Origin of the sequence: Kitasatospora kazusensis (assembly GCF_039529945.1) — a bacterium.
GTDB lineage: Bacteria > Actinomycetota > Actinomycetes > Streptomycetales > Streptomycetaceae > Kitasatospora > Kitasatospora kazusensis.
Genome location: NZ_BAAANT010000006.1, coordinates 1 through 57291, shown reverse-complemented (window position 1 = coordinate 57291; position 57291 = coordinate 1). Strand labels below are relative to the sequence as shown.

The following is a 57291-nucleotide window of genomic DNA, read 5'->3' as shown; positions in this document are numbered from 1 at the left end:
AGGTCCCCGGCAGCCGGCTGGGTGTGGTAGTCCAATCCGCGACCCAACACCCAAGAGTCCGCCAACTCCCTCGACGCAACCATGCGGGAAGGAGCTGGTCTCCATTCCTCATCGCGCGCTACGGGGCAAAAGTGCTGGTCACCCGTCTTGGCCCGTGGGGTGCTGACGGGATCTTTGTACCTGGTGGGAACTGGATGTGGCCATCACTGACGGCCAGATACAGGGCGTCAACTCTCATTCACACGCAGATTGATGCACCTTCTGCCAGGACAGCACAGATCCTCAAGTGGTGCATCTTGTGGCGCAGTGGTGGGTCGTTAGGGGCGATATCCAGTCGGTTGCGGCAGGCTCGCCTCCCACGCCTTCGGCAAAGTCGCGAGGATGTCCAGTCTGTGATCACGGGAGGCCGAGGGTAGTCGGCCGCCGTCGTGGATCGCGACCGTTGCGGCGGCAGGCGGCGAGTCGGTGGCACTGCCCAGCTTCAGTGCGCCAATGGCAAGGTTGTGCCAGGCGGCCAACACGCGCGGCGCATTGCCGGTCCGCGGCTAGGAGGCATCCTCCGCGAACGTGGTATCCCGGCCGTGGTGCAGGGTCTCGATGGTCCAGTGGCCCAGGAGCAGCTTCGCGGGCTGGGCCGGGGCGGCCTGGTCGGCCGTGAGGCCAGTGACCGCGTAGAGGCCTTGATGGTGGTCGGCCCTGCTCGGGGCGGCGGCGCTTGATCTGGATGGCCTGGTGGGCATCGGGGGACAGGAGCTTGTCGACGGTGGCGACCTTGATCCGGTGGATCTCGCGGTGCCGTGGCCGGTCTCCTACGTGCGGCCCAGGTACCGTTCGCGCAATCCGCCGGAACGCGGGCATCATGTTGTAGGTTCCTATAGGCCTGGCGGAGTCCTGGATGGCTCGCATTGTGTGGATCTTCAATGATCGCGTGTGAACTGGCTTTCGGGCGGGGTATCGGCAAGCATTGACGGTTGGGTGCGGCGCGCCCGAGTGCGCTCGGCCGGCCAGCCCTAACCGCACCCGAGGTCTACCCTCCCGAAGTCAGAGAGCCCGTTTCATGCGCTTCTTGAATCCCCAGACCGGCAACTACGACGACCGTTACTCGGGATCGTACGACCTCACGTACGACGACGTCTTCATGGTCCCCAGCCGTTCCGCCGTGGGCTCCCGGCAGGGTGTCGACCTCTCCTCGGGCGACGGCACCGGGACGACCATCCCGCTGGTCGTCGCCAACATGACCGCGATCGCCGGCCGCCGGATGGCCGAGACCGTCGCCCGCCGCGGCGGCCTGGTCGCCATCCCGCAGGACATCCCGACCGAGGTCATCTCCGACGTCATCGGCTGGGTCAAGCAGCGTCACCTGGTGCACGACACCGCGCTCACCCTCAGCCCCGGCGACACCGTCGCCGACGCCCTCTCGCTGCTCCCCAAGCGCGCCCACAACGCGCTCGTGGTGGTCGAGGACGGCAAGCCCGTCGGCGTCGTCACCGACTCCGACTGCCAGGGCGTCGACCGGTTCACCAGCCTCTCCGAGGTGATGTCCCGCAACCCGCTGCTGCTGGACTCGGGCATCGAGCCCCGCGCGGCGTTCGAGAAGCTCAACGACGCGCACCTCAAGCTCGCCCCCGTGGTGGACGAGGACGGCAAGCTGGTCGGCCTGCTGACCCGCAAGAACGCGCTGCGCGCCACCCTCTACACCCCCGCCGTGGACGGAGACGGCAAGCTGCGGATCGCCGCCACCGTCGGCATCAACGGCGATGTCGCGGGCAAGGCGAAGGCCCTGATCGAGGCCGGCGCCGACGTGCTCGTCGTCGACACCGCGCACGGCCACCAGGAGTCGATGATCAGTGCGCTGCGCGCGGTGCGCGGTCTCGACCCGCGGATCCCGATCGTGGCGGGCAACGTGGTCTCCGCCGCCGGTGTCCGCGACCTGGTCGAGGCCGGCGCGGACATCCTCAAGGTCGGTGTCGGCCCCGGCGCGATGTGCACCACCCGGATGATGACCGGTGTCGGCCGCCCGCAGTTCTCCGCCGTGCTGGAGTGCGCCGCCGAGGCGCGCAAGCTCGGCAAGCACGTCTGGGCCGACGGCGGCGTCCGCCACCCGCGCGACGTCGCGATGGCGCTGGCCGCCGGTGCCTCCAACGTGATGATCGGCTCCTGGTTCGCCGGTACCTACGAGTCGCCCGGTGACCTGCACACCGCCGCCGACGGCCGCCAGTACAAGGAGAGCTTCGGCATGGCCTCCGCCCGCGCCGTGAGCAACCGGACCTCCGCCGAGTCCGGCTACGACCGCGCCCGCAAGGCCCTCTTCGAGGAGGGCATCTCGCACTCCCGGATGTTCCTCGACCCGGCCCGCCCGGGCGTCGAGGACCTGATCGACTCGATCGTCGCGGGCGTGCGCAGCTCCTGCACCTACGCGGGCGCCAACAGCCTGGAGGAGTTCCACGAGAAGGCGATCGTGGGCGTCCAGAGTGCGGCCGGCTACGCCGAGGGCAAGCCGCTGCACTCCAGCTGGGGCGTCTAGCACCCCCGGTCGGCCACGGGCAGGGCCACGGGCAGGGGTGCCCGGGTGCCTAGGGGAGCCGGCCCTGGCCGTCCAGCGGCGTGAGCAGCGCCCGCCCCACCATGCCCACCGAGCCGTCCAGCGCCGCCAGGACGGCTCGGTAGGCCGGCGGCACCTGCCGCAGCTCCCACAAGCCGACGATGCTCGCCCAGGCCGCGTCGCGTGCCCGGTCCATGCTCCAGACGCCGACCACGTGCAGCAGCGGATCGGCGACCCGCAGCGCGGTCGGCTCGGGCAGCAGCTCCTCGCGGACCCGGGCCTCCACCTGGGCCAGCAGGTCGTTGATCCGGTGGTAGTCGGCCTCGACGTCCTGCGGCTCACGGCCGGTCGCGCGGCAGGTGTCCAGGACGGCCACCGGCAGGTCGTACTCGATGTGCGCGTTCATTCCGCACAGCGCGAACTGGAGCGGCTGGATGCCCGGGTGGCCGCGCAGGTCGAACAGCGGCCGCCAGCAGGCGGACGGCCGGGCCCCGGCGGCGGCGTCGTCGACCGCCTGGAGGTAGCGGGCGGCGAACACCCCGTCCAGGGTGGCGACCGTCGCCGGATCGTCGAAGTACGCCGCCGCGAGCCGGTCGCGGACCAGCTCGGTGACGGTCAGGTACACCTGGTTGAAGACCCCGACACCGTCTCCGCCGGGCAGGCCGGCCTGGATCGCCCGCAGCCGGTCGACGACCTGGTCGACCGTCGGTACGTTCGCCGGTGCGCTGCTGGTCATCGCCTGCCCCGTCCTGTCGCCGTCGCCGTCGCTGTCGCCGTGGTCTCGCTGTCCTGCCGGCCGTCTGTCGTCGACCCACCATGACAAGGCCCGCGCCCGGCGTACAGCCCCCGATCGGGCGATGGCGTCCGGCAGGGGTCCGGGGCAGGGGCAGGGGCAGGGGCGGGGGCTGAGGCGGGCCGGTCGGCGGGCGTAGGTCGAAGGACCAGCCGCCGCAAGGACCGCCGACCGATCCGCCGGGACGGGTCGAAGGACGACAGTCGTCTCATGGACAACACGCCTGTCACCGACACCGCCGACACCGCCGCCGCCACACCGCCGGCCGCCGCTCCCGTCGCCGTCATCACCGGGGCCTCGCGCGGCCTCGGCCTCGAACTCGCCCGAGCACTCGCCGAGGACGGCTGGCGGCTGGTCGTCACCGCCCGGAACCCGGACGAGCTCGCCGCCGCCGAGGCCGAACTGGGCGCCCGTACCGAGACGGTGGCCCTGCCCGGCTCGGTGGTCGACGACGACCACCGCGAACGGCTCGCCCAGGCCGCCGCCGGCCTCGGCGGAGCCGCGCTGCTGGTCAACAACGCCTCCACGCTCACCGGTTACGACCTGGCGGGCGCGCCGATGCCCGCCCTCGCCGACTTCCCGCTGCCCGGCCTGCTGGAGACCTTCGAGGTGAACGTCCTCGGGCCGGTCGCGCTCGTGCAGCTCCTGCTGCCGCAACTGCGCGCGGCTCCGGGCGGCGCGATCGTCAACCTCAGCTCCGACGCCGCCGTCGAGGCGTACCCGGGGTGGGGCGGTTACGGCGCCGCCAAGGCGGCCCTGGACCACGCCTCCGCCGTCCTCGCCGCCGAGGAGCCGGCGCTGCGGGTCTGGGCGGTGGACCCGGGCGACATGCGGACCAGGATGCACCAGGAGGCCTTCCCGGGCGAGGACATCTCCGACCGGCCGCTGCCCGCCACCGTCGTCCCGGCCTTCCGCGCGCTGCTCCGGGACCGTCCGGCCTCCGGCCGCTACCGGGCGGCCGACCTGTCGGCGGGGGTCTGAGATGTCCGCACTCCTGGAGCCCGGCCTCGACTTCACCGTGCCGCCGGAACTCTCCGCCCGCGCCCCGGCGGAGGCCCGCGGCCTCGGCCGGGACGGGGTCCGGATGCTGGTGGGGCGCGGGGCCGGCCTCAGCACCGAGCACCGTGAATTCGCCGACCTGCCCGAGGTGTTGGCCCCCGGCGACCTGCTGGTGGTCAACAACTCCGCCACCCTGCCCGCCGCCCTCCCGGGCCGGCTGCCGGACGGCACGCCCGTCGTGCTGCACCTCTCCTCCGCCCGGCCCGACCCGCGCGGCGCCCACCTGGTCGAGCTGCGCCGCCCGACGGCCGGCGCCGCCGAGTACTACCCGCCCGAGGCCTCACCCGCCCGGCCCGGCCTGCGGATCACGCTCCCGGCGGGGGCCTCGGCCGAACTGGCCGCGCCGTACACACCCAGGCTCTGGCACGCCCGGCTCGCCCTGCCGGGGGAGCTGACGGCCTACCTGGCGCGGTACGGCAAGGCGATCCGGTACGGGTACGTGGACCGGGACTGGCCGATCGAGGCGTACCGGACGGTCTTCGCCAGTGAGCCGGGCAGCAGCGAAATGCCCAGCGCAGCCCGCCCGTTCACCGCCGAGCTGGTCACCCGGCTGGTGGCCCGGGGTGTCCTGCTGGCCCCGGTCACCCTGCACACCGGAGTCGCCTCACCGGAGGCCCACGAGCCGCCCTACCCGGAGCGCTTCGAGGTGTCCGAGCCCACCGCCCGCCTCGTCGAACACGTCCGCGCCCAGGGGGGCCGTGTCATCGCGGTCGGCACCACCGTCGTACGGGCACTGGAGTCGGCCGTCGGCCCGGACGGCCGACTGCACGCCGCCGCCGGCTGGACCGACCTGGTGATCACCCCCGAGCGCGGCGTCCACGCGGTCGACGGCCTGTTGACGGGCTGGCACGAACCCCGGGCCTCGCACCTGCTGATGCTCCAGGCGGTGGCCGGCCACCCCTTGCTGGCCCGCTGCTACCAGGAGGCCCTCAGCGCCCGTTACCTCTGGCACGAGTTCGGGGACGTGAACCTGCTGCTCCCGCGGTGAGGGCCGAACCAGGTGGTGGTCGCGGCCGTCCCCGGCCGTCCTCAGTGGTGGCCGCCGCCGCTGAAGCCGCCGCCGCCGTCGTGCCCGCCGAAGTGGTGGCCGCCCGAGTGGTGGCCGCCGCCGAAACCATCGGAGTGGCTGTTGCCGTGGTGCCCGCCGGAGTGGTGGCCGTGGTGGCTCCGGTGCCCCTGGTCGGTGGTGCCGATGGTGGCCGTGGTGGCCCACATGCTCCCGGACTCGTCCGTCCCGCCCGTCCCGCCCGTCCCGCCTCCCCGGCTCGTGCCGTGCGTCGCGCCCTTGCCGCGTCGCCGGCCGAGGCTCGCCATGAGGGCGATGAACAGCACCAGAGCCGCCACACCGATCAGCAAGAAGATCATCTCTGTCACCCGTTCTCTGCTTGCGCGATTGCCGCGTGGGAGCAGAGTGCCCCGGATGGGGCGGCCGTAGAGCGGAGTTGAGCAACTCCAGAGGTTCGGAGTTCCGTGGCCCGGGCGCGTGGCCCCTTCGTGCCCGATGGGTAGTCGTTCGTATACTCTGGGTTGTCGTGGCGCCCGGGGAGCCGAAGACCGGCGGCGCCGGAAGCGACCACATCCGACGACACCGAGGAGAAGCACCATGAGGCTCCGCCTTCGCAGGACCATCGCCGTGCTGGCCGCCACCGGGGCGATCGGCGCCCTGGGGGTCGGCGGCGCGACGGCCGCGCAGACCGGCCGGGCGCTGCCCGCCCAGGCGGCCACCACCCGTCAGTCGCCGACCCCGGACTGTGCGGACAACGGTGGCCGCAACCCGTGTTACGAGTACCAGACCTGGTTCTGGACCTTCGCGAACTGCAACGAGTACGTGGCGAACCACCCGCTCGACACCTCCAGGTACGACCGGCAGGTCTGCGCCGTGTTCACCGACGGCGCCACCGTCGGCCTCTGGTACCACCGGGTCAACGGCTGAACCAGGGTGCCGGGCGTCCGGCCGGGCGGGTCACGGGGACCGTCCGGCCGGTGGGCGTCGCGCGAGCCGATCCACGCCCCACCCGCGCGGGCTGCTTGCCCGTCGGCCGACCGCGACAGAGAAAGAGAAGGTCCATGACCGCTGTCGATCTCACACCGCCGGAGGCCGCCCGCTGGGCTGCCCGTGCCGGGCTCGTGCTGCCCGCCGAACGCCACGCCGCGGTCGCCGCCGTCGCCAACCACATCAACGGCATCGTCGCGGTCCTGCGCGAGCTGGACTTCGCGGAGGTCCCGCCCGCCGCCGCCTACCGCGCCGGACGGGAGACGCACGATGCAGCCGTATGAGCTGTCCCTCGCCGCCGCCGCGGACGCGATCCGTAGCCGGCGACTGTCCCCCGTCGAACTCGTCGACTCCGTCCTCGAACGCATCGACAGTGTGGAGCCGCACCTCGGCGCCTACGTCACGGTCACCGCGGAGCGGGCGCGCCGGGCGGCGGGCGAGGCCGAACACGAAGTGGCGCACGGCCGTTACCGGGGTCCGCTGCACGGCATCCCGATGGGACTCAAGGACCTGATCGACGTCGACGGGATGGCCACCACGGCCGGCTCGCGGGTGCGCGCGGACCATCGCGCGACGGCGGACAGCACGGTCGCCGCGCGTCTGGGCGCGGCCGGCGCGGTGCTGCTCGGCAAGACCCACACCCACGAGTTCGCGTTCGGGCTGACCACTCCGCAGACCCGCAACGCCTGGGACCGCGGCCGGGTCGCCGGGGGTTCCAGCGGCGGCTCCGCGGTCGCCGTGGCATCGGGCACCGCGACCTTCGCCCTGGGCACCGACACCGGTGGATCGATCCGGGTGCCCGCGGCGCTCAACGGGGTCGTCGGCCTCAAGCCGACCTACGGTCTCGTCCCCCGCCACGGCGTCACCTCCCTGTCCTGGTCGCTGGACCACGTCGGCCCGATCACCCGCACCGTCGAGGACGCCGCCCTCGTCCTGGGCGCGCTGGCCGGACACGATCCGCGCGACCCCGCCTCGCTGTCCGTGCCCGCCACGGACTACCGGCCCGGTGCCGGCACCGACCTGACGGGCCTGCGCATCGGCTTGCCGCGCACCTACTACTTCGACAACGTCGACCCGAACGTGGAGAGCGCCGTCCGGCAGGCCGTCGGCCAACTGGAAGCCCTGGGCGCACGGCTCGTCGAGGTCGACATCCCGATGACCCGCTACATCCAGGCCACCCTGTGGGGCCTGCTGCTGCCGGAGGCCGGGGCCTACCACGAGAGCAGCCTGCGCACCGTCCCCGAGCTGTACCAGGAGGACGTCCGCATCCTCCTGGAGGCGAGCGAGTTGATGAACGCCGTGGACCACGTACGCGCGCAACGCGCCCGCACGCTCATGCGCGCCGAGTGGGCCGAGCTGCTGGACCGGGTCGACGTGATCGCCGCCCCGAGCGTGCCGGTGCCGGCGGTCGGCGCCGGCCAGGCGACGGTCGGCTGGCCCGACGGCACGGTCGAGAGCGTCTCCGACGCCTACGTGCGCCTCTGTGCCCCCGCCAACATCACCGGGGTGCCCGCCCTGACCGTGCCGGTCGGCCACGACCCGGCGGGCATGCCGATCGGCATGCAGTTGCTCGGCCGCCCCCTCGGCGAGTGCACGCTCCTGCGGGTCGGCCACGCCTACGAGCAGACGCAGCCGGCCCGGCAACCCGCCACGGCGGCCTGAGACAGACCCTAGTCCCGCACCGACTGCGCGAACGGCATCACCAGCAGCCAGAGGAAGGCCACCCCGAGGCCCAGGAGCGAGAGAAGATTCCGCCAGTCCAGCAGCAGCGGGGTCGCACACAGCAGGGGCACCGTCAGGACCGCCAGCCGACGGGCGGCCCGGCGCGGATCCAGGGGCCACATGTGCGCTCCGCTCCGCGAGCTGCCGAGTGCGGCGCCGAGCAGCAGCATCAGCGGGGTGACGAAGCAGAGCACGTCCACCCCGACCGGTTCGGCGGGCAGCGCCCAGGTGTCGGCGACCCTGGCGAGATCGCGGTGAACGTCGATCACGCCGCCCAGGCCCGGCCTGCCCGGTGCGTAGAGCACCGGCAGCCGCTGCCCGGCCTTCGGCTCACTGCTCGTCACGGCATCGGCCACCGCCAGCTCCAGCGGCCCCTTGGCGGTGGTCACCCGGACGGTCAGATCGGCGGTGTAGCCGCTGACGGTGCCGTCGTCGTCCCGGTCCGGCTCGGTGCGCCCGGGCGCCACGACCACCGTGCCCTCGCCGAAGGCGGCGCCCGCGTAGTAGAGCCTGGCCTGCCGGTCCGGCAACTGACCGCCGTGGAAGGGGAAGAGGAGGACCACGCCGGCGGCGAAGTAGACCAGCATCCAGCCGGCGATCCGCAGGGCGGTGGCCGCTGCCCGGCCGGCCCGCCGGGCACCGGGCCGCGCGTCGCGGGGTGGGGCGCCGCCCGGCCGGTGCCCGGGCCACCGGTCGGCGGCGGCGAGCGCGGCCGTCCGGAGCAGCCCGCAGAGCACCGCGCCGTAGCCCGTCAGCAGCAGGTCCCAGCGGGGGAGCGGCGCGTACCAGCGCCACCAGGCCAGGCCGCACCCGGTTGCCGCCAGCAGTACCGCCACGCCCGCGAACAGCCGGGCCGCCGGAACGAACCCGGACGGGAACGGCCTGCCGCCGTCCGCCGTCGGCCGCGCGTCCTCGACCTTGCGCAGATCGACCACTGTGTCCCCCTCACCCCGGCCCCGACCGCTCATGATCGCAGCGTCCGGCGATCAGCCGCGCACCGGGCGGGTGGCCGGGCGGGTGGCCGGGCGGGTCACGGGGGACCGTCCGGCCGGTGGGCGTGAGCGGCGTCAGTCGGGGGTCGCGGTGGGCTCGCCGCCCGGGATCGTCAGCTGGTTGAAGGCGTAGTACACGGCCAGCAGCGCGTGCACGGCGAGCATCGCCCAGGGGGAGAGCAGGGCCAGTGCCATGGTCGCGGGGTAGGCCAGGGCGCCGACGTTGAACCGCGTCCGGGTGGCGCGCGCCGCCCGGGTGTCGATCGTGGGGCGGAAGAGGTGGCCGTCCCGGGTGACGTACCACCAGATGGTGCAGTAGAGCAGCGCGTGCGCCACCATCACGCCGCTGTAGACGACGCCCGCGACCTTCGCGTCGCCGGTGTTCTGAAGGTGCGCGGCGAGCAGGGCCGTGGGCCAGGGGAGGGCGGCGACCACCATCAGCAGCAGCAGGTTGAGGAAGACCAGAGTGCGGTCGACCTTGGCCAGCAGGCCGAAGAGCGCGTGGTGGTTGACCCACATGACGCCGATCACCAGGAAGCTGACCACGTACGCGACGTAGGACGGCGACTGGTGGGCCAGCGCCGCGGTCAGCTCGTGGCCGCTGCCGGCCGGTACGTGGATGTCCAGGATCAGCAGGGTGGTGGCGATGGCGAACACGCCGTCGCTGAACGCCTCGACCCGTCCGGTCTCGTTCACCGCGGGCCGCCCTTGCCGGGCCGGCCGGCGGGTGGTCCCGGGTGTCCGGCGGGAAGGGGGTGTCCGGGGTGTCCGGTGTATCGGGTCATGCGACGGCTGCCTCCGACGACTGCGCCTCCAGGGTCCGCCGACTCTACTGGTCCGCGGTGGCCGGCCGGGCGCGGGGAGCGGTGGCCGGGGAGGTGCCCGGGCGCGGCCGCTCCTTGGGGTGGCCGCGCCCGGCGGTCCGTCAGAGCAGTTCCTCGGCCGGCGTCTCGGGCTCGATCCGCAGGCCGAGGTCGTCGCCCTCCAGCCAGCTGATCCGCAGCGAGTGCTCGGCGGCGAGGTGCCGCACGGAGGTGCGCACCCGGTACAGGCAGAGCAGCAGCGCCTGCAGTGCGTCCACGCCGTGGACGGTGACGACGGTGTCGTCGCCGAGGCCGTCGACCTGTCCGGGGCAGGACCAGTCGACGCCCCGTTCGCGCTCCGTGTAGGGGCGGCCGATCCGGACCACCACGGGGTGGCTGGAGCCGTCGGCGTGGTGCGCCTGGAGGACGCGTTCGGCGATCACTTCGCCCAGGGGCTGCTTCTGCACGGTCCGCTCCGTTCGCGAGGGCCGCCGGCCGGTGGCGGCCGGGCGTCCCGTGATTGTCGCCGCCCGCGCGCCGATCGCCGACGACCCGGAGCGGTGTGGCGCCGACGGTGTCCGGGACCTGCCCCGGACACCGCGGACCACTGCTCGCGGGAGAGGCGGCCGCTCTAGAAGAGCACGCCGCCGATGACGACGGTGTGGGCCTCCACGTCCGCGTCCTCGTCCCCGGCGGCCGCTTCGAGGCGCGCCTTGACGGACTTGATCGTCTCGACCTCCTCCGGCGAGAGGTGGGCGAGCACCTCCAGCTGGGCCGGGGCGATGAGGCTCAGGTCGGTTTCGCTGCCGACGATCTCCTGGACACTTTCGAAGTTGCTCATGTGGCTCTCCCTCGCGAAATCGGAACGGTGATCGGACGGTGCTGCTGCCGAATTGTGGCGGCTCGTTCGGCAGTTCTGATTATCGGCATCAGGAATCCCGTCGGTCAACCCTCGGATGAGAATGCCGAACAAGTCGTCCGGGCCGGAAAATGGCATGCCGAATTTCTTCCGGAGTTTCCCGTCCGGGTAATTGTCGAATAGCCGGGGAAGGCTTTCCGGTCAGGCGGAGAGCACCCCGAGCAGGCCCGTGAGGGCGTGCAGGCTCGCCGCCCGCTCCCCCTGGCCGAGCGAGCAGACGGCGTGCGCGAGCCGGTCGAAGGTGTCCCGCTCGGCGGCGGTCAGGTCGAGTGCGGCGCTGGCCCGCCGCTGGTCCAGGATGGCGAGGGTCAGGGTCGCCTGCTCGGCGAACATCTGGAGGAACTCCAGGTCACGGGCATCGTCGCCGATCCCGAGCGGGACCGGGTCGAGCACCTCCAGGACACCCAGGCAGCGGTCGGCGGCCAGCAGCGGCACCGCCATGATGTGCTCGGGCACGTAGCCGGTGGACTCCGCGATGTCCCGGGCGAAGGCGGGTTCGCCGCCGACCTCGTGCAGGATCATCGGCTCGTGCGACTGCAGCACCCAGCCGGCGATTCCCCGGTCGGCCGGGATGCGGGTGCCGACCAGGAAGTCCGAGCCGTTTCCGGACACGGCCTCGAAGGACAGCTCCTCGGCATCCGGGTCCCAGAGGAAAATGGACGACGCGGCCGCGTCGAAGATCGACCTCGCTGTTCTGACGATCGACTCCAGCACCTGCCGTCGGATCGCCGTGTCGCCAAACGCCTGACTGGCCATGGATTCCTCTCCTCTCGTGGTGCGCCGCACGATTCCCGTGGTGAACCGCACGATGTCGGGCGTGCCGGCCGAAGAATCGGCCACTGCTGCGTTCCCGGCGTCATGCCGTCCCTTCCGGCGGGCCGCCGGGTGGCGACCAGTACGCGTTCGCCGCCGTCTGCCGGAGGACGGCCTTCAACTGGTAGGGCGTGAGCTGCGGGTGCTTGCCGAGGACGAGGGCGCAGCGCGCGGCCAGGTGCGGGGTCGCGAAGCTGTTCCCGGTGGCGGTGATGCTCCGGCCGTCGCGCCAGGCGGCCGTCACCCGGCTGCCCGGCCCGAAGAACTCCACCGGCGGGGTGGCGCTGGTGTAGAAGGCGTCCGCGTCCGGGTCGCCGTGGCTGCCGACCGAGAGCACCGAGGCGAACGACCACGGGAAGCTGACCACCGGCCGGTTGTGGGCCGAGGCCACGATCACGCAGCCCGCGAAGTACGCCCGGTCGGCGATCTCCCGCAGGGCCAGGTCGCACTCGGGCTTGGCGGTGGACAGGCTGAGGTTGATGACGTCCGCACCCTGCTCCACCGCCCAGCGCAGCCCGGTCAGCAGCGCGTCGCCGGACCCGCGCAGCCCGTGCAGCAGGACCCGGACGCTGGTGATCGACGCCCCGGGCGCGATCCGGCGGACGATGCTCGCGCAGGCCGTGCCGTGCCCGGAGAGGTCGACGGGTTCCTCGTCGACGATCTCGTGCCGGCCGTCGCCGGTGGGCAGGGCCGCCACCGAGCGGTCGACACCGCCCACCAGCGGGTGGGCCGCCTCGATGCCACTGTCCAGGACGAAGACCCGGACCCCGGCGCCGGTGGAGCCGCCCCAGGCCCAGTCGGCCGTGGCCCGGTGGTCGGGCGGGCTCCCGAGGTCGATGCGCGGCGGGCCCTGGACGCTGACGCTCCAGGCGGGCAGCCCCGTCCCTCGGCTGGTCTGACCGGTCGTCATGGGCTCTCCAGAATCCGTCAGCGGCTCGTGGGGCGAGCGTGCACGGGCAGGTGCACGGTGGTGCGGGTCTCCCGGCGGCCGGCCGGTCAGCCCGACGCGTCGGCGAGCCAGTCGGCGATGGTGCCGCACCGGCTGGTCGCCCCCTTGCGGCGGTACGCCAGCAGCGCCGCCCGCCCGGCGGCCGCCGCCTCGGCCGGCCGGCCGTAGGCCCGCAGGCTCTGGGCCCGGCGGAAGTGGATCTCGCCGACCGACAGCAGGTTGTCCGCCGCCGCCACGGCCGCCCGCCCGGCCTCGGCCAGGCAGTCGCCCGGGTCCTCGCCCGCCGCCGCCCGGAGCTGCCCCTCGACGGCCGCACACAGGCCCGCCCCGGCCGGATCACCGTGCCCCGGCCGGGTGCGGAGCGGGGAGAGCACCGCCCGGGCGTCCGCCCACCGGCGCTGGTCGGCGAGCACCCCGGCCAGCGCGATGTCCACGGCCACGGTGTGCTCGGGAATCCCCAGTTCGGTGAACATCCGCCGTCCTTCGCGGAGTTCTCGTTCGGCGCCCGGCAGGTCGCCCGCGTACAGCGCCACGTTCGCCGCGTGCGAGTGCAGCACGGCGGCCAGCAGCCGCAGGCCCAGCTCGGCCGCGTCCTGCTTCGCCGTCGTGATGTACCGCAGCGCCCGGCCCGACTCGCCCTGGAGCGCCGCGAGGGAGGCCAGGATGCCGAGGGTGGGCGCGGCGAGCCTGCGGTCGGAGCCGAACCGCTTCAGCAGCGACTCGCAGCGCTCGCGGCCCACCGCCGTCGGGCTCGGCCCCCAGAGCGAGAGTTCACAGAGGCCGGTCAGCAGCTGGCGGTGGTCCCAGCGCGACTCCAGCTCGCGGGGGAGGGCGAGCGCCTCCTCCAACAGGGCTTCGGCCGCCCCGATCCGGGACACCGCCGCCGCTGCCTGCGTCCGCAGGAGCAGCAGCCGCCGACGCTCGTACGGTCCGGGCCCGGCCGCCTCCAGCCGGATCCGCAGCCGGTCCAGCTCGGCGGGCGAGGGGGCCGAACCCGTGACCCGGGCGTTCAGCGCCGCCGACTCGACCGCCGCCGTGGCCGTCCAGAGCGGGTTGGCCTCCAGCCGGCGGCCGCAGTTCTCCAGCGAGCGCTGGGCGGCCGCCGGTCCGTTCAGGTGCAGCCGGCACTCGCCGGCCAGCACGCCGATCTCCACGGAGCGCGGCGCGTACGGGTCCACCAGCTCCAGCGCCCGGTCGAAGCACTCCGCCGCCGAGGTGAGGTCGCCGCGTTCCAGCGCCGATACGCCCGCCTCGTAGAGGGCCTCGCCGGCCAGGCCGCGCAGGTGCGGGACCCGGGGCCCGCCGGTGGTCACCTCGGACAGCAACTCCCAGGCACTGGCCAGGTGGTGGGCCTTGGCCGCGACGACATCGCCGTGCGGCATGATCGACACGCCGGTGTCCATCCAGGCGGCCAGCAGCCAGTGCCAGTCGGCCCGGTTCCGTTTGGGCGCGGCCCGGTAGGCCGTCTCCCGCATCAGCGAGGTGGCGAAGCGGTAGCCGGTGGCCGGCTTCGGCCGGTCCCCGGCACGCTCGGGCGCGGCCGCGCCGCGCGGGTGGCGCCGGTCGAGGAGCCGGTCCTCGGGGCTGCCGTTCTCGGGGCTGCCGTCCTCGGTGGCGCTCTCCTCGGCGGCGTCGCCCGTGACGACGGCGTGGCCGAGGACGCTGTGGTCGGCCAGGCCGTGGTCAACCGACTCGGCTTCGCCCAAGCCGGGTTCGCTCAAGCCGGGTTCAGCCGCTCCCGGTTCGGTCGCGCCGTGTGCCGTCGCGCTGTGCTCGATCACGCCCTTGCCGACCAGGCCCGCCAGTACCGTCCGCGCGTCCCGCGCCGCGCCGCAGGCCTCCAGGGCCTCGTACGAGAAGGTCCGTCCGACGACCGCCGCCCGGTGCAACACGTCCTGCTCCTCGTAGCCGAGGGCGTCCAGGCGGGCCTCCAGGACCGCCTGGAGGGACGGCGAGGCCGAACGGGCCAGCAGGTCGAGCCTGCCGGTCTCGGCCAGCGAGGAGGCCAACTCCTTCAGGTAGAGCGGATTGCCGTCGGCCATCTCGACGATCGCGGTGCCCGGCAGCTGCGCGTCCGGATCGCTCCGCAGCAGCGTGCCCAGCAGCCCGGCGCTCTCCTCGGGCCGCAGCGGCGGCACCTCCACCACCCGCAGCACCGGGACGCCCCGGGCCGGGGGCGCGGCCTGCGGCGCCGGGCCGCCGCGTTCGACCAGCACGATCGCGGCCTTGACCTCCCGCTCCTGGAGCAGGCCCTCGACCACCTCGACCATGATCCGGGGGGCCCACTGGAAGTCCTCCAGCACCAGGATCGTCTGCTCCCGGTTCTCACAGCCGCGCAGCAGGGTGCTGAGCGTCCAGACGATCTCCTCCTTCGAGGCCTCCTCGATCTGCTCGGCCGCGTAGCCGGTCACCGTCTCCAGGGCCCGGTCGAAGGCCGCCCGCTCCCGCTCGCCGAAGTCGGGGGCCGGGGAGGGCTGCCGGCCGACCCCGCTGACCAGCTGCTGGGCGAGCTGGATCACCGGGCGCAGCGCGATGCCGTCGCCGAACGACTGGCAGTGGCCCACCGCCCAGGGCTGGTCCGCCGCGCCGACGAACTCGCTCACCAGGCGGGACTTCCCGATCCCGGCGGGCCCGCAGACGCTGATCACGCCCGCCGTCCCACTGGCCCGGATGCCGCGTACGGCCTCGTCCAGCTCGGCGAGTTCGCGCTCCCGCCCGACGAACGGGACGGCGTGCGGCCGGGTGGTCGGCGGGGGCGGCTCCAGCCCGATCACCCGCCACACCCCGACCGGCGCGGTCTTGCCCTTCGCCACGACGGTGCCCGCCGCACCCACCGTCACCCGCCCCTCGACCAGCGTCAGCACCGGAGCGGAGATCAGCACCTCGCCCCGGCCCGCGGCCTGCTGCAACCGGGCCGCGACGTTGACGGCGTCACCGGTCACGAAGGTGTCCTGGGCCCGCCCCGAGCCCACCACCACCTCGCCCGAGCTGATGCCGATCCGCACCTCCAGGCCGGTGCCGATCGCGCTGCTCACCTCCAGCCGGCGGCGGTTCATCCGGCGCACGATGTCGAGCCCGGCCGCCACCGCGCGCAGGGCGTCGTCCTCGCGGCGGCGCGGCAGACCGAAGACGGCCACCACGGCGTCACCGATGAACTTCTCCACCCGGCCGCCGTGCCTGGCGATCGCCTGGGCGGCGGTCGCGAAGTAGTCCTCGATCAGGTCACGCCACAGCTCCGGATCCAGCCGCTCCGCCAGCCCGGTCGAGCCGACCAGGTCGCAGAAGAGCACGGCCACGTGCTTGCGCGTCGTGCCCGGCGAACGGTCCAGCGGCACCCCGCACATCGGGCAGTAGCGGGCGGCGGGCGGCCGCGCCGCACCGCAGCCCGCGCAGGCCGGCGAGGGCCGGGCCCCGGCTGCCTCTCCGGCAACCTCTCCGGCGGTCGCCCCGGCGGCTGCCCCGGCGTCCGGAGCGGCGTCCGGAGCGGATGTCCGGTCCATCTCAGGCCTTCCGGGCCGGGGGCGCCAGTTCGTCCAGGACCTCGATCACGGCGGCCATCGTCCTGATCGCGCTGGAGTTCACCGCCACCAGCTGCCGGCCGGTCAGCGGCAGCGAGTCCAGGAAGTCGTCGAGCGCGCTCTTGTGGAAGGGGTCGAGGTTGGCGTGCTTGCGGACCGTCCGGAACCCTTCGAGCGGGTACCCGGACCGGGCCGCACAGTCCCGCGCCAGATCCTCGCCCGGCGGGTAGCCCTCGATGGTCGCGATGTACCCGAGCAGGCACACCGGGTCGTAGTGCCGGATGTAGTAGTACTGCGCGCCCACCAGTTCGGCGACGGCGTGGCGCGGGAGCTGCTCCAGGGCCCGCGCCCGGGGGACGCCGAGGGCCTCCAGATCCTCCAGGATCCACTCGTCGTGGCCGCTCTCCTCGACGATGTGGTGCCGGAAGTAGTCCACCAGCCGCGCGTGCACCGGATCGGTGCCGGCGGTCAGTTCGGCCCGGGCCAGGGCGTCCGCCATCAGCGGCACGCTGGCCCGCACCATGGAGTGCAGCATCACCAGGTACTCGGGGTAGACCCGGCGGAGGTCGGGTGCGGACCAGATCCGCCCGGCCGCCCGGGAGAGGCGGCGTTCCAGCAGTGCGATGCTGGTCCGGACCCGCAGGCTGTTGCGCGGCGGCAAGGCCGTCCCGGTCCGCAGGCCGGCCGTGTCAGTCGTTCGCATGTGCCACCCCGCCATGCTCAGCCCCGATCCGAGCGGCCCCGATCCGACCGGCCGCGACCGGCTCCGCTCCGGCCGTCCCGGCCCGGGCCGGTTCTGTTCCCGCGTGCTCCACCCCGGCGGCGCCCGTCGGGGTGAGTCCGCGCTCGACCAGGTGCGCGTAGCGCCTGATGCCGCTGCGTCGCGCGAAGGCCAGCGGTCCTTCGTCGCGCAGCATCAGCCTGACCAGCGACTCGGTCGGGACGAAGGCGGGCCGCCGCGTCAGACCGTCGAACTCGGCGGCCAGGCCCGGTTGGTCCTCGAAGGCGATGCAGGTGTCGCAGACACCGGGGCAGCCGGGCTTGCGTCCGATCTGGGCGAGCGCGTTCCGCGGCCCGTACACCCGCAGGGCCCGCAGGGTCGGGTCCTGGCCGGTGCGTTCGACGATCTCCGCCCAGCGCAGGTCCCGCGCGTGGCCCAGGGACAGGTGGGCCGGGGTGGCGCCGTCGATCACCTCCTGGTTGCAGCAGGCCGAGATGCTGCCGTCGAACGCCACCACCGGCCAGGAGGCCACCTCGCAGGGACTCGGCGAGGCGGTGTCCTCGGAGAGTCCGGCGGGTTGCTCGTAGAGCTGCTCACCACGTCCGATCGCCGCGAACTTCAGGACCAGGGAGGGTACTTGCCCGTCGAAGTCGCGGTCGATCTGGGCGGTGATCTCGGCCAGGTACGGATCCTGCGGGCCGCTGCCGGCGAGTTGGAAGCTCACGTCCCGCCCGGCGTCGCGCAGCCGCCGCAGCACGGTGAAGGCGTTCCGCCGGGGCACCTGCGCCTCGTGGTGGACGTCCTGGCTGGCGGTGACGTGGTCGACCATGGTCAGGCACTTCCAGAGCGGCTTCGGCACCCGGCCGTCCGCCCGGGCGAAGTACATCCCGGTGATCAGCACCACCTTGGTGCCGACCTCGTGCGCCCGCTCCACCAGGTCCGCCACCAGGCGGGGGCGGAGCAGGGGTTCGCCGCCGGTCAGGTAGAGGATCTCCGGGTGGTGCTCCGCCGTGAAGGTGGCGGCCAGCCGCCGGAACGGCGTCTCCGAGTGCTGCTCGCTCGACAGCATGGAGTTGGTGGAGCAGTGCGCGCAGCTCAGCGGGCAGCGCCGGGTGAGGGCGAAGAAGACGCCCGCTCCTGGTACCGAGCGGACGGCGATGATCTCGGAAAGATGCACGGTGGCTCCTCGTCCTTGCCGGTGGGGGTGTGCGAGGGCGGGCGCTGTCAGCCTGCGGGCTCGGCGGCCCGGCGCTGCGGCGCGACCGCCTCGGGGGCGGCTTCCGCCTGGGGGGCCGGTTGCGGGTCGTGGCGCCGGGCGTTGACGGCGAGGAAGGCGCCGAGGGCGAGCAGCCCCGCGCCGGCCAGTATCGGGGTGGTGCCGAGGCCCAGCCAGGCGGCCAGCGCGGCGGCGGCCAGCGGGCCGGTCACCGCGCCCAGCGACTGGAGCGCGGTCGCGGTGGCCACCACCCGTCCCAGGTACTCGATCGGGGTCTCGGTCTGCAGGATCACCGGGAAGGGCACGATCACGGCGGCCAGCGCGAAGCCGAAGCCGAACAGTACGAGCAGCCAGACCCAGACCGCCCCGGTGGCCCCCGAGGAGACCGCCGCGCCGACGGCCCCGCACAGCAGCCCGCAGAGCGCCGCGCCGCCGCCCATCAGGGCCAGCGGCCGGACCCGTTCGGCGAACTGGCCCAGGAGTACCGAGCCGACCACGGTGCCCAGGCCGATGACACCCATGGCGACGCCGATCAGCCGGGCGTCGAAGCCCAGCTGACGCAGGACGAGCGGGGCCAGCGTGTCGAAGAGCACGGCGAGGAACAGCAGCACGGAGAACCCGCCCACCGCCGTGGCCAGTACCGGCCGGCTGGTCAGGTGCCGCAGCCCCTCGCGGGCCTCGTGGAGCATCCCCGAGGACGCCGCCTCGACCGGTCCGTCGGCCTCGTCGGCCCCGTGGCCGTCCCCGGCGGCTGCGGACGCCTCGTCGGCCCGGGTCTCCCGGGCGGCCCGCAGTGGCAGCAGGAGCAGGGCGGAGAGCAGGAAGCTCCCGGCGTCGACCAGGAAGACCGGGTGCGGATTGCCGAACGCGGCCACCAGCAGGCCGCCCAGCGCCGGCCCGACGATCTTCGACCCCTGCATCACCAGTTGGCTCAGCGAACTCGCGGACAGCAGCGACTCGGCCGGCACCGTCAGCCGGACGGCGATCTGCTGCGCGGGTGTGAAGAGGGTGGCGAAGGCGTCCCGGACGACGACCAGCCCGACGACCGCGTACAGGTTCGGGGCCAGCACGAGAGCCGCGACGGTGACGCAGCGCGCCAGGTCGCAGGCCACCATCGCGGTGCGCGGTGCCAGCCGGTCCGCCAGGACCCCGGCGACCGGCGCGAGCAGGATCGAGGGGACGGCCATCGCGATGACCAGGGCGGCCATGCCTTCGACACCCCGGTGCCAGACGACCGTCACCAGGATGATCAGCGCGAGGTAGTCGAGCCAGTCCCCGAGGTTGGAGACCAGTTGGCTGCCGAACAGCCAGCGGTACTGCTTGTGTCGTAGCGGGGCGAGCACGGCGGGGAGGGACATGGAAGGGCTCCTGGACTGCAGCGGCGACGAGTTCGGTCGGTCGAAGGCTGGCGCGAGGCTAGCGCGCGGGCGGCGCTGTGGGCAGGTGCGTGGGCAGGTGCGTGGGCGTACGTGCGTGCGGCGGCGCGGGGCGGCCGCCGGGCCTCAGCCGATCCAGGAGGTGTCCACGGCCGGGTGCAGCGGGTCGCCGCCGGCCGTGGTGCGTACGGAAACGATCGCAGAGTGGCGGGAGAGCTGTGAGAATCCGTGCATCAAGTCCCCAGAGTTGTGTCTGTTGTGACCGATAAGTGTCCGTTGCTGACCGGATTGTTCTTGCTGACGGGGGTTCAGGGCGAGACCATGTTGGTGCATGGCCAGAAGATGAGGGGGTCCGTGACATGGAGTCGGAGTCGGGGTCGGGGCCGAGACCTGTGCCGAGTCCTCAGCCCGGGTCGCCGCCGGGCCGGGGCCCGGCGGCGGAGGCGTCCTTGCAGCGGGTCTACCAGCGCGTCCTGGACCACGGCTACCTGGGACGCGAGCGCGCCGCCGCCGAGCTCGGGATGGAGGAGCAGGAGGCGGCGGAGGCCATCGCCCGCCTGCGCGGGCTGGGCCTGCTGCGGGGATCGCCCGCCGCGCCGGACCGGCTGATCGCGGTCAGCCCGGAGACGGCGGTGGCCGCCCGGGTGGGCCGGCAGGAGATCGAGTTACGCGAGCGGGAGCTTCAGCTCGCCGAACTCCGGAGCACCATCGAGGCGTACGGGTCGGTCTACCAGCGGGACCTGCGGCGCCGGGCCCAGTCGGCGGGCGTCGAGGTGCTCGACGGCCTCTCGCTGATCGGTTCGGTGCTGGACGAGGAGGCCGACCGGTGCCGGACGGAGGTGCTGACCCTGCAGCCCGGCGGGCCGCGCATCGCCCGGGCGCTGACGGACGCCAGGGCCCGGGACACGGCGATCCTCGCGCGCGGGGCGCGCATGCTGACGCTCTACCAGCACAGCGCCAGGTTCAACCAGATGAACCGGGACTACGTGAAGATGGTCACCGGACTGGGCGCCGAGGTGCGGACCTTGAACACCCTGCCGCCGAGGCTGATCGTGTTCGACCGGAAGGTCGCCTTCCTGCCCGACCGCGACGACACGTCCATGGCCGTGGTGATCCGCAACTCCTCGGTCGCCAGCTACCTGGCCCAGTCCTTCGACCACTTCTGGGCGGAGGCCGTGCCGTTCGCCGAAGTGGGCCGCAGCACCCGGGAGATGGACGCCTCGGCGGACATCGACAGCCAGATCGTCCGGATGCTGGTCTCCGGCGACAAGGACGAGATGATCGCTAAGCAGGTGGCGCTCTCGCTCCGCACCTGCCGCCGCCGGATCGCGGTGATCATGGAGCGGCTCGACGCCCGGAGCAGGTTCCAGGCCGGGTACGAGACGCGCCGGCGCGAGGCGGCGGCGGAGGCGGGACGGTAGGCGGGCCGGGCGTCCCGGAGTGCGGACGCTGTGTCAGTGCGGTCCGCCGAGGGTGGGGAAGAGATCCAGGAACGGCTGGGTGGTGAACGAGAGCCCCCGGCTGAACGGGTTGTCGAAGTCCCAGATCAGGAACAGCAGGAAGCCGATCAGCGCGCTGAACACCCCGGCGAGCAGCAGCTCCCGCGCGGTACGCCGGATCTGCAGGGTGAAGATCAGACCCACCGTCACCACCGCCCCCACGATCAGGCCGAACCAGACCACCGGCGGCATCGTCGGCCCGGCGCTCTGGCCCCGGTTGGTGCGGGCGGCGTCCGCCGCCGCGATCTGGTCCACGATCGGCTGGTACGCCTGCGACTCCAGATCGTTCTGCGGGGCACGGCTCGCCACGTCCGTGCGGAGCTTGTCCAGCAGTTCGGTACCGCGCGGCGAGATCTCACCGTTGTCCTGCATGTACTGCGCCTCGGTGTTCACCACGAACGAGACGTACGCGTCGACGTCGGCCCGCACCAGGGTACGGAAGTCCGCCGGGTAGACCTGGGCCCGCGCGCTCACCTCGTGCAGCGCCTGGGCCTCCTGGACGACGTCGGCCTGCGCGCCGCCGCGCCCCTCCCAGACGCCCGCGATGGCGAGGCCGAGGACGATGGCGTAGACCACGCCGATCATCATGGTCATGTACTCCATGACGTCCGGGCTCTCCGAGGTGTCCTCGTCCGCCCCCGCCCGCCGGCTTCTCAGCAGCACCACCGCCACGACGACGACACAGGCCGCCGACATGGCGATCGCCAGAACCAACCACTGCGACATGACAACTCCTCGGAGAAATGTGGCCGGCGCTGCTCCCGTCGCCGGATGCGGGCGCGATACGGGGCGGAGCAGGACGGTGCGGGGCGCTACGGCCGGTGGAGCGGGACCTTGCGGGGGCAACGGCCGACGGAACGCGGCTGGACCGACGGAACGGGAGAGGGCGGTGGCGCCCGGTCAGGAGCGCCTGCTCCGGGAGGTCCCCGAGCGCGGCTTCAAGGTCGCGGCGGCCAGGATCGCCGGCACGGTGACGACCATCATCGTGGTCAGCGGCGACCCGCCGTGGTGCGGCTTCACGGCGACCACCGGCGCGGCCGGGGGGAGGTGCACCCGGGTCGGCGCGGGCGGCGGCGGTGCGGCCGCCGGCGGTGCCGGTGCGGGCACGGCGACCGGGCTGGGCGGCGGCGGGGTGGGCCTCGGGGCCGGCGGGCGCACCGACGGCAGCCGGACCGGCGCGGGAGCGGGCGGTGTCGGCGGGGGAGGCGGGGGCGGGCTCGGGCGCGGCGGTGCGACCGTGGGGGTCGGAGTCGGTGTCGGAGTCGGTTTCGGGGTGGGCGAAGGCGTGGGCGTGGGCGTGGGCGTCGGGTGCGGGGGGCACGGCGTCGGGTGCGGCAGCGGCGGGCAGTGCCCGGGCGGGTCGGGCCGGTGGCCGGGGCTGTCGCCGTGCCCCCCGCCGGGCCCGTGGCCGGGGTGCCGGTGCAGCGCCACCGAGACGTCCACGCTCACATGGACGTCCACGTCGACGTCGACGTTCGTGCCGCTCCCGTTCACGGACACCTCGGTCCGGGCCACCACGCAGGCGGCGACCACCGTGCCGACCGGGTCCGGGCCGGGCGCGGAGTGGTCCCGCGCGGTCGCCATGCCGGTCAGCACGGTGCAGAGCGCGGCCATGCCCGCCGCCGCCCCCGCCAGTCGCAGTGGGCGTAAGCGCTGCCGTTCGCGCGGCTGCCCGTCGTGGCCCGGGTGCCCGGCAGCCTGCTGCCCGGGGACCGGGCACGCGCGACGGGGCGCACCGCCCGCGCGGGTCAAACCTTGCTCGTCCATGCCCCACCCGATCGAGGATCGCGTTCGGAAGCGCCAGGCCGCCCACGGCGGGCGGCCTGACGCTACGTCAACTCTGTTTTCTGCGGGTGGTTACGGGCGGTGCGAGATCTCGACGTTCTCCAGGACGCCGACGGCGTCCGGGACGAGGATGGCGGCGGAGTAGTAGGCGGTGACCAGGTAGGAGATCAGCGCCTTCTCGTCGATGCCCATGAAGCGGACGGACAGGCTGGGCTGGTACTCGTCCGGGATGCCGGTCTGGTGCAGGCCGATCACGCCCTGGTTCTCCTGGCCGGTCCGCATGACCAGGATGGAGCTGGTCTGCTCCTTGGTGATCGGGATCTTGTTGCACGGCAGGATCGGGACGCCGCGCCAGGCGGGCACCTTGTGGCCGTTCAGGTCCACGTGGTCCGGGTACAGCCCGCGCGAGTTGAACTCGCGGCCGATGGCGGCGATGGCCTTCGGGTGGGCCAGGAAGTACTCGGAGTCCCGGCGGCGGCTGAGCAGCTCGTCCAGGTCGTCCGGGGTGGGCGGGCCGGAGTGGGTCTGGATCCGCTGGTCGAAGTCGGCGTTGTTGAGCAGGCCGAACTCGGGGTTGTTGATCAGCTCGTGCTCCTGGCGCTCGCGGAGCGCCTCGATGGTCAGCCGCAACTGCTGCTCGGTCTGGTTCATCGGCTGGTTGTAGAGGTCGGCGACCCGGGTGTGCACGCGCAGGACGGTCTGGGCGACGCTCAGCTCGTACTCGCGCGGGTGCAGGTCGTAGTCGACGAAGGCGCCGGGCAGCCGGACCTCGCCGGTGTGGCCGGCCGACATCGGGATGTCGGCCTCGCCGCGCTCGTTCTGGCTCTGCAGCGGCAGGGCCAGGAAGTCCCGGATGTGGGCCTGGAGCGCGGGCGAGCCGTCCAGGACGGCCTGGAACTCCAGCCGGGACAGCGACAGGACGGTGCCGCTGGTCAGCGTGGTGGCGGTGTACTCCCAGCTGGCCTGGTCGTCCAGGATGCTCTGCTCGCCGAAGCGGTCGCCGTCACCGAGGACACCGATCACCGTGGTGTCGCCGTACTTGCCGGTGCCGACCTGGTTGATCTTGCCGTGGGCGATCAGGTGGATGTGCTCGGCCGGGGTGCCGCGCTCCGCCAGCACCTCGCCCGGACCGAAGTCGCGCTGGACGCAGCGGTCCGCCAGCGTGGTCAGCACGTCGACGTCCTCGAAGCCCCGCAGCAGCGCCAGCTCGCCGAGCTCGCGCGGGATGACCCTGACCTCGGGCCCGGTCTTGATGAATTCGATCCGGCCGTCGCCGACGGTGTAGGTGAGGCGCCGGTTGACCCGGTAGGTCCCGCCCGAGGTCTGGACCCAGGGGAGCACCTTGAGCAGCCAGCGGGAGGTGATCTCCTGCATCTGCGGTGCGGACTTGGTCGTGGTGGCGAGGTTGCGGGCAGCAGCTGTTGCAAGGCTCTGCTGCACTGCCTGCTGTGTCTCCGGGCTTGCGTCCACGGACATCGGCAGAGGTCTCCTTCAGGTGGCCTTTTCGTGCCGCCGGGGTGTCCTGGCGGCACCTCAGATCTGTTGTCACACGCGCGATATGGCGAGCCGGGTGAAACGTCTCGACAGAGCGGGACACTAGATCGTCTGCGAGGGGCCGTACCGCCGAAGGGCGGCTCTACTACCCGATCGAGTGAACATTCGCAGGAGGAGGATTGGTGGGCGCCAAAGGCTGTCATGGCAGCGGCGGCGGACCGGCCTGCGGATGCGGAACCGCTCGGGCACGGACATCCTGGAGTCCTGTAGCCCGGAAAGGCAGGACGAGCCATGTCGATGTTCGACAAGATCAAGAGCATGCTCAGCGGCCACGAGGACACGGTCCGCCAGGGTGTCGACAAGGCGGGGGACGCCTTCGACGACAAGACCCAGGGCAAGTACAGCGGCCAGGTCGACTCGGCCCAGCAGAAGATCAACGAGCAGCTCGGCAGCCAGGCGCCGCCCACCTCGGAGGAGTCGCAGCCGCCGCAGAGCTGAGCCCGGGCGGTCCCGACCGCTTCCGACCGCTCCCGACCGGACCCCGACCGCTGTCGGTCCGGATCGGCACCACCGGCGGACAACAGCCCCTGTGAATCGACCGATCACGTCGATTCACAGGGGTTTATTCGTGCGTGCCGTGGACAGGAAGCCGTAGGCGGCGGTGGGACCGCGCCGGAGTGCCCCTGTCCGGGCAAGGTCTTTTTTCCGCCGTGGTCGTTACATTGGGAAGCAGGATTTCTGCCGTGCGAGAGGGCGGGCGGGCCGGATGGACGGGTCGGACGACGCCGAGCAGAGCCCGGTCGGTGCGGTCGGGCGGGTGACCGTCTCGATCCCGCAGGACGGGTTCGGCGAGGTACTGGTGCCGGTACGCGGCGGGAGCGAGGCCTTCGCCGCCTGGGCCGACGCGCCGATCGCACGGCACACCCTCGTCATCGTGGTGGACCGCACCTCCGCACGGTCCGTCGTCGTCACTCCGTTCCCGCCCCCGTAGGAAGCCTTCCCGGTGGTCCGGCAGCGGCGGAGGCCGGTGCCGGCCGTCCAACCGTCCGACCGACCGAAACCACAGGAGACTCGTCATGTTGTTCTGGCACGTGCCCGCGCCGAACGAGGCGCTGTTGATCTCCGGCTCGAAGCGGCAGCAGCAGGACACCCAGTTCCGGATCGTCACCGGCCACGGCAGTTTCGTGATGCCGGTCAAGCAGAAGGCCCGGATCCTGTCGCTGGCGCTGCGGGAGGCCGAGATCGCGGAGGACTGCGTCACCCAGCAGGGCATCCGCCTCAACGTCCGGGCCGTGACGGTGTTCAAGGTCGGCGACGACTTCGTCTCCATCGCCAACGCGGCGCGCCGCTTCCTGACCGAGCAGGACCGGATGGAGGAGCTGGTGGGCCGGATCTTCGCCGGCCACCTGCGGTCCATCATCGGCGGGCTCACGGTCGAGCAGATCATCCGGGAGCGGGACCGGGTCGCGCAGGAGGTGAAGGAGGGCAGCCACACCGAGATGGAGAAGCTCGGGATCGTGGTGGACGCGCTCCAGATCCAGGAGATCGAGGACGCCTCCGGCTACATCACCAACCTCGCGGCCCCGCACGCCGCCGCCGTCGCCAGCCAGGCCCGGATCGCGCAGGCCAGGGCCGACCAGGAGGCGACCGAGCGCGAGCAGCAGGCCGCCGCCCTGAAGGCGCAGTACGAGCGTGACACCGCGATCAAGCGGGCCGGCTTCGTCGCCGAGACCGAGCGGGCCAACGCCCACGCCGCCCAGGCCGGTCCGCTGGCCCAGGCCCGGGCCTCGCAGGAGGTCATCGAGCAGCAGACCGAGCTGGCGCAGCGTCAGGCCAACCTCGCAGCACAGAGGTTGGAGGCGGAGGTCCGCCGCCCGGCCGACGCGGAGGCGTACCGGCAGCGGACCCTGGCCGAGGCCCAGCGTGACCAGGCGAAGTTCCAGGCGGAGGGCGAGGCGTACCGCCGGACGACGCTGGCGACCGCCGAGGCCCAGGCCGTCCGGGTCCAGGCCGACGGCACGGCCTACGCCGAGCGGACCACCGCCGAGGCGCAGGCCGCCGCCAACAACGCCCGGGCCGAGTCGCTCAAGGGCGGGCACCAGGAGCTGATCGCCGCCAACCGCGTGATCGAGAACCTGCCCAGCCTGGTCGACGCGGCGGCCCGGGGCATCGCGGGCTCGAACCTGACCATCCTGAACGGCACCGACGGCGTCAACCAGGTCGCCGCCGGGATCGTGGGGCAGGGACTGGCGATCCTCGACACCCTGCGGCAGTCCACCTCGGCCATGGGCCGCAGCGCGGCGACTGCCGGGCCGGAGGTCGTCGTGGTGGACGGGGAGTCTTCCGAGGCGGGTCCGTCCGGATCCGAATAGGCCTGTGTGGGCGGAGCGGGAGTCCGTAGCGGGGTGCCCCTGAGCGCTACGGACTCCCGGTCGGCCGTCCACGTGGCCATGGTGGTCAGAACAGGCCGTGCCACATCTGTTCGATGACGACGGACCACCAGGTGCTGTCCTTGCGGAAGGCGTCGGGGTCGGTCTCCGCGAGGCCGTTCTGCAGGGCGGCGAGCGCGGCGCCGGCTTCGACGGGGCCGAGTCCGGCCAGGGCGGCGCGCGTGCCGGTGAGCAGGACGAGGCTCCGCAGGAAAGCGGAGAGCGAGGTGTTGACGAAGCGTCCGCTGCCGGTGCCCGGGTGGACCGCCCAGACGGAGCCTGTCTCGTCGCCCGTGCAGCGGACGGCGATGACGCACAGCCCGTCCGTGCCGATCCGGGTCCAGCCCGCGAGGACGTCCAAGGTGGCGGGCTCGATGGTGGTGCCCGCCGTCCGCAGGTGGGTGCGCACGTTGGCGAAGAGCCCGCCGGGCGGGGGTGTGCCGAGCCGGTCGGCGGTGAAGAAGAGCGGTACGTCGGCGGGCTGGCCGGCCCAGATGAGGGTGGAGCGGGTGCCGTCGGGCAGGCTGCCGGCGGCCAGGTCGTCGGCGTCGTAGCGGATCACCTCGGGGAAGGCGGCGGTGAGCCGGCGGCCCAGCTCCACGTCCCGGACGGGCTCCGCCGGGGTGACGCTGCCGGGCGCCGGTGCGGGGACCCGCCTGGGGCGGGGCGGCGCGGGGCGGACCTCGCGCTGCACCCGCTCGGTCAGCGCGGCCGCGCCGTCGGCGCGTTCCTGGACGCCGATGCCGTAGGAGTGGTCGAAGGTGATCCTGGCAGCGGGGAAGCGCTGCTCCAGCAGGGCGGCGGGGTAGCCGCCGGGCAGGGTCGCGGGCCGCAGCGCGGTGTGGATGGTGTGGACGGCGGTGTCCGGGATGCCGAGCCGGGCCGGCTCGGCCGCCAGCTGGTGCTCCACCGGCGGCCGGCCGGGCCCGGCACTCAGGTCGATCCGCCGGTCCTGGCCGGTGGCGGGGTCGGTGAACGTCGCGGTGAGGCTGTTGCCCGGGCCGGTGGCGGGGCGGCTGCGCTCGCGGTACGCCGCGATGACCTCGTCCACGGGGATGGACGGCCAGACACTGAGCTCACCGCTCTCCCGGTCCACCACCCCGCAGGCCTGGCCCAGATCGGCGGGCGGCCGCCGCTCACCCGTCACCGGGTCCCGCTCCAACGGCGCGGGCGCCGCCCACACCGCCCAGCCGAGATCGAACTCGCGGAAACGCACCTCACGTGGACTGCTGGCGCTCAGCCAGGCATCAGCGACACTGAGAGCTTGTTCCTGGCTGATCATGAAATACTCCTACTTCATTCTCTTTATCACATTCGATTGCAAGATGGCATGGAGGTGATCGGTGTATTCGGCAGATAATCCTCCATGCTTCCAAGGCCGGACTTTTGCCGCTCGGCGAGTCCTCTGCGAAGGAGCCGACGGATCCCGCTGGAGTGATCTGTTCGCCTGGAATGGAGCGATGGCACGGGCCTGGCCAGATTTGGTCAGACCGGGTATCCCAGAAAGCGCCCGATAGCCTTGAGTGTTGCCTGGTCAATGGCATAGCCCCCATTGGGGTAGAGTTGGTCCATTTGTACGTCGCCGGGATTGCGGGCATTCAGGTCGGGCGCCATTCCGACCGTGTGATTGTTGATCACTGCGGAGCGGCTCTGGCCGCTCGCGCTGACATTTTCAGCCAGCTGACGAGTAGCGGGGTCCTTCAGGTACGTGTTAGCCAGGACCCTGACGTCCGTCCCCGGGAGCCAGAATGTACTCCTGCTATTCCGCATAATATTCGGGGTGTCGAACTTGAAGTCTTCCAGTGTGTGCCCCTGCTTGAAGTGCTCGATCCTTTCTTCCCTGACCACGCTTTTGGCCGGCCCGCTGGCCCCGCTGATATTGGTCGTGTGGATGACTCTGCCACCCATTCCCGATGCCCCAGCCTGCGGTGCAGGGCGTTGGGCGAATTTGCTGATCCCAGTGGAAAACTGCTGCCAGTTGATACCCGGCTCGTTCAGGGCCGAACTCACATCCGCGAAAGGGCGGTTTCCGTGCGCTGCCCAACTCAAGGCTGTCATGAGAGGGCGCGCACCCGCCGCTGCGGAGTGCCGTCCCATCACGTCACCGATCTGCTGCGGTGTCCAACCCGCGCTATGCAGCCGCCCGACCATTTTCGCGCCATCTGCGCCCATCACATTGGCGAACTGGGTCATTTGCGGGTCCCCGCCCCGGAAAGCGCTGTAGAACGTCCCCGCCTCGGCCGCATTCATACCCGGAAACAGGTCGACCAGGTCCCTCAGGTGTGCATCGTTGATATGAGGGATATTGAGCAAGGCCAAGATCCTGGCACGTGCCACTGTGAAGTGGGGCAGGCCCTCCAGGGCGGTAATTGTCGCCGCGGACACCCTGTTCTGCGCCTCGGGCGTGAGGTCGGGGCCCAGCGGAACTGGCCCAGGCGCGGGCTGCGTCAGCCCGGGCATCGGCTGGCCAGGGGCGGCCGCCGGCCGGGCCGGTGCCCGGCGCTCCCCCAGCGGGCCGTCTTCCGGGCTGAAAGACAGTGGGGTGCGGTCGGGGGTGAGGGGGATGGCGAAGACGCCGTTGTCGCCGTTGTGGAGGGGCTTGTCGCTGCTCTTGCCGGTCTGGCCGTCGGCGTAGGTGATCTTGCCGTTGCGGTTGAAGGCGCCCCAGCTGTGGGTGCGGCCGTCGGCGTCGCGGGTGGTGATGACGGCGGAGGAGCCGTGGCCGTTGCGGCGGAGGGTGTCCTCCAGGCGGTCGAAGCCGGCGGGGCCGTCGCCGAGGTCGGAGAACTTGGCGCCGAGGTTGTTCTCCATACGGTCGCGTCCGCCGAGCTCGCCCAGGTCGGAGGGGTTGCCGTTGGCGTCGTGGTCGGGGGTGCGGGCGGCGGCCGCGGTGGGGTGCCCGTGGAAGGTGTCGAGGAGGGCGAGGGTCGCGTCGACGCAGTTGTTGTTGCGGCCGGAGGTGCCCGGGCCGTCGCCGTTGATGGCGGCGAGCCATGTGCCCTCGGTCGGGTCCGGATAGCGCTGGGGGGTGCCGTCCTCGTTGAGGGGGACGGCTCGCCTGATGCGTTCGTGGTCTTCGGGGGTGGGTTCGGTGAGGCCGCCTTCGGTGCCCAGTGGGCGGTCGTCGGTGGCGGGGCGGTGGGGTTCGGCCTCCGGGCGGGGTTCGGGGTCGGGGTCGTGGTGCGGGGAGGTGTCCTGGTCGTGGTGGGGGCCGGACGCGGCGTCGTCCTCGTGGTGCGGGTTGTCGTCGGGGCCGGTGTGGGGGGTGTCCTGGTCGTGGGTTGTGGCGGGGTCGTGGTCGTGCGGGGCTGCGATGCCGCCCTTGTCGCCGTTCTCGGGTTCGTTCCGGTGCTCGGGAGCGGGGGCGTTGTCGTGTGCGGGCTTCTCGGCGGGGATGTGCTCGCCGGTGGAGGTGTGGGGCGGCGGTGCGTCGTCGTGACCGGTACCGTGTTCGGACCGGTTGGGGGTGGAGTGAGTGCCGTGGCCGGTGTCGACGGGACGAGCGCCGCCCTTGGTGGTATCCGTGCCGGGGCGTTCGCCGCGCGGGCGCACCGGGCCGAGCTTGGCGCCGCCGGTGCCCGGGGCCGAGGCGAAGGAGGAGCCGCGCGTCGGTTTGCCGGCGGGCGCGGGCGCGGGCGCGGGCGGCGGGGACTGGTGTGGTTCGGCGCCGGGGCGCCCGCCGGAGTGCACCGGGCCGGGGGCGAATCCGCCGCCTGCGCCGGGCATCATCGGCGGAACCGCCCCGCCGGCGGGCGGTGCCGCGGCGGGCGGGGTGTCGGTACCGGGCGCCTGGGCGCTGGACAGGTCGTCGGGGGAACCGGGGGCGTGGTTGGCGGAGGGTGTCCTGGTGGGGGCGGGTCCGCTCGCCAGGCGGGTCCCGTCGAGATGAGTGCCCCCTGTACCCGGTACCGCACCGGGCAGGTGCGCGCCGGCCATGGCACCCATACCCGGCGCGACACCGGAACCGGACGCACCCGCGTCAGCGGACGAGCCCGAAGTCGCCTCGCCGTAGGACGGTGCGGCCTCACCGCCGGGTTGTTCGCTCGGGGTCTGTTCGGTGCGGGGTGAGCTTTCGCGTGGTGTTGTTTCGGCGTGGGCCGGCGGGGTGTCGTTGGTGGGTTGTTCGCTCGGGGTCTGTTCGGTGCGGGGTGAGCTTTCGCGTGGTGTTGTTTCGGCGTGGGCCGGCGAGGTCTGCAGGCCCTCGTTGTGACCGCCCGAACCCTGCGAACCAGCGGAATCATGCCCACCGGCAGGGCCCTCCGAGGGCGAAGGCGCCGGGCCGGAGTCCGCCGACCCGTGCGAGGACGACGGCGCCGGGCTGTCATGACCGGAACCCCCGCCCGAGCCACCGGGGCGCTGTGAGCCGAAGGGGACCAGGCCGTTGGTTCCCGACGAGGGCGACGACTGTCCGGAGTCCCCGCCGCCCTCCGCAGCGGAGGATTCCCCGCCCGTGCTGTCGTGCGAGCCCGAACCGCCGGACTCGCCGGAACTGCCGCCCGGCCCCTGGTAGCTGTCGTTGCCGGTGCCCGCGCCGCCCTCGGAGAAGGTCGGCTTCGCGCCGCCCTCGCCGCCCGGGAAGCCGCCCTCCGGCATCGTCGGCTCGTTGAAGTGCGCCTTGGCCGCGCTCGCCCCCGCGTGCAGCCCGGCGCCCGCGCCACCGCTCAGGCCGGAGCCGAGCAGGCTGCCGCTGTCCACGTGGCCGGTCGTGACCAACTGCGTGATCGCGTCGGTGCCGACACCCACCGCCGCGCCGGTGACCATCTTGCCGGCCGTCGTGCCCATCGCGCCGCCGAGGCCCATCTTGGCGCCTGCCGCGCCGATGCCCTTGCCCAGCAGATGTCCGGTCGCGCCGGCTACCGCGCCGCCCAGCGCGTTCTGCCCGACTTCCTTCATGTCGATGCTCTTGCGGTGGCCCTGCGCCAACTCGATGGTCTGCGCCAGCAGGTTGATCGCCGCCATCTGCACCGCCTGCTTCAGCGCGTGCTGCAACGCCTCCTTCAGCAGTTTCTTCAATGCCTGCTGAACGATCTCCCGCGTGGTCGCGATGAACACCGGAGCCTCCGCCAGCGAAGCACCCGCCGTCACCACCGCCTCCGCCTCGGCCGTCGCCAGCTCGAACGCCAGGATCCCCAGTTGCGCGATGATCTGGATCTTCGCGGTCTCCGCCGAGTTCGCCATCCCCTCCAGCATGTCGCCCATGCCGTTGCAGGAGTTGATCAGACCCGGCAGGTAGCCCGGGTCGGCCTCCGTCCCCTTGCCCACCGTGTACTCGGCCCAGTGCTTGGTCAACGCATCCGCCGCAGTGCCCTGTTGACCCTCCAGCGCCTGCTTCACCGCCGCATCCGCCGCATGCGAGGCGTCCTGCAGACTCGCGCCCACCTTCCGCCAGTGGTCGGCCATGTCCCGCAACTGGCCCTCGTCGGCCTCCGGCCAACGCGTACCCGCCAGCAGCAGCAACACCCATTGGAGGGGTTCAGGAAGTTCGACAGCCATCGGGTCAGTGCCTTCCGCTCTGGTTCATGTGTTCGAGCGTGATGCTCGGTGAGATCGGGGTGTGCACCGGCGGCGAGTAGGCGGGCGGCGGGCCCAGCCCCGACGAACCGCCCGAACCGCCTTGGCCGCCCTGGCTGTTCAGGTCGGACCCGACGGAACTGTCCGCGCCCTCGTAGCCGTCCGCCATCGCCTTCAGCCCGTCAGCGATGTACTTCAGCCCGTCGGGCATTCCCTTCAACGCCTTCAGGGTGTCGGCGCTGTACTTCAGGTAGCCCTTGTCACCTTCGGAGAACTGCTTGCCCGACTCGTCCTTGCCCCACGGCGCCTGCGACTCCATGCTCGGCAGGTACGAGTTCAAGCTCGCGTACAGCGCGGCGACCGCCTCCGAAGCCGCCAGCATCGGCGAAACCGCCGCACCGTACTGCCCAGGACTCACCTGGAAGCCCTGACCGGCCCCACCACCCGAACCCGAGCCGGGAGCGGTGCTCTGCGCAGGCGTCGTCGACTGGAGCAGCGTGCCGATACGCGGAGACAGTGCGGAGGTTCCTCCCGGCTCAGCCGGGTCGCCCGATCCGGACGCGGGCACCGCCGGGGTCGCCCGCTCACCTTCGGGCAGCCGCTCGCCGGACACCTGGGCAGCCGTCGTACCCTCGGGCAGCATCTCTCCCGTCCGTGCCATCTGTGCGGGTACGCCGTTGTCGAGGGGTGCCATTGCCATGCGCCCGAGTTCGCGTTCGGGCATGTCGGCGGGCATCTGCTCCGTCCGCGCCATCTGCGCGGGCATGCCGTTGTCGAGGGGTGCCATTGCCACGCGCCCGAGTTCGCGTTCGGGCATCTCGGCGGGCATCTGCTCCGTCCGCGCCATCTGCGCGGGTATGCCGTTGTCGAGGGGTGCCATTGCCACGCGCCCGAGTTCGCGTTCGGGTATGTCGGCGGGCATCTGCTCCGTCCGCGCCATCTGTGCGGGCATGTCGCCGTCGGGCAGTTCCACTCCCACCCGCCTGCCCTCGGGGAATCTCGCGGTCTCGAACGGCGAGAACTCCACGGGCTCGGACCACCGGGCCTCGGGCGTCTTGGGTACCTCGGTGGCGCGGAACTCCGCCTGGGCGTCTTCGGTCATGGTGTTCCCTCATCGATGTGGTCATCGGCCGGCCTGGAGACCGGCGGTTCAAGACAGGAGTGCGAGACGGCCGGCGTCAGGCCCCGGGGGCGGCGGCCAGCCGGGCCAGGGCCGCGCGCATGAACGGGCTGGGCACCTGGTACCCGCCCTCCTCCCGGATCGGCAGCGGACCGACCGGAGCCGCGGGTGCGGCCGCCGCCCCGCCCCCGGTCCCGCCGGGGGCCTGCTCGTCGGGCCGGTCGCGGCGCGAAGCCACCGAGCGGGCCCGGTCCAGGTAGGCGTCCTCACCGGCAGAGCCGGAGGACGCGGCGGATGCGGACGGCCCGGAAGAACCGGTGCCATCGGCGGAGCCGGATGTCCCGGCCCCTGAGGTCGCGTCGGTCGTCCCCCCGTCCCCGGCCGGGGTGGCCGCGCCGGGGCCCAGCAGAGCGCCGGCCAGCTGCGCCAGCACGGCGTTCTCACCGGCCGGCTGCGCCGCCGCCGCAGCGGCCTCCTCCTGCGCCGCCGCAGCCGCGGCCGCGTGACCCGCGCTCTCCGTCCGGGACTCGTCCATCCACCGCTGCCGCATCCGCTGCCAGCGCTGGTCACGCGGCCCCTGCTCGGTGGCCTGCCCGACGATCCCCCGGTCCCCGCGCGGCCCCTGCTCCTCCTCGTCGCCCTCGCAGCCGAACCGCGTCGGCCGCAGGAACCGGTTGGCCTTGCGCTCCTTCGACCCGCCACGACCCGCACCCCCGCCGGGCATATGAGGAGCCGAACCCCCCGGCCGCGCCGCCGCCGAACCCCCGGCAGCCCCACGCGCGGCACCCGCCGCACCACCCAGCGAACGCCCCGCCGCAGCCGCCGCCGCACCTGCCGCACCCCCGGCCGCACCCGCACCCCCGGCCAGCCCGCCCAGCGCACCGCCGACACCGCCCATACCGCCGCCCGCGCCACCGCCGCCCAGGCCCAGCGAGCTGCCGCCCGCGCCGCCGCCGCCGAACGCCGACAGACCGCCCGAACCACCCGCCCCCGCACCGGAGTCGAAGCCCGGCAGACCCGCCAGGCTCAGCCCGCCCGAGGTCTTGTCCAGCGGCAGCGGCGTGAACACCGGCAGACCGTTCCTGCCCGGGCCCGACCCGAAGTCCGGCATCGTCGGCATGGCCGGCACCGGCGGCTTGAACGGCTGCAGGACCGGGGACTTCGCACCCCCCTGACCGCCGTGCATCCCCGGCATCTGCGGCATGTGAGGCATCTTCGGCATACCGTGACCGCCCCCTGCGCCACCGCCGCCCGCACCGGCACCCCCGCCCGCACCCCCGCCCGCACCCCCGCCCGCGCCGTCGCCCCCGCCCGCACCGTCGCCCGCACCCGCCCCACCGGGCGGCGGCACACTGTCCAGCCCCGTACCGGAACCGGCCCCCGAACCCCCGCCCGCACCGCCCCCGCCCGCGTTCGGCAGCGCGCAGCCCTTGCCCGCACCGGTCATCGCCTCGATGTGGGTGGCGTTCTGGCGCAGCATCGAGTCGACGCCGGAGCCCACCTGCCCGACGTAGGTGTGGTAGGTGTCGGCGGCCTGCTTGACGCCCGCCGACTGCGCCACGTCGTCGTGCTTGCCCGCCGGGTTGTTCGCGATGTACTCCTTCGCGTACTGGAGTTCGCGGATCATCTCGGTCTTGGTCTGGCCCACCGCCTGGGTGGCGCCGCGCAGCGACTGCGCGACGGCCTGCCCGGCCACCAGGGTGGTGGGCGCGTGCGAGTCGTCCCGGCCCGCGTACTTCTCCAGGTACTGCTCGAAGGTGTCGGCCGCCGGACCCGACATCCCCGCCATCGCCCGCTTGGAATTGGCGATGATCGTCTGGATGTGCGAGTCGGCGACGCCGATCCACTTCTCCCAGGCCGTCGCCAGGTCACCCAGCACGTCCTCGTTGGCGTTGGGGAAGGCGATGTCCTTGCCGTGGTCATTGCTCTGGACGGTCTTGAGCACATCGGCAAGGTCGGACGGCAGCTCGATCATGACGAGTCACTTTCCCGGGACGAACGGCCCGGCAGAGAGGGGGAAAACACGAACACGCGCGAACCGGAGAACCGGCAGATGGGCAACGGGAAGATCGGCTCCACGGACCGGCGCCCGACACCGTGCCGAGCTGAGTTGGGCCGAGTTGGGCCGGAGCACGCCCTGCCGCAGAATGGGGTGCGAGGATCACGGGCCCATGTCGGGGCCACCAGCCCCGGAGGGGCCGGAAGGGGTGTCCGGTGCGGGGCGCCGAGCGTCCTGACGATCCGCCGGCCGGTGGCACGTTCCGGACCGTCGGCCAGGTTGCTCACCGCAGCGCTCGTGCCTGTCGCGCCGATGCCCGGCTCATCAAGCGGACGGCTCATGAAGCGGGCGGCCAGGCACCGGCGGCGTGCGCGCCTGCGGAGGTACCTGCTGTGGTTCCCGCTGTGGGTCCTGCCGGAGTGTGGTCTTGCGGCCAAGGGGTCCGAGAACCCCGCCTCACGCAAGCTCCGTGACCTGCCACGGGCAGTGGCCGGATGGCACCTGACGGTCGTACGGGCCGGTGGCCGGGCCGGGCGTTACGCCGGTCCGGCCACCGGCCGGAGGATGCGGGTCTCCTGGTGGCGCGGCGGCGTCCCGGCCCCGCGCAGCACCCTCCCCCAGGGGTGAGTCCGCATCCACCCCCCGGCAGCGGATGGATCCCGCTGCCCCCGCACCCGGGAGTGTTCCCGAGTGGCCCTAGAAGGGGCGGTACGGACCGCCGCCGCCACCGCCGCAGGGGCCGTCGTGCTGGTCACCGCCCCAAGCCGTGGTGTCGTCCGGCGGACAGAGGAGGGCGGGAGCGGAGCTCCGCGCCGAGTCCCAGGCGGTCGTGCGGTCTCCCAGACCCCCGGCCCCGGCCGCTGCGGCCCCCGCGACCACGGCCAGCCCGAGTGCGATGGCGGCCATCCGCCGTGCGAACCTCTTCTTCACGGGATCTCCCTCTCCAGCTGCCCCAGCACCTGGTTACCTCGCGGCTGCCGCGACTACGGCGTTCCGGCTGAGGCAACAGTGGCAGCAGTGAGCGGCCCGGGGGGAGGGTCTGCGGGTCTCATCTGCGCGCCATGCACGTTTAGGAGGCAATCCATGGCCGACGAAGCACTCCGCCCGGTCCTGGGCGAGCACGCCCGGGACCTCTACCGCTGGGCTCTCCTCAACGGGCCCCTGGCCGAGTCGGCCGTGGCGCGGGCCGCCGACGAGACGAGCCTGACCGAGGCTCAGTGCCGGGACGCGATCGAGACCCTGAATGCGACCCGGCTCCTCAAGCCGGTCGCTCCCGAGCCCGCCACCGGCCCGGCCTGGCAGGCCCAGAGTCCGCAGGCCGCCGGTGCGCAGCTGCTCTCCGAACGCGAGAGCGCCCTGCGCCACCAGGAGGCGCAGCTGCGGCGCGAACGCGAGCAGGTCCAGTCACTGCGGGAGGAGTTCGTCGGGTTGATGCCGCTCTACCACCAGGGCCGTCAGCTGGCCCACCCGCACGGCGCGATCGATCTGCTCAGCGACAAGTTCGCGGTCCGGGCGATGCTCGTCGACGCGGTCGGGGCCTGCCGCAGCGAGCTGCTGGTCTCCAAGCCGGGCGGCGCGTTCCCGCCGGGGTCGATGCACGAGGCGCTGCCGCGCGACCTGGAGCTGCTGGCCTCCGGGGTGCGGATGCGCAACCTGTACCAGCACGTCACGCGCTTCGACCAGGCCACCCGGGCCAACGCCGAGCAGCTCATCGCGGCCGGTGCCGAGATCCGTACGCTCACCGACGTACTGCCCCAGATGATCATCATCGACGGCGAGCTGGCCTTCCTGCCCGCTGCCGGCGGCGGTGCACTGCTGGTGCGAGAACCCTCCCTGCTCGCCTTCCTGATCAGCACGTACGAACGCGACTGGGAGAACGCCACTCCCTTCACCCTCGGCCCGCAGGCCGCCCGCGACGTCTCCGAGGACCTCAAACAGAACATCCAGCTGCTGCTCTCCAACGGCCTCAAGGACGAGGCGATCGCCCGCCGCCTGGGCATCTCGCTGCGCACCTGCCGCCGCCACGTCTCCGAGCTCCTGGAGTCCCTGGGCGCCAGCAGCCGCTTCCAGGCCGGTGTCTTCACCGAACGCCTGAGCGCCACCGTCGGCGCGGTCGTCCCCGAAGCCGTCCCGGTCGCCGGCCGGCCCGAACCGCAGGCGGGCTGCACCCAGTGCGGCAGCCCGCTGCCACCCGCCAGTGCCACCGGCCGGCGCCGTCTGCACTGCTCGCCGCGCTGCCGCGCACGCGCCCACCGGGCCCGCCGCCGGCCTGCGGCCCAAGCACCGTCCGCAACGGAACCCGCCGGAACGTGAAACGGAACACCACTGCCGTTCGAAGCAGGAGAAACGGACAGTAGGTATCGAGTCGTCGGAAATCGGCCCCACGGCGCAACGAAACAGAACGAAACGTAGCTGGCCTGGGGAATCGTGTCGCCGCCCCACCCGGCCCTGCGGAGCCGAGCCGCGAGCGTCGGTGTCTCAGGGCGCGCGGCGGAAGGCGAGCACGGCGTTCTGGCCACCGAAGCCGCTGGACACACTGAGCGCGAGCCTGAGGTCGGCCGGGCGGGCGGTGCCCCGGACCAGGTCGAGGGCCCGGCCGTCCGCTGACAGGCCGGGGTCCGGGGCGCCGAGGTTGGCGGTGGGCGGGACGAGGCCGTGGGCCAGGGCCAGCACGGTGTAGGCGGCTTCGATGGCGCCGGCCGCGCCCATGGTGTGCCCGGTGACGCCCTTGGTCGAGGTCACGGCGGGGCGGCCGCCCAGCACCCGGAGCAGGGTGCGGGCCTCGCGGGCGTCGCCCTGCGGGGTGCTGGTGCCGTGCGCGTTGACGTGGTCGACCTCGGCGGGCCGGGCGCCGGACTCGGTGACGGCGTCGGTGAGGGCCCGGGCCAGCGCGCGGCCGTCGGGGTCCGGGGCGGTGAGGTGGTGGGCGTCGGCGGAGGCGCCGTAGCCGGTGAGCAGGGCGAGGATGTCGGCGCCCCGCGCCCGGGCGTGCGGCAGCGTCTCCAGGACGAGGACGCCCGCGCCCTCGCCGAGGACGAAGCCGTCCCGCCCGGCGTCGAAGGGCCGGGAGGCACCCGCCGGGTCGTTACGGCGGGTGGACAGCGCGCCCATCCGCGCGAAGGCCGCCGCGCAGAGCGGGGTGACCATGGCATCGGTCCCGCCGGCCAGCGCGAGGTCGCAGGCGCCGGAGCGGAGCAGGCCGAGCGCGGTGCCGATCGCGGTGGCGCCGGAGGCGCAGGCGGTCGCGGTGTGCAGGCTGGGGCCGGTGGCCCGGCACTCGATGCTGATCCGGCCGGCCGCCATGTTGGGCAGGAACATCGGCAGCAGCAGCGGCGAGACCGCGCCCGGGCCGCCGTCGATCAGCCGGCGGTGCTGCGCCTCCAGCGTCCCGACCCCGCCCGCGGCCGAACCCATCACCACCGCCACCCGTGCGCCGTCCCAACCCGCCGGGTCCAGCCCGGCGTTGTCGACCGCCTGGTGGGCGGCGGCCAGGGCGAAGCGGGTGTGGCGGTCGGTGTTCCACAGCTGGCGGCGTGGCACCAGCCCGGTGCCGTCCGGGACCCGGCAGGAGAAGTCGACCGGCAGGCCGTGCAGTTCGGGGTCGGTCGCGGCGGTCGGCGTCCCCGCGCAGACCGCCACCCAGTTCTCCGCCACCCCGATCCCCGCCGGGGTGACCAGGCCGAGCCCGGTGACGGCCACCGCGATGCCGCTCACGGGGTGAAGTCGTCGACCAGGGCGGTCACTTCACCGAGGGTGAGGCCCGCCACCGCCCGGGTGTCGTCGAGCGGCACCTGCCACTGCTCCTGAATGGTCACGAAGAGCTCGATCACCGCGAGCGAGTCGAAGTCGAGGTCGGCGAAGCTGGCGCCGGGGGAGAGCGCGCCCGGGGCGACGTCGAACTTGTCGACCAGCAGGGTGGCGAGGCGGTCGTAGGTGTCGGTCATGACGAAGTCCCTTCCAGGGGCGGCGCGTTGGTATGGAGATCAGAACGTCAGGAGGCCGGGTGGACGGTGGCCGTCCGGCCGGTGGTCGGCGAGGATCGGGGTGAGGGCGGGCCAGGTCAGGCCGCAGGAGCCCCAGGCGAGCCCGCCGCCGAACGCGGTGAGCAGCACCCGGGCGCCCGGGACGAGCGGGGTCGGCTGCCGGGTGGCGGCCTCGGCCAGCGCCAGCGGGATGGAGGCGGCGGCGGTGTTGCCCACCCGGCTGATGTTGCCGACCCGCCCGGCGGGCGGGACGCCCAGCCGGTCCGCGACCGCGTCGAGGATCCGCTGGTTGGCCTGGTGCGCGGCGAACACGACGGACTCGGCCGGCCAGTGCAGGGTGTCCAGGACCGTCCGGGCCGAGGCGGTCATCCGGCGTACGGCGTGGGCGTAGACCTCGGGGCCCCGGACCTCCAGGTAGTGCGCGCTGCGCGGGAGGTGGTCGGCCGGCCAGGGGGCGGCGGACCCCCGGGCCCGGATGGCGATCAGGTCGCGGTGCCCGCCGTCGCTGCCGAGGTCGAAGGCCAGCAGGGCGCCGGGCTCCGCGCTGTCACCGGCTCTGAGCAGCGCGGCCCCCGCGCCGTCGCCGAACAGGATGGCGCTGGTGCGGTCCTGGTGGTCGACGATGGTGGAGTAGGTGTCGGCGCCGATCACCAGCACCTGTCCGCGCAGCCCGGCCGCGATCAGCCCGGCGCCGACGGCGAGCGCGTAGACGAAGCCCGAGCAGACGGCGGCGAGGTCGAACGCGGCGGCGCCGTCGAGGCCGAGCCGGGTGGCGACTTCGGGGGCGGTGGCCGGACACGGCCGGTCCGGGGTGGTGGTCGCGACGATCACGGCGTCCGGGCGCGGGACGCCGTCCCGTACGGAGGCGAGGGCGGCCCGGGCCGCCTGCACGGCGAGGTCGCCGGTGCCGGTCGGGCGGTCGGTCCAGCGACGGGCGGCGATCCCGGTGCGGGAGCGGATCCAGTCGTCGGAGGTGTCCAGGGTGCGGGCGAGGTCGTGGTTGGTGACCTCGCGGACCGGGAGGCATCCGCCGAGGCCGGCCAGGACGGCTGTGCGGGCCATGTGCTCCTCCAAAGGGCCTGACGGACAGCTGGGTTGACGGGCAGCTGGGTTGGCGGGCAGCTGGGTCGGCGGGAAGCCGCCCCGCCGGGGGCCGGTCAGTGGCCGGCACCGCGCAGGACGGCATCCAGCCAGTCCGGTTCGGCGATCGGGGCGCCGAGGCGGGCGGTCGGCAGGGCGAGTGCGTCGAGCAGGGCGGGCAGGTGGGCGTGGACGGCGGCGAGCGTGCCCGGGCGGGCCCGGTGGACGAGGGCGGCCTCCGCCGGGGTCACGCTGCCGTGTTCGAGGTGCCAGCCGAGCCGGTCCTCGATGCCGTCCAGCCCGGCGAGGCGGTGCAGTCCGGCCAGTGCCTGCCGGGCCGCCGGGTCGGTGAGGGTGTCGGCCCGCTGCCGGAACCGTTCGAGGACCACGCGTTCGGTGTGCGCGAGCGCCAGCTCGACCAGGCCCGGCAGCAGCGGGTTCCAGTCGCCGAACTTGCCTTCGGGGCCGGGGAGTCGGTGGGTCAGTTCGCGGTGCAGGGCCCGTTCGCGCAGTCGGGCGAGCCGGATCGCGGTGGCCGGGTCGTCCGGGTCGAACGCGGCGGCGGGCGGCGGGTCCGGGGGAGGGTCGGCCAGCAGCGACTTCCCGGCGTCCAGCAGGATCAGCAGGGTGTCGCCCGCCGCGGCGTGGAAGATCCGCGCCAGGTCCTCGTGGTCCGAGATCCGGTTGGCCGACAGGATCCCCTGGGCGCCGCAGCGCTGCCGGCAGACGGCGGTGACCTGTTCGAGCGTCCGGGAGGTCCACGCCTTGGCCAGGGCGAGGTCGCGGTGGGCCGCGCTCCACGGCGCCCAGGTCGGCCGGGGCCCGGCGCCCGCCGGTGCGCCGGGCCGGGCCACGAAGCGCTGCCGCTCCTCCTCGACCAGGAAGGTGGTGGCGTACGCCTGGGCCAGCGCGCGGTAGAGCGGCTCCTGCTGGGTGCGGTACTCCAGCACGGGCAGTTCCGGGGCGAGCCGCCCCATGGTGGTGCGCCCGGTGGCGTAGCGCAGGGCGATGGCGACGGCCGCCCGGGCCGCCGCCGCCTGGCCGGTGGCGGCGGCGGCCGAGGCGTAGGCGGAGGAGAGCAGCGAGCGGACGAGCCGCGAGTCCCGGTCGCCGAGCGGGTCCTCGAACGTCCCGTCCGGGGTGATCCGCGCGCTGTCGCGCAGCCAGGCGCCGTACGGCACGGGGGTGGCGTCGAAGCCGATCAGCGCGTAGTCGAGCGGGACGACGGAGGTCGGCGGCAGCGCGGTGACGCGTACGCCGGGAGCGGTGACGCCGTCCCGGCGCAGGCGGACGGCGAAGGGGAAGACGCCGTGATCGCGGTCGCCGACGAGCAGCCGGGCGTAGACCACGGCGATCTTGGACTGGTCGGGGAGCGCGGCCGAGGGCATGAACTTGGTGGCCCCCGGGTGCGGCGTGTGCAGGGTGAAGGAGCGGTCGGCGTGCCGGTAGCGGGCCTCGGTGGCGGCGGCGAGGTGGCTGCTGCCGCTGCCGAGTTCGGTGATCAGGATGGTGCCGACGGCGTCCATCCGGTCGAGGTCGGCGATGAGCGGGTCGAGCGCCTCGGCGGGGTGCCCGAGTTCGACCAGCGTCGAGGTGACCACGCCGAAGTGCACCAGGGCGGCCAGCAGCAGGGCGGGATCGGTCGTCCCGGCCCATTCGCACGCGGTCAGCAGCGCGGCCCGGTCGCGGTACAGGGCGAGCGTGCCGCCGCCCGCGCGGCCGAGGGCGCGCAGCCGGTCGTAGGTGCGGCGGTAGCGGTCCTGGGGGGTGTCGGCGGGGCCGGCCGGGGCGAAGCAGGGCAGCTCCAGGAGGGTGTCCAGCCGGGCGAGTTGCTCCAGGCGGTCGCCGTTCAGGAGGGCGCGGAGGGGGTTCACGGGGCGGCCTCCGGGTCGGGTTGCCGGGCGGCCTCCGGGTCGGGTTGCCGGGCGGCCTCCGGGTCGGGCTGCGGGGCTGCGGAGCGTTCCAGGGTCCGGATGGCCTGGGCGTGTTCGACGGCGAAGATGTGCTCGGGGTCGAAGGCGTGCAGCCGCACCCGGCAGACGGCGCACACCCGTCCGCTCTGGCGAATCGTTACTTCAGCGCCGAGGGGGATCCGCTGGTCCTCGGACGGGCCGGTGACCCAGAGTCGGCCGTCCAGTTCGGCGGGGAGCGGGAAGACGAACCGCTCGAAGTCGACCTCCAGCCCGTGCATCACGGCGTAGCGGGCGCCGTGCCCGGTCAGCGGCGCGGTCAGCTCCGCGACGGCCCAGGTGATGAGCTGGGTGCAGGCCTCGATCAGCAGCATCCCCGGGACGTGCTGCTGGTCGGCGGTGTGGTCGCGGATCATCTCGGTGTCGTTGGCGACGGCGAGCCGGGCCCCGAAGTGCCCGTCGGCGGCGTGGGCGTCCCCGATCAGGACGTTGTCCTGGGCATGCTTGAGGACGCGGTGGCGGGGGACCGCCCGGGGGGCGTCCCGGTGCGGGGCGTCGGCCAGGCCGGCGCCGGCCTTGAGCAGGTCGGGGCGCAGGTCGGTCCAGGTGTGCTCGTCGACACCGAGCCCGGGGACGACGGTCGGCGGTGTGCCGGGGCCGAGCGCGAGCCGGTCGAGCCGCTCGCGGAGCTGCCGCACGGTGAGGAGTTGGGGGTGGACGGTGGACCGGGAGAAGGACTCTCCCACCACCCACAGGGTCTGCGGTGCCGTCATGCCGGGCTCCCTCGTACGGGCCGTCGGATCAGGGGTGTCGGGGACGTTGGGGACGTCGGGGATCTCAGGGGTGCGGGCGAGCGGGGGGAGCAGGGGCGTCAGGCCGGGATCATCGGCTTGGGGTGCCCGGCCAGGCCGCCGTCCGGCAGGGTCAGCCCGCCGTCGACGACCAGCGCGTGGCCCGTCACGAAGGAGGCCGCGGGGGAGCACAGGTACACCGCCGCCCCGGCCACCTCGGCGGGCTCCGCCCAGCGGCCCATCGGGACGTGCCCGAGCAGCCAGGCGGAGAGCTCCGGACTGCCGTGCACGGGGGCCGTCATGTCGGTGCGGACCCAGCCGGGGCAGAGCGCGTTCACCCGGATGCCCTGCCGGGCCCAGCCGACCGCGAGCGAGCGGGTCAGCGAGAGCTGGGCCGCCTTGGTCACGCCGTACGCCTCCATGGTCGGTACCGAGATCAGGCCCGCGACGGAGGAGACCAGCAGGACGCCGGCCCGGGGTGACACCGCCAGGTGCCGGTGGGCGGCCCGGCAGAGCGCGGCGCTCGCGAGCAGGTTGACGGCCAGGACCGGTTCCCACTCCAGTGGGGTGGAGTCGGCGAACGGCTTCATGACGGTGTCGCCGTTCGCGTCCACGGGCAGCACCCCGGCGCAGTGCACCAGCAGGTCCAGCCCGCCCAGCAGGGCCGCCGCCTCGTCGACGACCCGGGCCGGCTCGGCGGGGTCCGCGAGGTCGGCGGCGACGGACTCGGCGCGGCGGCCCGCGGCGGCGACCGACTCGGCGGTGCGCTTCAGCCCTTCGGTACTGCGGGCCGTCAGTACCAGGTCGGCGCCGGCCCGGGCGAGGGCGGTGGCGATCGCCCTCCCGATGCCCCGGGAGGCGCCGGTGACGAGCGCGCGGGCGCCGTCGAGGCGGAAGGGGTCGGCGGGCTCGGCAGGGGCGGCGGGTTCGGTGGCGTTCATGGCAAGGTCCTTTCGCGGGGTGCCGCGGGCAGGCCGGGCAGCAGTGGGCTGTGCGCGGGGCGGGCGGTGCCGCTCCAGGTCAGTACGGTGCTGCCCCAGGTGAGGCCGGCCCCGAAGGCGATCAGCAGCACCCGGTCGCCCGGTTTCATCCGGCCGTCGGCGGCGGCGTGGGCGAGGCCGAACGGCAGTGATCCGGCGCCGATGTTCCCGACCTCCTCGCCGATCACCACCAGGCGGTCCGGGCCGAGGCCGAGGGAGCCGCCGACCGCGCGCAGCAGCACCGGGTTGGGCTGGTGGGTGACCACCAGGTCGATCTGGTCGAGGGTCAGTCCGGCGCGCTGGAGCGCGGTGTGCACGGCTCTGGGCACGATGTCCACGATGAAGTCGCGGACGGCCCGCCCGTTCATCGCGATCCGGTGCCCGCCGTCGGCCAGCGTGGCGGCGGTGGCCGGGCGGCGGCTGCCGCCCGCCGGGATCAGGACCTCGCCCGCGTGGTCGCCGTCCGAGCCGAGTACGACGGCGCCGAGCCCCTCGCCGGGTGCCACCGGCCCCAGCACGGCCGCCGCCGCGCCGTCGGCGAAGAGCACCGCCGTGGCCCGGTCGGCCGGGTCGATGAACGGGGAGTACACCTCGCAGCCCACCACGGCGGCGTAGCGCGCGCCCGGATCGGCGGCCAGCCAGTCGCGGGCCACCCGGACGCCGAACAGCCAGCCCGAGCAGGCGGCCGCGACGTCGAAGGCGACGGCCTGCCGTGCGCCCAGCAGTGCCTGCACCCGGCAGGCCGTCGAGGGCCCCAACTCGTCGGGTGTGGAGGTGGCGAGGACGAGCAGGTCCAACTGCCCGGGATCGATGCCGGCGCAGTCGAGCGCCGCCCGGACGGCCTGCGCGGCGAGATCCGAGCAGGCCTGGCCGGGCGCCGCGTAATGGCGGCGGCGGACGCCGGTCCGTTCGAGAATCCATTCCGGACTGACGCCCGAGCCGGCTGCGACGTCATTATTCGTTCGTATGATCGGCGGAAGATATGCGCCGGTTCCCAGAATTCCCGTACGGATTTCCATCGTCTGACCTCTGGGGTACGTGTACGTCCATGCTGTGAGGGGAAGTCATCCACTGCGGTACCAATGCTTCACCGTCGCGGTGGGCGACGGATAGGGCATCCGGCTCCGGGGTGGGTAAGAATCGGCGCGCGTTAAGCGCCGGGTCGAGGAGACGCTGTGGCTGAACGCCACCGGCCCAACGCGCCGTTGCGGGCGCTGCTGGGCGAGGCGCGCTGGACGGGTGAGGACCTGGCCCGCGCGGTGAACGCGGCGGGGGAGGAGGCCGGGCTCTCCCTCCACTACCAACGGCCCTCGGTCGCCCAGTGGTTGGCCGGAGGAGTGCCGCGACGGCCGGTGCCCGAGCTGATCGCGGAGGCCCTCTCACGACGGCTCCGCCGGGTCGTCACCCCGGCGGCGGCGGGCTTTCCCGCCGCGCCGCGCCCGCCCGGGCAGGACCGCTCCCCGCCCGACGGGGCCGACCGGCTGGCGAGGCTCACCGCGGCCGTCGCCGTACGGGGGCGCCCGCCCTCGGTCGCCTACTCGGCGCTCGATCCGACGCTCGATCCGACGCTCGACCAGTACGTGCCGGAGGAGGGCCTCGACCCGGCGGCCGCACCGGGCCGGAGCCTCTCGCAGGCGCACGTCCGGGCACTGCGCGAGATGGGCGGGGTGTTCTCCCGGGCGGACCACCTCTCGGGCGCGGGCCGGGTCCGACCGGCGCTCACCCGCTACCTGTCGACGACCGTCTCGGCCTGGCTGCGGGCCGGCGCGCCCCCGGCGGTCCGCCGTGACCTGCTCGCGGCGGCCGCCCCGCTGGTGTACCTCTGCGGCTTCGCGCACTTCGACGACGGCCTGCACGGCCACGCCCAGCGCTACTACCGGCTCGCCGCCTCCCTGGCCGACGAGGCCGGTGACCGGGTCGGGCGGGCCGTCGCCCTGCGGGCGCTCAGCGTCCAGGCGCACCAGCTCCGCTACCGGCGCCGCGCGTACCAGCTGGCGGAGGCCGCCGTCAGCGAGGGGCGGTACGCCGAGCCCCGGACCAGGGCCTTCCTGTACGGGCAACTGGCCGTCGCCCAGGCGTCGTTGGGTGAGCGCCAGGACGCCCTGCGGCACCTGGGCACGGCGGCGGACGAACTCGGTCGCGGGGCCGGCCGGCCGCAGCCGCTGATCGGGGCGTACCACGAGGCGTCCCTCGCCCACCAGCGGGCGGTCGTCGTCGGCCACCTCGGGGACCTGCCCGGCGCCGTCGCGGCGCTGCGGGAGTCGCTGCGCCACCGGTCCGCGCAGGAGAACCGCTCGCGCGCCCTCACGCTGGCCAGGCTCGCCGAACTCCAGCTGGCATCGGGCGCGGTCGACGCCGCCTGTCTGACCTGGCGGCAGTTCCTGCTCTGCCAGGGGCAGTTGTCCTCGCACCGGGCGGACCGGGCTCTCGTCCTGATGCGGGCGCACACCGCGCCGCACCGCACCCACCCGGCCGTCCGGGCGCTGCTGGGCCTCCTGCCGGGGCCCGGCCGTACCGGCTGAGACCGGTGCGGCCGGGCCGTTCGCCGGGCGCGGCAGTAGTTCTGACGATGCGTCAGGTCGTGAGGCCCGCCGCTGCCCGGGCCGCCGCGCCGCGGGCGGCGGCGCGCCTGCCGTAGCGGATGGTCCAGGTGATGACCAGGAAGATCGCCACGAACGGCAGGAAGGCGTTCACGGTGACCATGGTCGAGACGGACAGCACGTACGTCAGGGCGATCCGGAGCACCGCCTCACCGAGGAAGACGGATCCCCAGACGATGGTGATCACCTTCTGGTTGTGCCGGAAGGCCGGGAACCTCCAGAGCCCGTTCCACCACTCGACCGCCGCCGGGCTGCCGTCGGTGGCGAACCTGCGGCCGAAGTAGAAGCAGAGCGGCCGCGGCGCGAGCAGGCTGGCGAACAGGACCAGGCCGAACAGCCCGGTCAGTGCGGAGTCCTTGACCAGCACCAGCCGGGGGCTGTTGAACGCCAGCGAACTGAGCAGGCCGAGGGCCAGGAAGGTCAGCACGATCATGGCCATCTCGTCGATGTGCCGGCGGACCAGGAACACGACGAGGGTCTCCACCGCCGGCCAGAGCCCGGAGAGGACCAGCGAGCTCACCTCGCCGTAGTGGTGGCCCTGGAGGTAGTTGTACGTCAGCACCGGAAGAACGGCGCTGAAGATGATGGACGGTCCCCATTGCAGGAGCACCGCGCGGAACCCGCCGTGGGCGGGCGGTGCCGGCTCCAGCTGGCCGGGCGTGGTGTGGCTGTCGGTCATATCTCCCCCGTGGTCTGCGAAAGCGCAGGAAACAGAGGCGGAGGCTAGCAGCCGGGCGGACCGGCGGACAGCCGGGGAACGGCGCGGTCCGCGCCGCAGGGGCGGAATGCCCGGCTTCCGCCGTGAAGATCCCCCGCCGGTCGCCGGAGGCCGTTCGGGGACGGCCGGCCGGGAGCGCCGACGTGGCCGGCCTGCCGGTCGTACACACCCGCTGAGGTGCGGCGGGGTCAGCTCTCGGCAGGGGCGCCGCAGCCGCAGGAGCGCCGGATCACCAGCTCGGCCGGGAAGCGGCGCAGCGCGCTGCCGGCCCCGGTCGGCGGTTCGAGGCCGAGCGCCAGGCTGACGGCGGACCGGGCCATCGCGTCCCGGTCGGAGGAGACGGTGGTCAGCGGCGGGTCGGCGAAGGCCGACTGCTTGATGTCGTCGAACGCGGTGACGGCGAGGTCCTGCGGCACCCGCAGGCCCAGCTCGCGGGCGGCCCGCAGGACACCGATCGCCTGGTCGTCGGTCGCGCAGAACACGGCCGTCGGCCGGTCGGCCCGGCGGAGCAGCTCCACCGCCACGCCGAAGGTGCCGGTCCGGTTGAACGGCGCGTCGACCAGCAGGCCGTCGGTGTCCAGCCCGGCCTCCGCCATCGCCTGGGCCCAGCCGGCCACCCGGCCGGTGACCGGGTCCCCGGCGCCGAGCGAGCCGGCCGGCTTGCCGAAGCAGGTGACCGACGGGTGGCCGTGGTCCAGCAGGTGGCGGACGGCCAGCCGGGCGCCGCCGGTGTCGTCGGTGACGACCGCGACCTTGTCGGCCGCGTCCGAACGGTGGTGCAGCAGGACGACCCGGGTGGTGTCGTCGGCCGCGACCTCGGCCGCCACCCGGTGGGAGGGGATCTGGCTGATCAGGATGAGCCCGTCCACCCGCATCCCGAGGAACTCGCGGACGTAGTGGTCCTCGCGGGAGTCGGTGTAGTCGGAGTTGCCGATCAGTACGAGCTTCCCGTGCTCCAGGGCGACCTGTTCGACGGCGTGTGCCAGCTCCGCGAAGAACGGCTGGCGGGCGTCCGGCAGCACCATCCCGATCAGGTTGCTCCGGCGCCTGGCCATGGCCTGCGCCATGCTGTCCGGGCGGTAGCCGAGTTCCTCGATGATGCTCTTGACCCGTTCGCGGGTCGCGGAGGCCACCGGCCGTGGTCCGTTGTTGATGACATAGCTGACCACCGCAGTGGAGACCCCTGCGAGTCGGGCTACATCGTCACGCGTCACCTTGGCCACCGGGGGAGCCTACACGGATGATCGGACAAGTCGGGACCTGTCCACGCCGGACCGACAGGCTACCCGTCGGTACGAATTGGCCACGCGGGATCCGCAGAAGGTCCACACCGGGTCCACCGGAGGTCCACGGCGGGCCCGGGGCGGCTCCACGGCGGCCCCGGACCCGGGCGGGGTGGGCTCCGGGCGCGCGGGCCCTGGATAGGATGGGGCCTGCCCACAGCAGACCAAGACTCCTGTGGTGCCCCGGCGGGACGAACCCGCCGGCCGCACCCCGGAGCTGCCCCCGTCGCGGCGCTCCTGGGGCGCCGCAGGAGAAATTGGAGCATCCGAGGATGGCTCGACACCTGATCACCAGCGCCCTTCCCTACATCAACGGGATCAAGCACCTGGGGAACATGGTCGGGTCGATGCTCCCCGCCGACGTGTACTCCCGCTACCTGCGCCGGCGCGGCCACGAGGTGCTGTACATCTGCGCCACCGACGAGCACGGCACCCCGGCCGAGCTGGCCGCGAAGGAGGCGGGCCTGCCGGTCGCCGACTTCTGCGCCGCCGCCCACGACCAGCAGAAGGCCGTCTACGACGGCTTCGAGCTCTCCTTCGACTTCTTCGGCCGCAGCTCCTCGCCGCAGAACCGCGAGATCACCCAGGACATCGCCCGCGCCCTGCACGAGAACGGGTTCATCGAGGAGCGGGCCGTCCGCCAGGTCTACTCCGTCACCGACGAGCGCTTCCTGCCCGACCGCTACATCGTCGGCACCTGCCCGCACTGCGGCTACGACAAGGCGCGCGGCGACCAGTGCGAGAACTGCACCCGGGTGCTCGACCCCACCGACCTGATCGACGCCCGCTCGGCGATCAGCGGCAGCGCGGACCTGGAGGTCCGCGAGACCAAGCACCTCTTCCTGCTCCAGGCCAAGCTGACCGACGAGGTCGAGGAGTGGATCGCCGCCAACGGCGAGCAGTGGCCGGTGCTCGCCTCCTCGATCGCCCGCAAGTGGCTCACCGAGGGCCTCCAGGACCGGGCGATCACCCGCGACCTGGAGTGGGGCGTGCCCGTCCCGGCCGACGTCTGGCCGGAGCTGGCCGCCGAGGGCAAGGTCTTCTACGTCTGGTTCGACGCCCCGATCGAGTACATCGGCGCCACCAAGGAGTGGGCCGACGCCGCCCCGGCCGGTGAACTCCGCGACTGGAAGTCCTGGTGGTACGAGGCGGAGGACGTCCGCTACACCGAGTTCATGGCCAAGGACAACGTCCCGTTCCACACGGTGATGTTCCCCGCCACGATCATCGGCTCGCGCCAGCCCTGGAAGAAGGTCGACTACGTCAAGGCCTTCAACTGGCTGACCTACTACGGCGGGAAGTTCTCCACCAGCCAGCGCCGGGGCATCTTCACCGACGTCGCGCTCGACCTGCTGCCCGCCGACTACTGGCGCTACTTCCTGATGGCGAACGCCCCCGAGTCGGACGACTCCAGCTTCAGCTGGGAGCTGTTCTCCTCCGTCGTCAACAAGGACCTCGCCGACACCCTCGGCAACTTCGTCAACCGGGTGCTCTCGTTCAGCCGCAAGCGGTTCGGCGACGACGTCCCGGCCGGGAGCGTCGCCGGCGAGGCGGAGCAGCGCCTCGGCGAGCAGATCGCCGAGCTGCTGGCGGAGTACGAAGGCCACCTGGACGCGCTGAACTTCCGCAAGTCCGCGCAGAGCCTGCGCGCGCTGTGGAGCGCCGGGAACTCCTACCTGGAGGAGAAGGCGCCCTGGACCCAGGTCAAGACCGACCCCGAGGGCGCGGCGCTGACGCTGCGCACCGCGATGAACCTGATCTACCTCTACTCGGTGGTCTCCGAGCCGTTCATCCCGGCGACCAGCCGGGCGATGCGGCAGGCGTTCGCGCTGGACGCCGCGGCCCCGGCCGCCGGGCTCGCCTGGGTCGGAGCGGAGCAGGCGAAGGCGCTGGACTTCGTCCCGGCCGGGGTGGGCTTCACCGTCCCGCCGGTGCTGTTCGCGAAGATCACCGAGGAGGACCTCGCCGGGTACCGCGAGCGCTTCGGCGGCGACCCGGACGCGGCGGTCTGACCGGACCCGGTCCGAGCGGCCCGCCCCGACAGATCCGGCGGTCCGGCAGCTCTGACAGGTCCGACACGAACCTTCACCCGAACGAGTGGTTTGGTTCGTCGGAGAACATCGGCCCTTCTCGGCCGCAAGCAGGATGGGCGCGCACTCCTTCGAGTGCCGACGATCCGTATGCCGAGAAGGGCCTCCGCCGTGACCGAGCAGACCGAACCGACCATCACCCCGTTTGGCTTCCTGGCGCCGACGCCGCCGGAGGGGGTCGCGCCCGCCCCCGCGCCGGACGCGACCTGGGAGTTCCCCGGGGGCCGGGCCTGGGTCTACCTGAGCAACAGCAAGTTCGGCCTCAAGCGCCCCGTCCTCATCTCCGACGGCTTCGAGAACGGCCCGAGTTCGCTGAACGTCCTCTGGGACGGCATGGAGCGCAAGGACTTCCCGTTCGTCAGCGAGCTGCGCGGTCGTGGCTACGACCTGATCATCATCGGGTACGACGAGCGCAACGCGTCGATCCTGGAGAACGCCAAGGTCGCCACCGCCGCCATCCACCGAGCGATCGCGGAGCGCGTCGGCCAGTCGCCGTTGGCGGTCGGCGGCTTCAGCATGGGCGGCCTGGTCACTCGCTACGCCCTCGCCAAGATGGAGGCCGAGAACGACGACCACGAGACGGCGCTCTACTTCTCCATCGACAGCCCGCACCGGGGCGCCTGGGTGCCGATCGGCCTCCAGGCACTCGCGCACTTCATGACCGCCACCCCCAAGCTCTCCGAGCAGATCAACAGTGCGGCCGCCCGCCAGCTGCTGTGGCGTCACATCGAAACCGTCGAAGGCACCCCGGCGGAGGACGAGCTGCGGACGAAGTTCCTCGACGAGCTGAAGCGCGTCGGGGGATGGCCGTCCATCCCCCGCAAGATCGGCTTCGCCAACGGCGCCGGGGACGGCACCGGGAACGGCGTCAAGCCGGGCGTCGACGCCGTGAAGGTGACCAGCGGCTGGTTCACCGACACCGACCTGCGGACCCAGAAGTCCGGTGACGGCCAGCTGGTGGCCCGCCTCAAGGGCCTCTTCCAGGACAAGTCGATCCGTACCAGCGGCCTGCCCGACATCGACGGCGCCCCCGGCGGCACCCTGGAGACCTTCGGCATCGCGGGGGAGGCCCTGAAGAAGACCGGCAAGACGGAGATCAAGGAGACCACCGTCTGCTTCGTCCCCACCGTCAGCGCGCTGGCCCTCCGGGACCTGGACGAGACCGAGGACCTCTACGCCCCCGTCGGCAGCCGCGAGGGGGAGGAGAGCGAGCTCGACGCCTTCGCCTTCGCCCCCGCCAACGAGGGGCACTCACACATGAGCGAGCACCTCGCGACCTTCATCTTCCAGAACCTGCCCGAGTAGCCGTAACACGCCGGGCCCGGGCGCACTTCGCCGAGCGTGTGCCCGGGCCCGGCGCGGTCTCCGCAGGCCCTCCCACCTGCTGCACTCCACGCAGTCAGGAGTGCAGCGAGGGAAAGGTCACACCGGCTTGGTCTGCTACCGACCATTGACAGGCCCTAACCTACCCTCATGACGGTCCCGCCCGAAGGGCTCTCCCTGGCCGCCGAGTTCCCGGACGCAACCCGTGAGCAGTGGCAGCACTTGGTCGAAGGCGTCCTGCGCAAGTCAGGCGCGCAGGACGTGGTTGGTACGGCAGCCGAGGACGCGCTCGCCACCGACCTCCAGGACGGACTGCGCGTCCGTCCCCTGTACACCGCGACGGACACGGCGGCGGCTCCCGGCTACCCGGGCCTCCCCCCGTTCGTACGCGGCGGCCGGCCGCAGGGCTCGGCCGTCTCGGGCTGGGACGTGCGCCAGCGCCACGCCCACCCCGACGCACGGGTCTCCAACGAGGCCGTGCTCGCCGACCTGGAGAACGGGGTCACCTCGCTCTGGCTGACGGTCGGCGGCGCCGGGCTGCCGGTCGACGCGCTGCCGCAGGTGCTCGACGGCGTCTACCTCGACCTGGCCTCCGTCACGCTCGACGCCGGTGACGAATTCGCCGCCGCCGCCGAGCGGTTGCTGAGCCTCGGCGCCGAGGTCCAGGGCGCTTCGGGGAACCTCGGCGCGGACCCGCTCGGCCTGCTGGCCCGCACCGGCGACGACAGCCGGACGGCCGAGCACCTCGCCGCCGCCACCGCGCTCGCCGTCCGCTGCACCGGCGGCCACCCGGGCCTGCGGGCCCTGACGGTGGACGCACTCGGCTACCACGAGGCAGGCGCCTCCACCGCCGAGGAGCTCGGCTGCGCCCTCGCCACCGGCATCGCCTACCTGCGCGAACTGACCGCCGCCGGGCTCACCGTGGACGAGGCCGCCGGGCAGCTGGAGTTCCGCTTCGCCGCCACCGCCGACCAGTTCCTCACCATCGCCAAGCTGCGCGCCGCGCGCCGGCTCTGGGCCCGGGTGGCGGAGGTCTCCGGGGTGAGCGCCGCCCACGCCGCGCAGCGCCAACACGCGGTCACCTCCACGGTGATGATGACCGAGCGCGACCCGTGGGTGAACATGCTGCGCACCACCGTCGCCTGCCTGGCCGCCGGGCTCGGCGGCGCCGACGCGGTGACGGTGCTCCCGTTCGACGAGGCGCTCGGCCTCCCCGACGCCTTCGCCCGCCGGGTCGCCCGCAACACCCAGTCGATCCTGCTGGAGGAGTCGCACCTGGCCCGGGTCGTCGACCCGGCCGGCGGCTCCTGGTACGTGGAGCGGCTCACCGACGAGCTCGCGCACGCCGCGTGGCAGTGGTTCCAGGAGATCGAGCGGGCCGGCGGCCAGGCCGCCGCGCTGCGCTCCGGCCTGGTCGGCGAGCGGATCGCCGCGACCTGGGCCGCGCGCTCGGCCGAGCTCGCGCACCGGCGCGAACCCATCACCGGCGTCAGCGAGTTCCCGAACCTGGCCGAGCAGCCGGTGGTCCGCGAGCCCGCACCCGCGCAGCCGTCCGGCGGCCTGCCGAAGGTCCGCCGCTCGGACGCCTACGATGCCCTGCGCACCCGCTCCGACGAGCGGCTCGCCGCGACGGGAGAGCGGCCGAAGGTCTTCCTGGCGACGATCGGACCGGCGGCCGCGCACACGGGCCGGTCCTCCTTCGCCGCGAACCTGTTCCAGGCCGGCGGCGCCGAGACCGTCGTGGGTCAGGTGGAGGCGTTCGCCGCGAGCGGCGCGAGCGTCGCCTGCATCTGCTCCAGTGACAAGCTGTACGAGGAGAGCGCCGAGGAGGCCGCCGCCGCGCTCAGGAGCGCCGGTGCGCGACGGATCCTGCTGGCGGGCAAGCCCGGTGAGCGCCGCGAGGCGTACCGGCGGGCCGGGGTGGACGAGTTCGTCTTCGCGGGCTGCGACGCCGTCGCCGTCCTGACCTCGGTCATCGATGAGATCGGAGCGGTGTGATGATCCCGGACTTCACCGAGATCGGCCTCGAAAGCGACGCCGGCGAGGCCACCGAGGAGCAGTGGCAGGCCGGTTGGCGGCAGGCCACCGGCAAGGACGTCGAGGAACTCGTCTGGGAGACCCCCGAGGGCATCGCCGTCAAGCCGCTGTACACCGGCGAGGACCTGGCCGACGTCGACTTCCTCGGCACGTACCCGGGCATCGCGCCCTACCTGCGCGGCCCGTACCCGACGATGTACGTGAACCAGCCCTGGACGGTCCGCCAGTACGCCGGGTTCTCCACCGCCGAGGAGTCCAACGCCTTCTACCGCCGCAACCTGGCGGCCGGTCAGAAGGGCCTCTCGGTCGCCTTCGACCTGCCCACCCACCGGGGTTACGACAGCGACCACCCCCGGGTGACCGGCGACGTCGGCATGGCGGGCGTGGCGATCGACTCGATCTACGACATGCGCCAGCTCTTCGACGGCATCCCGCTGGACAGGATGTCGGTGTCGATGACGATGAACGGCGCCGTGCTGCCCGTGCTCGCGCTCTACATCGTCGCGGCCGAGGAGCAGGGCGTCCCGCCCGAGAAGCTCGCGGGGACCATCCAGAACGACATCCTCAAAGAGTTCATGGTCCGCAACACCTACATCTACCCGCCGCAGCCGTCCATGCGGATCATCTCCGACATCTTCGCGTACACCTCGCAGAAGATGCCGCGCTACAACTCCATCTCCATCTCCGGCTACCACATCCAGGAGGCCGGAGCCACGGCCGACCTGGAGCTCGCCTACACCCTGGCCGACGGCGTGGAGTACCTGCGCGCCGGGCTCGGCGCCGGGATGGACGTGGACGCCTTCGCACCCCGGCTGTCGTTCTTCTGGGCGATCGGCATGAACTTCTTCATGGAGATCGCCAAGCTGCGCGCGGCCCGGCTGCTCTGGGCCAAGCTGGTCAAGGAGTTCGAGCCGAAGAACGCCAAGTCGCTGTCGCTGCGCACCCATTCGCAGACCTCCGGCTGGTCGCTCACCGCGCAGGACCCGTTCAACAACGTCGCCCGCACCTGTGTGGAGGCGATGGCCGCGACCCAGGGCCACACCCAGTCGCTGCACACCAACGCCCTGGACGAGGCGCTCGCGCTGCCGACCGACTTCTCGGCCCGGATCGCCCGCAACACCCAGCTGCTGCTCCAGCAGGAGTCCGGCACCTGCCGGGTCATCGACCCCTGGGGCGGCAGCGCCTACGTCGAGAAGCTCACCCACGACCTCGCCGAGCGCGCCTGGCAGCACATCCAGGAGGTCGAGGCGGCCGGCGGCATGGCCAAGGCCATCGACGCGGGCATCCCCAAGCTCCGCGTCGAGGAGGCCGCCGCCCGCACCCAGGCGCGGATCGACTCCGGCCGCCAGCCGGTGATCGGCGTCAACAAGTACCGGGTCGCCACCGACGAGCAGCTCGACGTGCTCAAGGTCGACAACTCCTCCGTCCGGACCCAGCAGGTCGAGAAGCTGCGCCGCCTGCGCGCCGAGCGCGACGAGCAGGCCTGCCAGGAGGCGCTGCGCGCCCTGACCGCCTCCGCCGAGGCGGGTCCGCGCAACGACGGCACGCTGGACGGCAACCTGCTCGCGCTCGCCGTGGACGCGGCCCGCGCGATGGCGACGGTCGGCGAGATCTCGGACGCCCTGGAGAAGATCTACGGGCGGCACGCGGGCCAGATCCGTACCATCTCCGGTGTGTACCGGGACGAGGCAGGACCTTCCACCGCGGTCGAGCGCACCCGCGCGCTGGTCGAGGCGTTCGAGGAGGCCGAGGGCCGCCGCCCGCGCATCCTGGTCGCCAAGATGGGCCAGGACGGCCACGACCGCGGGCAGAAGGTGATCGCCACCGCCTTCGCCGACCTCGGCTTCACGGTGGACGTCGGCCCGCTCTTCCAGACCCCGGCCGAGGTCGCCCGGCAGGCGGTGGAGGCCGACGTGCACATCGTCGGCGTCAACTCGCTGGCGGCCGGCCACCTCACCCTGGTGCCCGCGCTGCGCGCCGAACTCGCCGCCGCCGGACGGGAGGACATCACCATCGTGGTCGGCGGGGTCATCCCCCCGCAGGACTTCGACGCCCTGTACGAGGCCGGCGCCGCCGCCGTCTTCCCGCCGGGCACGGTCATCCCGGACGCCGCGTACGACCTGCTGAAGACGCTCGCCGCCGACCTCGGCCACGAGCTGTGAGCCGCTGAACCATGGCCCGGACGATCGATCTCGACGCCTACGTCCAAGGGGTGCTGGACGGCTCGCGCGCGTACATCGCGCGGGCCATCACCCTGGTGGAGTCCACCCGGCCCGACCACCGGGAGCTCGCCCAGCGCCTGCTGGTCGCGCTGCTGCCGCACTCGGGCAAGGCCGTCCGGGTCGGGATCACCGGGGTGCCCGGTGTCGGCAAGTCGACCTTCATCGACTCGTTCGGCACCATGCTCACCGGCCTGGGGCACCGGGTCGCGGTACTCGCCGTCGACCCGTCCTCCACCCGCACGGGCGGCTCCATCCTGGGTGACAAGACCCGGATGGAGCGGCTCGCCGTGGACCCGGCGGCCTTCGTCCGCCCCTCGCCCACCTCCGGCACGCTCGGCGGGGTGGCCCGCGCCACCCGCGAGAGCATGGTGGTGATGGAGGCGGCGGGCTACGACGTCGTCCTGGTCGAGACCGTCGGCGTCGGGCAGTCGGAGACCACCGTCGCGCAGATGGTCGACTCCTTCCTGCTGCTCACCCTGGCCCGCACCGGCGACCAGCTCCAGGGCATCAAGAAGGGCGTCCTCGAACTCGCCGACCTGGTCGCCGTGAACAAGGCCGACGGCCCGCACGAACTCGACGCCAAGGCCGCCGCACGGGAGTTGGCGGGTGCGCTGCGGCTGCTCCAGGCACCGGACGCGGCCTGGTCGCCGCCGGTCCTGACCTGCAGCGGACGTGACGGCGCGGGCCTGGAGACGCTCTGGGAGCACCTCCAGCAGCACCGCCGGATACTCGAAGCCACGGGATCGCTCACCGCTAAGCGCCGCGACCAGCAGGTGGACTGGACCTGGGCGATGGTCCACGACCAGCTCCTCGCCCAGCTCCGCGAGAACCCCGAGGTCCGCCGCATCGCACCGGACCTCGAACAGCGCGTTCGCGAAGGCAGGTTGACCGCCACCCTGGCGGCCGAGCAGATCCTCGCGGGCTTCCAGAAAGCAACCGGCCAACCATAAACAGGGGCGCGGGGAACTGCGCGACGTCGGAAGGCAACGGTCCGCACCTTCCGCCTCGCGCAGTTCCCCGC

Annotated in this window: 47 protein-coding genes; 17 read left to right on the top strand and 30 right to left on the bottom strand. The window is 73.1% G+C overall.

Features of this window, described 5'->3' with window-relative positions:
- Positions 1 to 545: 545 nt before the first annotated feature.
- Entirely contained in the window at positions 546 to 740 is a 195-nt protein-coding gene (locus ABD330_RS07415) for a hypothetical protein (RefSeq protein ID WP_344462084.1), read from the bottom strand.
- A gap of 317 nt (positions 741 to 1057) precedes the next feature.
- On the opposite strand from ABD330_RS07415, the gene ABD330_RS07410 reads away from it, so the two are divergent.
- Entirely contained in the window at positions 1058 to 2524 is a 1467-nt protein-coding gene (locus ABD330_RS07410) for a GuaB1 family IMP dehydrogenase-related protein (RefSeq protein ID WP_344462082.1), read from the top strand.
- 49 nt (positions 2525 to 2573) lie between these two features.
- Here the strand turns inward: ABD330_RS07410 and ABD330_RS07405 are convergent, their stop codons facing one another.
- On the bottom strand, positions 2574 to 3278 hold the full coding sequence (locus tag ABD330_RS07405) for a DUF5995 family protein (RefSeq protein WP_344462080.1): 705 nt from the start codon (positions 3276 to 3278) through the stop codon (positions 2574 to 2576).
- 267 nt (positions 3279 to 3545) lie between these two features.
- On the opposite strand from ABD330_RS07405, the gene ABD330_RS07400 reads away from it, so the two are divergent.
- Positions 3546 to 4316 carry an SDR family oxidoreductase gene (locus ABD330_RS07400; RefSeq protein WP_344462078.1) on the top strand — a complete coding sequence of 257 codons (771 nt, stop codon included), beginning with the start codon at positions 3546 to 3548 and terminating at the stop codon, positions 4314 to 4316.
- 1 nt (position 4317) lies between these two features.
- Complete coding sequence (locus ABD330_RS07395) at positions 4318 to 5382, top strand: S-adenosylmethionine:tRNA ribosyltransferase-isomerase (protein ID WP_344462076.1); 1065 nt, start codon at positions 4318 to 4320, stop codon at positions 5380 to 5382.
- 41 nt (positions 5383 to 5423) lie between these two features.
- Here ABD330_RS07395 and ABD330_RS07390 read toward each other — a convergent pair whose 3' ends face one another.
- The gene (locus ABD330_RS07390; RefSeq protein ID WP_344462074.1) at positions 5424 to 5759 is read right to left on the bottom strand and encodes a hypothetical protein; all 336 of its coding nucleotides are present in this window, start codon (positions 5757 to 5759) and stop codon (positions 5424 to 5426) included.
- 238 nt (positions 5760 to 5997) lie between these two features.
- On the opposite strand from ABD330_RS07390, the gene ABD330_RS07385 reads away from it, so the two are divergent.
- The 3 genes from ABD330_RS07385 (at position 5998) to ABD330_RS07375 (ending at position 8049) form a co-directional block, all read left to right on the top strand.
- Complete coding sequence (locus ABD330_RS07385) at positions 5998 to 6327, top strand: hypothetical protein (RefSeq protein WP_344462073.1); 330 nt, start codon at positions 5998 to 6000, stop codon at positions 6325 to 6327.
- Positions 6328 to 6461: 134 nt separating this feature from the next.
- Complete coding sequence (locus ABD330_RS07380) at positions 6462 to 6671, top strand: hypothetical protein (RefSeq protein ID WP_344462071.1); 210 nt, start codon at positions 6462 to 6464, stop codon at positions 6669 to 6671.
- Complete coding sequence (locus ABD330_RS07375; protein ID WP_344462069.1) at positions 6658 to 8049, top strand: amidase; 1392 nt, start codon at positions 6658 to 6660, stop codon at positions 8047 to 8049. The genes ABD330_RS07380 and ABD330_RS07375 overlap by 14 nt, the downstream gene beginning before the upstream one ends.
- A gap of 8 nt (positions 8050 to 8057) precedes the next feature.
- Here ABD330_RS07375 and ABD330_RS07370 read toward each other — a convergent pair whose 3' ends face one another.
- From ABD330_RS07370 to ABD330_RS07325, 10 genes are all read right to left on the bottom strand, one after another.
- Complete coding sequence (locus tag ABD330_RS07370) at positions 8058 to 9077, bottom strand: hypothetical protein (protein ID WP_344462067.1); 1020 nt, start codon at positions 9075 to 9077, stop codon at positions 8058 to 8060.
- Between the two features lie 99 nt (positions 9078 to 9176).
- Positions 9177 to 9797 (bottom strand): TMEM175 family protein, encoded by a 621-nt coding sequence (locus tag ABD330_RS07365; protein ID WP_344462065.1) that lies wholly within the window; start codon positions 9795 to 9797, stop codon positions 9177 to 9179.
- Between the two features lie 229 nt (positions 9798 to 10026).
- A complete protein-coding gene (locus ABD330_RS07360; RefSeq protein ID WP_344462063.1) occupies positions 10027 to 10371 on the bottom strand; it encodes a DUF6968 family protein in 345 nt (114 codons plus the stop codon).
- A 164-nt stretch (positions 10372 to 10535) separates the two neighbouring features.
- Entirely contained in the window at positions 10536 to 10745 is a 210-nt protein-coding gene (locus ABD330_RS07355; protein ID WP_344462061.1) for an aroma-sacti cluster domain-containing protein, read from the bottom strand.
- Between the two features lie 219 nt (positions 10746 to 10964).
- Complete coding sequence (locus ABD330_RS07350; protein ID WP_344462059.1) at positions 10965 to 11579, bottom strand: GAF domain-containing protein; 615 nt, start codon at positions 11577 to 11579, stop codon at positions 10965 to 10967.
- 100 nt (positions 11580 to 11679) lie between these two features.
- The gene (locus tag ABD330_RS07345) at positions 11680 to 12546 is read right to left on the bottom strand and encodes a S8 family serine peptidase (RefSeq protein ID WP_344462057.1); all 867 of its coding nucleotides are present in this window, start codon (positions 12544 to 12546) and stop codon (positions 11680 to 11682) included.
- A gap of 86 nt (positions 12547 to 12632) precedes the next feature.
- A complete protein-coding gene (locus ABD330_RS07340; RefSeq protein ID WP_344462055.1) occupies positions 12633 to 16085 on the bottom strand; it encodes an AAA family ATPase in 3453 nt (1150 codons plus the stop codon).
- Position 16086: 1 nt separating this feature from the next.
- Entirely contained in the window at positions 16087 to 16806 is a 720-nt protein-coding gene (locus tag ABD330_RS07335) for a hypothetical protein (RefSeq protein WP_344462052.1), read from the bottom strand.
- Positions 16793 to 18001 carry a radical SAM protein gene (locus ABD330_RS07330; protein ID WP_344462050.1) on the bottom strand — a complete coding sequence of 403 codons (1209 nt, stop codon included), beginning with the start codon at positions 17999 to 18001 and terminating at the stop codon, positions 16793 to 16795. Before ABD330_RS07330 ends, ABD330_RS07335 begins: the two co-directional genes overlap by 14 nt.
- 47 nt (positions 18002 to 18048) lie before the next feature.
- A complete protein-coding gene (locus tag ABD330_RS07325; protein ID WP_344462048.1) occupies positions 18049 to 19398 on the bottom strand; it encodes an MFS transporter in 1350 nt (449 codons plus the stop codon).
- A gap of 467 nt (positions 19399 to 19865) precedes the next feature.
- Between ABD330_RS07325 and ABD330_RS07320 the strand changes: the two genes are divergently transcribed.
- On the top strand, positions 19866 to 20837 hold the full coding sequence (locus ABD330_RS07320) for a LuxR C-terminal-related transcriptional regulator (protein WP_344462046.1): 972 nt from the start codon (positions 19866 to 19868) through the stop codon (positions 20835 to 20837).
- Between the two features lie 33 nt (positions 20838 to 20870).
- Here ABD330_RS07320 and ABD330_RS07315 read toward each other — a convergent pair whose 3' ends face one another.
- The 3 genes from ABD330_RS07315 to ABD330_RS07305 form a co-directional block, all read right to left on the bottom strand.
- On the bottom strand, positions 20871 to 21641 hold the full coding sequence (locus ABD330_RS07315; protein ID WP_344462044.1) for a bestrophin-like domain: 771 nt from the start codon (positions 21639 to 21641) through the stop codon (positions 20871 to 20873).
- Positions 21642 to 21815: 174 nt separating this feature from the next.
- Positions 21816 to 22682, bottom strand: coding sequence for a hypothetical protein (locus tag ABD330_RS07310; protein ID WP_344462042.1), 867 nt, complete (start codon positions 22680 to 22682; stop codon positions 21816 to 21818).
- Positions 22683 to 22772: 90 nt separating this feature from the next.
- Complete coding sequence (locus ABD330_RS07305; RefSeq protein ID WP_344462040.1) at positions 22773 to 24176, bottom strand: family 2B encapsulin nanocompartment shell protein; 1404 nt, start codon at positions 24174 to 24176, stop codon at positions 22773 to 22775.
- A gap of 309 nt (positions 24177 to 24485) precedes the next feature.
- On the opposite strand from ABD330_RS07305, the gene ABD330_RS07300 reads away from it, so the two are divergent.
- From ABD330_RS07300 to ABD330_RS07290, 3 genes are all read left to right on the top strand, one after another.
- Positions 24486 to 24692 carry an antitoxin gene (locus ABD330_RS07300; RefSeq protein WP_344462038.1) on the top strand — a complete coding sequence of 69 codons (207 nt, stop codon included), beginning with the start codon at positions 24486 to 24488 and terminating at the stop codon, positions 24690 to 24692.
- Positions 24693 to 24960: 268 nt separating this feature from the next.
- A complete protein-coding gene (locus ABD330_RS07295; protein ID WP_344462036.1) occupies positions 24961 to 25185 on the top strand; it encodes a hypothetical protein in 225 nt (74 codons plus the stop codon).
- 85 nt (positions 25186 to 25270) lie between these two features.
- Positions 25271 to 26566: an SPFH domain-containing protein gene (locus ABD330_RS07290; RefSeq protein ID WP_344462034.1), complete on the top strand. Its 1296-nt coding sequence runs from the start codon at positions 25271 to 25273 to the stop codon at positions 26564 to 26566.
- A gap of 85 nt (positions 26567 to 26651) precedes the next feature.
- Here the strand turns inward: ABD330_RS07290 and ABD330_RS07285 are convergent, their stop codons facing one another.
- The 5 genes from ABD330_RS07285 to ABD330_RS07265 all read right to left on the bottom strand — a co-directional run bounded on the left by ABD330_RS07285 (position 26652) and on the right by ABD330_RS07265 (position 36183).
- Positions 26652 to 27905, bottom strand: coding sequence for an SUKH-4 family immunity protein (locus ABD330_RS07285; RefSeq protein WP_344462032.1), 1254 nt, complete (start codon positions 27903 to 27905; stop codon positions 26652 to 26654).
- Positions 27906 to 28108: 203 nt separating this feature from the next.
- On the bottom strand, positions 28109 to 32116 hold the full coding sequence (locus ABD330_RS07280) for a toxin glutamine deamidase domain-containing protein (RefSeq protein WP_344462030.1): 4008 nt from the start codon (positions 32114 to 32116) through the stop codon (positions 28109 to 28111).
- Between the two features lie 4 nt (positions 32117 to 32120).
- Positions 32121 to 33107, bottom strand: coding sequence for a hypothetical protein (locus ABD330_RS07275; RefSeq protein WP_344462028.1), 987 nt, complete (start codon positions 33105 to 33107; stop codon positions 32121 to 32123).
- Between the two features lie 205 nt (positions 33108 to 33312).
- Complete coding sequence (locus tag ABD330_RS07270) at positions 33313 to 35229, bottom strand: WXG100-like domain-containing protein (RefSeq protein ID WP_344462026.1); 1917 nt, start codon at positions 35227 to 35229, stop codon at positions 33313 to 33315.
- Positions 35230 to 35949: 720 nt separating this feature from the next.
- The gene (locus ABD330_RS07265; protein ID WP_344462024.1) at positions 35950 to 36183 is read right to left on the bottom strand and encodes a hypothetical protein; all 234 of its coding nucleotides are present in this window, start codon (positions 36181 to 36183) and stop codon (positions 35950 to 35952) included.
- Positions 36184 to 36336: 153 nt separating this feature from the next.
- Between ABD330_RS07265 and ABD330_RS07260 the strand changes: the two genes are divergently transcribed.
- The gene (locus ABD330_RS07260; RefSeq protein WP_344462022.1) at positions 36337 to 37566 is read left to right on the top strand and encodes a helix-turn-helix transcriptional regulator; all 1230 of its coding nucleotides are present in this window, start codon (positions 36337 to 36339) and stop codon (positions 37564 to 37566) included.
- A gap of 165 nt (positions 37567 to 37731) precedes the next feature.
- Here the strand turns inward: ABD330_RS07260 and ABD330_RS07255 are convergent, their stop codons facing one another.
- From ABD330_RS07255 to ABD330_RS07225, 7 genes are all read right to left on the bottom strand, one after another.
- A complete protein-coding gene (locus tag ABD330_RS07255; RefSeq protein ID WP_344462020.1) occupies positions 37732 to 38967 on the bottom strand; it encodes a beta-ketoacyl-[acyl-carrier-protein] synthase family protein in 1236 nt (411 codons plus the stop codon).
- Positions 38964 to 39197: an acyl carrier protein gene (locus ABD330_RS07250; RefSeq protein WP_344462018.1), complete on the bottom strand. Its 234-nt coding sequence runs from the start codon at positions 39195 to 39197 to the stop codon at positions 38964 to 38966. Before ABD330_RS07250 ends, ABD330_RS07255 begins: the two co-directional genes overlap by 4 nt.
- A 39-nt stretch (positions 39198 to 39236) precedes the next feature.
- Complete coding sequence (locus ABD330_RS07245) at positions 39237 to 40298, bottom strand: beta-ketoacyl-ACP synthase 3 (protein ID WP_344462016.1); 1062 nt, start codon at positions 40296 to 40298, stop codon at positions 39237 to 39239.
- Between the two features lie 95 nt (positions 40299 to 40393).
- Entirely contained in the window at positions 40394 to 42190 is a 1797-nt protein-coding gene (locus tag ABD330_RS07240; protein WP_344462014.1) for an acyl-CoA dehydrogenase family protein, read from the bottom strand.
- Complete coding sequence (locus ABD330_RS07235; RefSeq protein ID WP_344462012.1) at positions 42187 to 42999, bottom strand: AfsA-related hotdog domain-containing protein; 813 nt, start codon at positions 42997 to 42999, stop codon at positions 42187 to 42189. The genes ABD330_RS07240 and ABD330_RS07235 overlap by 4 nt, the downstream gene beginning before the upstream one ends.
- A 98-nt stretch (positions 43000 to 43097) precedes the next feature.
- Positions 43098 to 43958 carry an SDR family NAD(P)-dependent oxidoreductase gene (locus ABD330_RS07230; protein WP_344462010.1) on the bottom strand — a complete coding sequence of 287 codons (861 nt, stop codon included), beginning with the start codon at positions 43956 to 43958 and terminating at the stop codon, positions 43098 to 43100.
- Complete coding sequence (locus ABD330_RS07225) at positions 43955 to 45016, bottom strand: 3-oxoacyl-ACP synthase III family protein (protein ID WP_344462008.1); 1062 nt, start codon at positions 45014 to 45016, stop codon at positions 43955 to 43957. Before ABD330_RS07225 ends, ABD330_RS07230 begins: the two co-directional genes overlap by 4 nt.
- A 156-nt stretch (positions 45017 to 45172) precedes the next feature.
- On the opposite strand from ABD330_RS07225, the gene ABD330_RS07220 reads away from it, so the two are divergent.
- A complete protein-coding gene (locus ABD330_RS07220) occupies positions 45173 to 46519 on the top strand; it encodes an NsdA family TPR-like regulatory protein (RefSeq protein ID WP_344462006.1) in 1347 nt (448 codons plus the stop codon).
- Between the two features lie 52 nt (positions 46520 to 46571).
- Here the strand turns inward: ABD330_RS07220 and ABD330_RS07215 are convergent, their stop codons facing one another.
- Both ABD330_RS07215 and ABD330_RS07210 read right to left on the bottom strand, forming a co-directional pair.
- Positions 46572 to 47276, bottom strand: a complete 705-nt coding sequence (locus ABD330_RS07215; RefSeq protein ID WP_344462004.1) for a VC0807 family protein — start codon at positions 47274 to 47276, stop codon at positions 46572 to 46574.
- Positions 47277 to 47503: 227 nt separating this feature from the next.
- Positions 47504 to 48538: a LacI family DNA-binding transcriptional regulator gene (locus tag ABD330_RS07210; protein ID WP_344462002.1), complete on the bottom strand. Its 1035-nt coding sequence runs from the start codon at positions 48536 to 48538 to the stop codon at positions 47504 to 47506.
- Between the two features lie 332 nt (positions 48539 to 48870).
- On the opposite strand from ABD330_RS07210, the gene metG reads away from it, so the two are divergent.
- From metG to meaB, 5 genes are all read left to right on the top strand, one after another.
- The gene (gene metG / locus ABD330_RS07205; protein ID WP_344462000.1) at positions 48871 to 50610 is read left to right on the top strand and encodes a methionine--tRNA ligase; all 1740 of its coding nucleotides are present in this window, start codon (positions 48871 to 48873) and stop codon (positions 50608 to 50610) included.
- A 189-nt stretch (positions 50611 to 50799) separates the two neighbouring features.
- Entirely contained in the window at positions 50800 to 51993 is a 1194-nt protein-coding gene (locus ABD330_RS07200; protein ID WP_344461998.1) for an esterase/lipase family protein, read from the top strand.
- Positions 51994 to 52161: 168 nt separating this feature from the next.
- Positions 52162 to 54009, top strand: coding sequence for a methylmalonyl-CoA mutase family protein (locus ABD330_RS07195; RefSeq protein WP_344461996.1), 1848 nt, complete (start codon positions 52162 to 52164; stop codon positions 54007 to 54009).
- Positions 54009 to 56210, top strand: coding sequence for a methylmalonyl-CoA mutase (gene scpA / locus ABD330_RS07190; protein WP_425555471.1), 2202 nt, complete (start codon positions 54009 to 54011; stop codon positions 56208 to 56210). The genes ABD330_RS07195 and scpA overlap by 1 nt, the downstream gene beginning before the upstream one ends.
- Positions 56211 to 56221: 11 nt before the next feature.
- Positions 56222 to 57220 carry a methylmalonyl Co-A mutase-associated GTPase MeaB gene (gene meaB / locus ABD330_RS07185; protein ID WP_344461992.1) on the top strand — a complete coding sequence of 333 codons (999 nt, stop codon included), beginning with the start codon at positions 56222 to 56224 and terminating at the stop codon, positions 57218 to 57220.
- Positions 57221 to 57291 lie beyond the last annotated feature (71 nt).

Bases quoted from the DNA above. Each gene is read 5' to 3' on its own strand.
- ABD330_RS07415 (WP_344462084.1), bottom strand. From the start codon at position 740: ATGCCCACCAGGCCATCCAGATCAAGCGCCGCCGCCCCGAGCAGGGCC.
- ABD330_RS07410 (WP_344462082.1), top strand. From the start codon at position 1,058: ATGCGCTTCTTGAATCCCCAGACCGGCAACTACGACGACCGTTACTCG.
- ABD330_RS07405 (WP_344462080.1), bottom strand. From the start codon at position 3,278: ATGACCAGCAGCGCACCGGCGAACGTACCGACGGTCGACCAGGTCGTC.
- ABD330_RS07400 (WP_344462078.1), top strand. From the start codon at position 3,546: ATGGACAACACGCCTGTCACCGACACCGCCGACACCGCCGCCGCCACA.
- ABD330_RS07395 (WP_344462076.1), top strand. From the start codon at position 4,318: ATGTCCGCACTCCTGGAGCCCGGCCTCGACTTCACCGTGCCGCCGGAA.
- ABD330_RS07390 (WP_344462074.1), bottom strand. From the start codon at position 5,759: ATGATCTTCTTGCTGATCGGTGTGGCGGCTCTGGTGCTGTTCATCGCC.
- ABD330_RS07385 (WP_344462073.1), top strand. From the start codon at position 5,998: ATGAGGCTCCGCCTTCGCAGGACCATCGCCGTGCTGGCCGCCACCGGG.
- ABD330_RS07380 (WP_344462071.1), top strand. From the start codon at position 6,462: ATGACCGCTGTCGATCTCACACCGCCGGAGGCCGCCCGCTGGGCTGCC.
- ABD330_RS07375 (WP_344462069.1), top strand. From the start codon at position 6,658: ATGCAGCCGTATGAGCTGTCCCTCGCCGCCGCCGCGGACGCGATCCGT.
- ABD330_RS07370 (WP_344462067.1), bottom strand. From the start codon at position 9,077: ATGAGCGGTCGGGGCCGGGGTGAGGGGGACACAGTGGTCGATCTGCGC.
- ABD330_RS07355 (WP_344462061.1), bottom strand. From the start codon at position 10,745: ATGAGCAACTTCGAAAGTGTCCAGGAGATCGTCGGCAGCGAAACCGAC.
- ABD330_RS07350 (WP_344462059.1), bottom strand. From the start codon at position 11,579: ATGGCCAGTCAGGCGTTTGGCGACACGGCGATCCGACGGCAGGTGCTG.
- ABD330_RS07345 (WP_344462057.1), bottom strand. From the start codon at position 12,546: ATGACGACCGGTCAGACCAGCCGAGGGACGGGGCTGCCCGCCTGGAGC.
- ABD330_RS07340 (WP_344462055.1), bottom strand. From the start codon at position 16,085: ATGGACCGGACATCCGCTCCGGACGCCGCTCCGGACGCCGGGGCAGCC.
- ABD330_RS07335 (WP_344462052.1), bottom strand. From the start codon at position 16,806: ATGCGAACGACTGACACGGCCGGCCTGCGGACCGGGACGGCCTTGCCG.
- ABD330_RS07325 (WP_344462048.1), bottom strand. From the start codon at position 19,398: ATGTCCCTCCCCGCCGTGCTCGCCCCGCTACGACACAAGCAGTACCGC.
- ABD330_RS07315 (WP_344462044.1), bottom strand. From the start codon at position 21,641: ATGTCGCAGTGGTTGGTTCTGGCGATCGCCATGTCGGCGGCCTGTGTC.
- ABD330_RS07310 (WP_344462042.1), bottom strand. From the start codon at position 22,682: ATGGACGAGCAAGGTTTGACCCGCGCGGGCGGTGCGCCCCGTCGCGCG.
- ABD330_RS07305 (WP_344462040.1), bottom strand. From the start codon at position 24,176: ATGTCCGTGGACGCAAGCCCGGAGACACAGCAGGCAGTGCAGCAGAGC.
- ABD330_RS07300 (WP_344462038.1), top strand. From the start codon at position 24,486: ATGTCGATGTTCGACAAGATCAAGAGCATGCTCAGCGGCCACGAGGAC.
- ABD330_RS07295 (WP_344462036.1), top strand. From the start codon at position 24,961: ATGGACGGGTCGGACGACGCCGAGCAGAGCCCGGTCGGTGCGGTCGGG.
- ABD330_RS07290 (WP_344462034.1), top strand. From the start codon at position 25,271: ATGTTGTTCTGGCACGTGCCCGCGCCGAACGAGGCGCTGTTGATCTCC.
- ABD330_RS07285 (WP_344462032.1), bottom strand. From the start codon at position 27,905: ATGATCAGCCAGGAACAAGCTCTCAGTGTCGCTGATGCCTGGCTGAGC.
- ABD330_RS07280 (WP_344462030.1), bottom strand. From the start codon at position 32,116: ATGGCTGTCGAACTTCCTGAACCCCTCCAATGGGTGTTGCTGCTGCTG.
- ABD330_RS07270 (WP_344462026.1), bottom strand. From the start codon at position 35,229: ATGATCGAGCTGCCGTCCGACCTTGCCGATGTGCTCAAGACCGTCCAG.
- ABD330_RS07260 (WP_344462022.1), top strand. From the start codon at position 36,337: ATGGCCGACGAAGCACTCCGCCCGGTCCTGGGCGAGCACGCCCGGGAC.
- ABD330_RS07250 (WP_344462018.1), bottom strand. From the start codon at position 39,197: ATGACCGACACCTACGACCGCCTCGCCACCCTGCTGGTCGACAAGTTC.
- ABD330_RS07245 (WP_344462016.1), bottom strand. From the start codon at position 40,298: ATGGCCCGCACAGCCGTCCTGGCCGGCCTCGGCGGATGCCTCCCGGTC.
- ABD330_RS07235 (WP_344462012.1), bottom strand. From the start codon at position 42,999: ATGACGGCACCGCAGACCCTGTGGGTGGTGGGAGAGTCCTTCTCCCGG.
- ABD330_RS07230 (WP_344462010.1), bottom strand. From the start codon at position 43,958: ATGAACGCCACCGAACCCGCCGCCCCTGCCGAGCCCGCCGACCCCTTC.
- ABD330_RS07225 (WP_344462008.1), bottom strand. From the start codon at position 45,016: ATGGAAATCCGTACGGGAATTCTGGGAACCGGCGCATATCTTCCGCCG.
- ABD330_RS07215 (WP_344462004.1), bottom strand. From the start codon at position 47,276: ATGACCGACAGCCACACCACGCCCGGCCAGCTGGAGCCGGCACCGCCC.
- metG (WP_344462000.1), top strand. From the start codon at position 48,871: ATGGCTCGACACCTGATCACCAGCGCCCTTCCCTACATCAACGGGATC.
- ABD330_RS07195 (WP_344461996.1), top strand. From the start codon at position 52,162: ATGACGGTCCCGCCCGAAGGGCTCTCCCTGGCCGCCGAGTTCCCGGAC.
- scpA (WP_425555471.1), top strand. From the start codon at position 54,009: ATGATCCCGGACTTCACCGAGATCGGCCTCGAAAGCGACGCCGGCGAG.
- meaB (WP_344461992.1), top strand. From the start codon at position 56,222: ATGGCCCGGACGATCGATCTCGACGCCTACGTCCAAGGGGTGCTGGAC.